We start from the raw sequence: 57,052 nt of genomic DNA, 5'->3' as shown, positions 1-57,052 counted from the left end.
GAGACAGCGGCGGTGCGCCGGATGCTGCTGCCGGACGCGCCCCGGCGCCGTACGGTCGCCTGCCCGCCGTCCCACCCAGGCTGGCTGGACGCGGTCCGCGCGCCGGAGCGCGGGGTCGTGGTGACCGTACGGGGGCTGCTGGCGTTCCTGCGGCCGCCCGAGGTCCGCGCCCTGTTCGCGGCGTGCGCCGAGCGGTTCCCCGGCGGTGCGCTGGTCTTCGACACGGTGCCGCGCTGGTGCGTGGCCCGGGACCTGGCGCGTCAGGCAGCCCGTACGACCGCGGATGCGGGCGACCGTACGACCGCGGGTACGGGCGCCCCCACGGCCCCGGACCGGCCGCCGCTGCGCTGGGGCCTGGACGCCGCCGACCGGCCGCGGATCGCGAGCGCGCACCCGAACGTCGTCGCCGTCCGCGAGGTGCCGCCGCCCGGCCGCGGACCGCTCGCCGGGCGCCTCGCGCGCTGGCGGCAGCACGTACCGCTGCTGCACACGCCCGCGCGTACGGTCACCGAGATCCGCTTCGGCGCCCGCCGGACCGCCGCGGCCCGCACCCCGGGAGGCGCCCCGGCCGACCCGGAGCGGCCCGCCGGGCACCGTTCCCGGTAATCTGCGCCGAATGAGCGCCCTGAACCTCGATGACTTCGCCCACCTGATCGAGCGCCCCGACGGCGGTGCGCGCCGCGATGCCGAGGAGCGCCGGGCGCGGCTGGCGGTGCGGCCGGGAGCCCTGGGCCGGCTGGACGAGATCGGCGAGTGGCTGGCCGCCGCGCAGCAGCAGGTGCCGGTGCGGCCCGTCGAACGGCCGCGCGCGGTGCTGTTCGCGGGTGATCACGGCGTGGCGTCGCTGGACGTGTCGGGCCGTCCGGCCGGGAGCGCCAAGGACCTCGTACGGGACGTGCTGGACGGGTCGAGCCCGGCGGCGGTCCTGGCGCGCCGGGCCGGGGTGCCGGTGCGGGTGGTGGACCTGGCGGTGGACTGCGACCCGGCGGAGCTGCCGGAGGAGGTCACCCGGCACCGGGTGCGGCGCGGTTCGGGCCGGATCGACATCGAGGACGCGCTGACGGCCGAGGAGGCGGAGCGGGCGTTCCGGGCGGGCATGGCGGTCGCCGACGAGGAGGCGGACGCCGGTACCGACCTGGTCGCGCTCGGCGATCTGAGCGTGGGCGGCACCACCGCGGCGAGCACGCTGATCGCCGCGCTGTGCGGCACCGACGCGTCGGTGGTCACCGGGCGCGGCGGCGCGGGCATCGACGACCTGGCCTGGATGCGCAAGTGCGCGGCGATCCGCGACGCGCTGCGCCGGGCCCGGCCGGTCCTCGGCGACCAGCTGGAGCTGCTGGCCGCCACCGGCGGCGCCGACCTGGCCGCGATCACCGGTTTCCTGCTGCAGAGCGCGGTCCGGCGCACCCCGGTGATCCTGGACGGGGTGGTCTCGGCGGCCTGCGCGCTGGTGGCGCAGCGGGTGGCGTTCCGGTCGCCGGACTGGTGGCTGGCCGGGCAGGTCAGCGGTGAGCCGGCACAGGCGAAGGCGCTCGACCGGATCGCGCTCAACCCTCTGCTCGATCACGGCGTCACTGCTGGTGAGGGGACCGGGGCGCTGCTCGCCCTGCCACTGGTGCAGGCGGCCGCGGCCCTGGCGGCAGACCTGCCCGTACGCGGCTGACCGGCGCCGGCCGGCCACGGCCCGCGCACCCGCGAAACGGCCGGATTCCAGCGGATCCGGGCGTCGGCGGCGCCCCCATATGATCAAGTTTCATGGGAGAAGTCCGCTTGAGCCCGGATGAGGACCGCACCCGCGGTCGGTGGTCACAGCGCGGCGCCGCGTACGCCGTCTGGTATCTGCGTGCCGTCACCTTCATCAATGTCCTCAGCGCCGTGTGGGTGTCGTTCGGCAACGACATCCGCCGGCACAACGTCGACGAGTTCTTCACTCCCTATCTGCTGACCGCGGGCTTCGCCTCCGGCGTCTTCTCCCTGTTCTTCGCGGTCACGATGCGCCGCCGCAAACGCGCCGCCTGGATACTGAACCTCGTCCTGTCCGGGCTCTTTCTGCTGCTGTTCGCGTTCGCCATGGTGGCGGCGCCGGAGTTCCGCCGGCACGGGCAGAACTGGTTCTCCTTCGTGGTGACGCTGCTGTTCGTCGTCTCGCTGCTGGTGGGCCGCAAGGAGTTCTACGCCAAGGGCGACCGCTCCAACCCCAGGCTGGCCGCGGCCGTGGCGCTCGGCGGTCTGCTGGTCACCTCGCTGCTCGCGGCGTTCCTGGTCACCGTCGCCAACACCGCCACGAGCGGCCGTGCCACGTTCCTGGACCGCTGGCGCTACGGCGTCATGCGGCTGGTCTCCATCGCCGCCGACGACTCCCGCTTCCCCGGCATCGCCACGCCCAACTGGGTCAATGTCGTCATCAACGTGATGAGCACGGTCCTGCTGCTGCTCGTGCTGTGGGCCGCGTTCCGTTCCGTACGGAGCACCGACCCGATCACCGCCGAGGACGAGGACAAGCTGCGCGACCTGCTGGCGCGGCAGGGCGACCGGGACTCCCTGGGCTACTTCGCGCTGCGCCGCGACAAGAGCGTCATCTGGTCCCCCAGCGGCAAGGCCGCCGTCACCTACCGCGTCGTCGGCGGGGTCTCACTGGCCTCCGCCGACCCGATCGGCGACCCGGAGGCGTGGCCCGGCGCCATCGACCTGTGGCTCGCCGAGGCCCGCGCGCACGGCTGGACGCCCGCCGTGATGGGTGCGGGCGAGGAAGCCGGCACGATCTACGCCCGGCACGGCCTGGACGCGCTGGAGCTGGGCGACGAGGCGCTCGTGGACACGGAGGAGTTCACGCTGGAGGGGCGGGCGATGCGCACCGTCCGGCAGGCGTACAACCGCGTCAAGCGGGCCGGCTACACGGTCCGTATCCGCCGCCACGCGGACATCCCCGAGCCGGAGATGGAACGGCTGCTGAAGCTGGCCGACGACTGGCGCGACGGCGAGACCGAGCGCGGCTTCTCCATGGCGCTGGGCCGGCTGGGCGACCCCGCCGACGGGCGCTGCGTGATGCTCGAATGCACCGACGCGGACGGGGAGCTGCGCGCGCTGCTCAGCTTCGTGCCGTGGGGCGAGAAGGGCCTGTCCCTGGACCTGATGCGGCGGGACCGGGATTCCGACAACGGGCTGATGGAGTTCATGGTCCTGGAGCTGATCCAGCGCGCGAAAGAGGTGGAGATCACTCAGGTCTCGCTGAACTTCGCGATGTTCCGCTCCGTCTTCGAACGCGGTGCGCGGCTCGGCGCGGGCCCGGTGCTGCGCCTGTGGCGCTCGCTGCTCAGCTTCTTCTCCCGGTGGTGGCAGATCGAATCGCTCTATCGCGCCAACGCGAAATACCGGCCCGTCTGGGAGCCCCGGTACATGCTGTTCGAAAAGAGCACCGACCTGCTGCGCATCGGCATCGCGAGCGCCCGCGCCGAAGGCTTCCTGGAAGCCCCGGGACTGCCGAAGTGGCTCAACCGCAAACACCTGGAGACCAAGAGATGAGCGAGCCGGTCCTGCGCCGCGCCGTGCGTGCCGAGTGGGGCCTGCTCTTCCGGACCCTGTGGTCCGGGCTGCGTACGAAAAAGCTCCTGGCGATCCCGATGACGATCGCCGCCGTCCTGCTCACCTCCCTCTTCCAGTTCATCCAGAACCAGTCCTGGGGCTATCAGTTCATCCAGAACATCGGCTCCGTGCAGGCCGACGAGCACCTGTGGCTGGCGCTGCTGCGCACGCCGCTGTCGCTGTTCGTGCCCGCCCTGGACCTGCCGGTGTGGGGCGCGCTGGCGCAGATCCTGCTCGTCTTCGGCATCTGCGAGATCTGCCTGGGCCGGACCCGGACGCTGCTGATCGCGTACGCGGCCACGCTGGCCGGGACGATGTACGCGCGCATCGGCATCTGGCTCGGCCCCGACAACCCCATCGGCCTCCCGCCGACCGACGCCTTCGTCCACGACACCGGCCCCTCGGCGGCCGTGGTGGGCCTCGGGATCTTCGTGTGCTGGGTCTACCGGGCGTGGTTCACCTGCGCACTGGTGGTGCTGTCGATGGTCTACGAGATCGTGTTCATCAAGAACAACCTGGCGGGCCGGGAGCACATCGCCGCCGTGGTGGTGCTGCTGGTGCTGTGCGGGGTGTGGGAGGTAATGCACCGGCGCCGTAAGCCACGGGGGGAGCAGCGGGTCAGCGGCGGCTACGGCCTTTGACGGTCCCCGCCGCAGGCGCAGCCTGCGGCGGGTCCGGCGGCCGCGGGTCCACTGCCGCAGCAGGCGTCACCGGCCGGAGCGGGGCTCTTGCCCATCCGGTCGGCGTCGGCCTTGACGACGTAGACCTCCCAGGGCTCCTTGCCCGGGCCGGTCACCCAGACCTTGTCCTGCAGGGCGTAGCAGCAGGAGGTGTCGTTCTCCTCGGAGGTCGCCAGTCCCGCCGCCTTGAGGCGGTCGGTGGCCGCGGTGACCAGTTCGGTGGAGGCGACTTCGACGCCGAGGTGGTCCAGCCGGGTCTCCTGGCCCGCCTCGCCCTCGATGAGGACGAGCTTCAGCGGCGGCTCGACGATGGCGAAGTTGGCGTACCCGGGGCGGCGCTTGGCCGGTTCGACCCCGAAGAGCCTGGAGTAGAACTCCACCGACGCCGCCAGGTCGGCGACGTTGAGGGCGAGCTGGACTCGGGACATGACGTCCTCCCTGATGGATTGCATCGATGGTTGTCGATACAGGCCAGCTTGCGCCCTGCATAGGCGTTCGTCAATATAGAAGGATGTCGAAACAAGAGCCGGACGCGCCCACCGGAACGCAGGAGTGCTGTCCGGGGCTGCTGACCGCACCGCTGGACGAGGATCAGGCCGGCGAGCTGGCGAAGATCTTCAAGGCTCTCGGGGACCCGGTGCGGCTGCGGCTGCTGTCGATGATCGCCTCCCGCGCCGGCGGCGAGGTGTGCGTGTGCGAGCTGACCCCGGCCTTCGACCTGTCCCAGCCGACGATCTCCCACCACCTCAAACTCCTGCGGCAGGCCGGGCTGATCGACTGCGAACGCCGCGGGACGTGGGTGTACTACTGGCTGCTGCCCGGGACGACCGACCGGCTCGCCCGCGTTCTGGCCCGCCCGGCCGGGCAGCCCCTGCCCGAGCCGTCCGGAGCCGTCTTGTGACCGCCGGGACCGCTCCCGCCGCCGGGCCGGTGGCAGCCCGGCTGTCCTTCCTGGACCGCTTCCTGGCCGTGTGGATCCTGCTGGCCATGGCCGTCGGTCTGGGACTGGGCCGCCTCGTGCCCGGCCTCGGCGACACCCTGGCCGGGGTGAGTGTCACCGGCGTCTCCCTGCCGATCGCCTTCGGTCTGCTGGTGATGATGTATCCGGTCCTCGCCAAGGTCCGCTACGACCGCCTGGACGCCGTCACCCGCGACCGCCGCCTGCTGATCCTGTCCCTGGTGCTCAACTGGATCGCCGGCCCGGCGGTGATGTTCGCCCTGGCCTGGATCTTCCTCCCGGACCTGCCGGAATACCGGACCGGGCTGATCATCGTGGGGCTGGCCCGCTGCATCGCCATGGTCGTCATCTGGAACGACCTGGCCTGCGGCGACCGCGAGGCCGCCGCCGTCCTGGTCGCCCTCAACTCCGTCTTCCAGGTGCTCGCGTTCTCCGCGCTCGGCTGGTTCTACCTGTCCGTCCTGCCCGGCCTGCTCGGTCTGGAGACCACCGGACTGGACGTGCCGGTGTGGGAGATCGCCCGCAGTGTGCTGGTCTTCCTCGGCATCCCGCTGGTGGCCGGGTTCCTCACCCGCCGCCTGGGCGAGAAGGCCAAGGGCCGCACCTGGTACGAGACGAAGCTGATCCCCCGCATCGGCCCGTTCGCGCTGTGGGGGCTGCTGTTCACCATCGTCGTCCTGTTCGCCCTGCAGGGAAAAGCGATCACCTCCCAGCCGCTGGACGTCGCACGGATCGCGCTGCCGCTGCTCGTGTACTTCGCCGTCATGTGGGCCGGGTCCATGGCCCTGGGCAAGGCCGCCGGACTGGGCCACCCCCGGGCCACCACGCTGGCGTTCACCGCCGCCGGCAACAACTTCGAGCTGGCCATCGCGGTGGCCGTCGCCACCTTCGGCGCGACCTCCGGGCAGGCCCTGGCCGGGGTCGTCGGCCCGCTCATCGAGGTACCGGTACTGATCGGACTGGTCCACGTCGCCCTGGCCGCCCGCCGCCACTTCCCCGACGCCACCGCGGCCACCGGGCCGGCCGAGGTCCAGGGAACCTCCCGTGCCTGACGCTCCTGTCCGGCGGGCCGGGCCGCGGAGACCCGGTTGCCTCCCCTCGGGGAGGCAACCGGCCGTCAGCTGCTCGGCGCCCCGCCGATGACATGGTTCACCCGGCGGCGCAGCCCGTTCCAGCGCCGGTCGTGGCGGAAGGCGCGGACCTTGGCCTTGGCGCGGGCCTTGGGGCGCCGCCGGTAGAACCGTTTCGCCCAGGGAGAATTGGGCCGGGCCAGCCGGACGGCCCCGAACAGCGCGACGAACGGTACGAACACCCCGAGCACCGCCAGCCTCCCCTTCCCCTTGAAGAGCGCCACCAGCGCGAACAGGAAGTTGATCCCGACGGTCCGCACCACCCGGAACCGGTTGTGGAACTCGTCGGGGTCCAGTTCGTTCACCCCGAACGGCAGCGCGCCGCCCAGGATCAGCGCCACCAGCGCGGCCGTGACGATCACGATCTCCACACTCTTGGTGCCCTGCTCGCTCCAGTACACGTCGTCCAGGTGCAGGATGAGCGCGAACTCGTCCAGCACCAGCCCGACGCCCATCCCGAACAGCACCGCCGCGATCCCCGACCCGTACCCGTGGCGCCCGCCGGCCAGCGCGGTGAAGCCGCCGACGACCATCAGCACCACACCGGGCACGACGTGGTGAATGTGCAGGCCCCCCGGCGAGATGTTCCGGAAGGGGCCCTTCCCGGCCCGGATCAGCCGGGTGATCACCCGGGTCACGGCGAAGGTCAGCACGAAGGAGACGAGGGCCAGCAGCAGCGGCAGCTTCCCCGGCTCGATGATGTTGCGGAACCACCAGTGACCCATGCCACGCACTCCCCGTTTGTCGCGTATAGGGGCAATTTACGCCGTACGGCCCGCGGCGGCCGGGTTAGCCTGCCGCGGTGAACGACGCCGCCACCTCCTCCGGCCCCCCGCCTTCCCCGACCTTCGGGGATGCCATGCGTTTCGCCTTCGGCACGCTGACCGTGCTGCCGGTACGGCTGCGCCGCTGGGACCGGGCGGCGGCGCGCGGCGGCATGCTGTGCGCGCCCGTGGCGGGCCTGGTGATCGGCCTGGCCGCGGCGGCCCTCGGCACCCTGCTCCTCCTCGGCAGCGGCCCCCTCCTCGCCGCCGTCGCCACGGCCGCCGTCCCCGCCGTCCTCACCCGCGGCCTGCACCTCGACGGACTCGCCGACACCGCCGACGGCCTCGGCAGCGGCAAGCCCGCCGAGGACGCGCTGCGCATCATGAAGCAGTCCGACATCGGCCCGTTCGGCGTCATCACGCTGCTGTTCACCCTGCTGGCCCAGGTGGCCGCCCTGTCCCAGCTGTACGAACAGAGCTGGACCCGGGGCGCCGCGGCCGCCGTCCTCGCGGCCGTCACCGCCCGCTGCGCCCTGACCCTCGCCGCCCGCACCGGCGTCCCGGCGGCCCGCCCCGAGGGCCTGGGGGCGGCGGTGGCGGGCACCGTACCGCTGCGGTGGGCGGTGACGGCGGGGGCGACGGTGACCGTCCTGGCCGCGGCCACCGGCGCCCTCCACGGCGCCTACGAAGCACTGCACGCCGGAGCTGCCGCCCTCATCGCCCTCGCAACAGGCGAAGCGACCCTACGCCGCTGCCGCCACCGCTTCGGCGGCATCACCGGCGACGTCTTCGGCGCGATCGCCGAGACGACGGGGGTGGCCGCGGTGGTGGTGCTGGCGGTGGGGTGAGGGGCCTGGAGTCCGGTTCCCGGCTCCTCCCGTCAGCTTCACTCAGCGGGGGGACAACGCGACCATGCAAGGCATATGGAGGCCGGTGGCTCCGGACGGGTACCTGGACACCGGTCGCCGAATTCGCCCGCCAGGAAAAGGCCCCACCGGTTCCTGGCAGATCCTCGCGCGTACGCAGGCGAAGCTGACGGCATACTGCTCGCGGCCGGGTTCCCGTTCGTCTACTCGTCCGATAGGAAGTCGGTGGCCTACGACGTGCCGCTCACTGTCGACGTGGGATACGCCGCAGCCGTGTACACCGTGAACCACACCATCGACGTTCTCCGGCAGGACAGCAGCTCCGCCAGCAGCACGGGCCCCTCACGTTCGACGCCTACAGCTCGGTCTCTTACGTGAGTTTTGCTGCTCGGCAGGGGGAATCGGTGCACGTCCGGACGTTGGGCCCGCGGTGACCCAGCTCTAAGTTGGACCGGTGGAACACGCCGATCAGCCCCAGCGCATGTCCGAGGCCGAGATGGCGCAGCTCCGCCAGCTCCTGCGGCGCTACTGTGCGCAGGAGCTCGACCAGTGGGAGGCATTGCGGACGGAGACGCCGTACGGGTCCGTCTACATCACCCTGAGCCGGGGGCGGCCGGAGGGGACGGACGAGAGCGCGTACCGGCCGTTGTAGGCGCCCCGCCCGAGGCCCCGCCGGAGCCCGGCGCCAAGCCGACGCCCAGTGCCCGCGCCATCAGCAGGTCTGCCGCCAAGCGTCCAAATGGAGCCGCTTCTGCATGGAGCTGAGCCCCAGGCTCTTGGAGTTGCGGCAGAAGCGGGCGGCCTGGAGTTCGTATTCGACGTGGAATACGGCCTTGTCGGCCTTGATGAAGGGGGTCATCTTGGCGCACTCGTCGTACTGGGCGCACTGCTCGTTGACGGCGAAGTCGAAGTCGCCGACGAGCTGGGGGATCTGGTCGAGGTCGTTCTTGAGGCCGACCGACATGCCCCGGTCGTGGGCCAGCTTGGCGATCATGCGGTTGAAGGCGAGCTGGTCGCCGGCCGTCAGGTCGAAGCCGGTGTCGTTCTTGTAGCCGTCGACGTTGTCCGGCTCGACGGCGTCGAAGCCCTTGTCGCGGCACATGTCGAAGCGCTTCGCCATCAGCGGGCGCAGCACGTCCAGGCGCCGGATGTCGAGCCACTTCTCGCCCTTCCAGCCGTTCTCCTCGCCGATGACGTCCTTGGGGAAGTGGCGGGCGTCCGGGCGGAAATCCTCGTAGGCGCCGACGCTGATGTAGCAGATGGCCTTGCGGCCGCGCTGGTGGAGGTCGGCGACCGTGGCCGCCTCCTGGTTGAAGCCGTCGATGTCGTAGACGGGCGCGTCGACGGACAGGTCGAGCTTTCCGGTGAGCTGCCACTGCCAGGCGACGCCGGGCTCGGGGCGCCAGACGGGCTTGTGCGTACCGCCGCCGGGGCTGCCGGAGGCGCTCGGCGTACCGGAACCGCTCGGGCCGCCGGTGCCGGGGCTCGCGCCGTGGCTGGGCTTGCCGTCCGGGCCGGTCGGTATCTGGGAGCAGGCGGTGGTGATCAGGAGAAGCGCGCCGAGGAGGAGCGGCATTCTCTTGCGGAAGCGCAGGGGGCGCGGGGACGTCATCGGGGGGTCTCCAGGAAGGGGGGAAGGGCGTCCCAGGGGTGCGGCGCGGTGCCGGGGACGGCGCAGTGCACGGCGGCCCCGCGCTGCCGGGTCAGCTCGGCGGCGGCCTCCGCGCAGGTCTCGGGAAGGCCGTGGATGAGGTGGCAGAACCGTTCGGGCGGGTGGTGGGCGGTCCACGCCGGGATCTCGGCGTTCTCGTACGCCGCCCAGCTGTTCTCGAAGGTGACCAGCAGGTCGGCGAAGTCGAGGTAGCGGGGGTGCGGGTGGAGGCCGTGGTTGAGGACGACGGTGCCGGCCCCGGCGGCGCGCGCGGCGACCGTCAGACGGCTGTAGTGCGCCAGGAGACCGGCGTCGGCGGCGGCCTGGTCGAAGAACGCGCCGTCGGCCCCGTACCAGTCGCGGTGCCGCAAGAGGTCCTGGGCGACGGCCGCGTGCGGGCGGCGTCCGTAGTCGGTGTCCGTGTAGCCGAGGATGCGTACGCCCGCCTGCCGCAACCGCCGGGCGACCTCGGCGAAGTCCCGGTCGGGGGCGGTGCCGGGGCCGCTGGCCGGGTTGAGCACCACGCCGTAGAGGTCGGGCGCCGCCGCGATCAGCCGCCGCCAGGCGTCCGGGCGTTCGGCCGGGTGCTCGTAGAGCGGGACCAGCAGCTGGCGGGAGGGCGGACGGGGCTGTCGCGAGGACGGCCGGGTCATGGTTCGTGGGCTCCTGTCGGAAATGGGGCGAGATGCTGAGGATACGAGTACGGGCCACGGGATGCGGACCCGGCGCCGGTTACCGGCCAACGAGCGGAGCGCGGGGAGGGGTTGGGCCGGAGGCGCGGGCGGCGGGCGAGCTGCCCGTCCGCCGCCCGGCCCCGGCACCGGCCTCGGCCCCGGCCCCGGCCCCGGCCCCTCAACGGTGAGCCGTGGCCCGTCCCAGCAACACGGAGACCAGCCCGCCCAGAGCCAGCGCGGCAACCCCGCAGACGAGCAGCTGCGCCACAGCCGGAGACAGCGGCCCGGTCACCAGGAGAATCGTTTGAGCAACCGCGGCCGCACCGCACACCGCCGCCGCGACCGGCACCGCCCCGAACGCCTGGAGGAGCAGCGCGGTCCACAGCACCATGCCCAGGCACAGCAGCCCCAGCGCATGCGCCCAGTCCATCGGCGGCCCCTGCCGCCACACCAGGCTCCCGACGCCGCCGAGCAGCGCGAGCACCGCGAGGTAGCAGGCCAGACAGCCGGCCAGCGCGCCGGAGGTGGCGCGCCAGAACGCGGCAAAGGTGGTGCTGGCGCGCAGCCCGGCCACCGCACGGCTGCGGTAGCGGTACAGCAGCCATTCGGCCGGGCCCATGCTGAGCGTGAGGGCCACCGCCGCGGGCGCCGCGACCTCGGCGTGCGCCCCGTACCGCAGGACGTCGCCGAGCGCCGTGTGCAGCACCAGGACGCCGATGGCCAGGCCGAAGAGCCCGTACGGCACGGAGGCCACCGCCCGCGGCGCCGGGCCGTCGTGCCGGGGCTCGCTGCGGCAGCGCCACACGGTGACGGCGGCCAGCGCCAGCGCCGCGCCGAGCGACAGCACGAGCAGCCCTTCCCGTACGGGATCGGGCGGTACGTACACCGCCATCAGCGCGGCACCGAGCCCGACCGGGGCCAGCGCGCACAGCAGCCACCGCTCCTTGCCGAAGACGAGCAGCGCGGTGGCCGCGCCCAGGTAGACCGCCTGGCCGGCGGCGAAGGCCACCGCGCCGGGGGCGTCCGAGTCGGCGGCGCCGACCACCCAGGCGACGCCCGCCCCGAACAGCGCGCCCAGCGGCGCGCCGACGGCCAGGGAGCGGGCGGCGGGCCACCGTTCGCCCAGGCCCAGCCAGGAGTACGCGCGGTGGGCGAGCGCCTGGTTCCAGACCCACCCGGCCAGGGCGCCCGCCAGCAGCGGGAGGGTGCCGGCGGGCAGCCCGTGGGAGTCCGGCGGCCCGGACAGCAGGTGGGATCCGACGACGTACGCGAGGCCCGGCAGGGCGAAGACCAGGGCGCGCAGCAGGCAGCCGAACAGGCTGACCCGCCAGGGGTCGGTGAGGACGCGGTCCGGTTCCGGATAGCGGCGCGGCACGCGTTCGTACAGTTCCTCGGCGAGGGCGAAGGAGTTCTCGCGCCCGTAGGTGAGCTTGATCTGGTCGTCGCTCATGCCGTCGGACTCGATGATGGCGGCGATCTCGTCGGGGTGGACGGCGGCGGCGATCAGGTCGCCCATCCGCGCGGCGAGTTCGTCGACCGGATCGGGCGCGGCCCAGTGCGGTCGCTGGGGGCGCGGGACGTCCGGCAGGTCGTCCGTACGCCCCTTGCCCTCCCCGGGGACCAGCCACAGGGGTCCGCTCACCAGCCGCCCCCGTCAGCGGCGAGCGTGGGGCGCCACGGGCCGCGCAGTTGGAGGGTCCACTCCTCCCGGGACTCCTGCGTCTCCTGCGCCTGCTGGGCGGCGCCGTCGAGTTCGCGGTAGATGGTGCGGAAGCCGTCGACCGAGCGGCGCAGCGTGAACTGGTCGATCACCCGCTGCCGGGCCCGGCTGCCGAGTTCGGCGCGCTTCTCCCAGCCGCCCTTGAGCAGTTCCAGGGTGGCCTTGGCCATCGCCTCCGGTTCCCGCGGCGGGACCACGAGCCCGGTGTCGCCGACCGCCTCGCGCACCCCGCCGACATCGGTCGAGACCGTCGAACGGCCGCAGGACATGGCCTCTATCAGGCTGAACGGGAAGCCCTCGGAGATGCTGGAGAGCATGACGATGCTGCCGGCCGCGTAGGCGCGGGCCACGTCGTCGATGCGCCCCTCCCAGCTGAGCCCGTCGGTCACGCCGAGCGAGGCGGCCAGCTTCTCGCAGCGGGTCTTGTACGCCTCGCCGCCGGCCGGCACCCCGCCGAACAGCCGCAGCCGCAGGTTGGGGACCTCGGCGCGGCACAGCGCGTAGGCGCGGATGAGGGTTTCCAGGTCCTTGATCGGGTCGATGCGCCCGGCCCAGCTCAGCGTCGGGTCGTCCGGCTCCTGCTCGGCGTGCGGGAAGAGCTGTACGTCGACGCCGTTGTAGACGGTACGTATCTTCTCGGGCGGGGTGCCGCCGCGCTCCTCCCAGCGGGTGTTGTACTTGTTGCACGGGGTGATCAGGTCGGCGGCCCGGTAGCTCTCGATCGTCAGCTGCCGGTAGAAGCCGAGCATCAGGGCCTTGACGGGCCAGCGCTGGGCGTCGCGGCGGTAGCCGAGGTAGCGCTCGCGCAGGTAGATGCCGTGCTCGGTGAGCAGGAACGGTACGCCGTCGAACTCCTTGGCGGCGAGCGCGGGCAGGCAGGCCAGCCCGTTGCTGACTGCGTGCGCGACGCTGTCCTCCGGGATCCGTACGGCCAGCGGGCGCAGCGCGTGTTCCAGCAGGTCGGTGGCGGTCAGCGCGTCGTGGACGGTGGGCTCGGCGGCGCGGGTGGCGACGTGCGGCAGGGTCCAGATCCACATCAGGGAGCGCAGCGCGGTCTCGGTGCGCAGCGCGGCGCTGAGCCGCCCTTCGCGGGCGAGCGTGGCGAGGGCGTACAGCTCGGTGCCGAAGTCGGTGCAGGACTGCGGGTCGAGCATGGAGAGCAGGAAGCGCTCGTAGGTGTCGACGAAGCGACGGCGCTCGCGGCCCCGGAGGCCCGCGGTCCGGCGGCCCGGCTGCGGGCCCCACATCGGCACCGAGGACTGCGCGTAGACGTTGGAGGGCAGGTCCCAGGTCACCGGTTCCCGGCCGCTGCCGGTGAGCGCGATGACGTTGAAGCGGACTTCGGGCATGCCCCGTACGAGCTGGTCGCACCAGGTGGAGACGCCACCGTGGACGTGCGGATAGGTGCCCTCGGTCAGCATGGTGACATGCCGGCCGGGCTGTGGCGCGTCGTCCGGCTGCGGACTTCGGCTGCCGACCTCGTACAGGGTTGCGTTCATGGCAAATCCCCCCCGGGAACATAGGTGCTGGGTGGAGCGGTGTGGGGCGCGCGGGCACGGGTGCTGCGGGCGCCGTGCGGGCGCGGTGGTGCGGCCGGCGGCCGTGCCGGCCTGGTGCGGCGTGCGGGCGCGGTCTGCGGGGACGTACGCGGGCACGCCGGTGCGGCGGACCGGCGCCGGTATACGGGCACGCCCGCTGGGCACCGGCGCGGACGCGTCCGTACCCGCGCGTCCGTACCGGCGCCTGAAGACGGGTGCGCCCTGCTGCACCGGTGCGTCGGTGCGGGCGCGATGAGTCTGTGCGGTGGGAGCTGTGCGGTGTCGATGGTGCGTGGTGGTGCGGTGCTGCGGGTGCGGCCGCGCGCGGGCGGCGGTTCGGGTGCGCGCGCGGGGCCGTGGTGCGGCGTCGTGGGGTGCTGCGTGCGTGCGGGCGGACAGGGGCCGGTCGGGGACGGCGGTCGCTGCGGTGCGGGTACGCGACGGACGCCGGCCGCCCGGTCCCGGTCCGCCGGGCCCGAACAGCGGGCCGGGCGGTACCGGGGACGCGTCAGGCGGTCGTCGGAAGCTTGAGCGTGATGGCCGCTCCGGGCGACTGCGCTGTGGCCCACTCCGATACCCGTCCGGCATAGCGAGTGCCGAAATCCGCGGTCCCATTCGGGAGTTGTGTTCTGGTTCCGTCGGGCATCGTAGCCGCAGCCGCCACTCCGTCCGGCGACGTGATGGTGACAGTGTCGCCAATTCTGTATGCCGTCACCGAACCGGCGTCCAGGGCCTTCTGCCAGGCCGCACGCTGCTGCATCTCGCGTCCGATGTCCCGGTGGCGCTGGTTGACGACCGGCGTGTCGTCGGCGAAGAACCCGCGATAGTCGGCCAGAACTTTGTCCAGAACCGGATAGGCGATCCGGTCCTCGGCGAGGTTCGACTGGTGGATGTAGTGCGGGCGCGGGTCGTTGGCCAGAGCATGCCCGAGAGCGGTGCGCGCCTCCTGCGGGACGATGTACGAGGCGTAGCCGGTGGAGGTCGGCAGGGGGGCGGGCAGACAGGTCGAGTTGGGGTCGGTCTCGCAGATCCCGCTGCCGCCGTCCGCCTTGCTGGTGTAGATCCAGTTGTACTCGTCGGTCTCCTCGGCCGCCTTGGCCGCGTTGTAGAACACGTTCATCGGGTAGCGCGGCACGGTCAGCGCCGGGCCGGCCTGCCGCTGCACGGACTCCCGCGAGTTGTCGCTGGCGAGCCACTTGACGCCGGTGGCGGTGAGCGCCGGGCCGAGGTTGGGGTTGTCCTGCGGCTGCTGCGGCGTGGACTTCAGTCCGGAGTGCTCGCCGGTGACCAGTTCCGAGGCGTCCACGTCCAGGCCCTTGGCCACACCCCAGGCGTGGTTCTTCTCGATCTCCGCGGTGATCTCGGCGCGGCTGACCCACCGCGTCTGGCCGAACCAGTCCTTGGCGCAGCGCCAGGGCACGGTCGAGGTGTCCTGCACACAGCCGAGGAAGGGGTGGGTGTAGGTGTGGTTGACCCACCGGTAGGCGGCCTTGTCGGCGATCAGCCGGTCGGCGAGCGCGTCCCGGCCGCCGTGCTCGGCCTTCCACTCCTCGCCGGAGCCCGCGTTGTAGACCATGTCGAGCTGGTAGCCGCGGTCGCGCTGCCACTGGGCGGCGTACGCGGCGTCCGCCTCGGTCATCCGGATCTGCGCGGTGTCCGGCACGCCCGGCGGGCAGTCGAAGTCCCCGGGGGTGCAGTTGTTGACGACGTCCCAGCGGGAGTCCGGCGCGAAGATGTCGTCGACCTGTACGGAGAAGTAGTTACGGCTCTGGCCCAGGTGGACGCCCTGCGTCAGCCAGTCCACGATGCCCCGGGCGAGCAGCCGGAACTGCTGCTGGTAACGATTCTGCGCGAAGGTGACGACCAGCTCCCGGCGGCCGTCGCGGGCGTATTCGCCGATCAGTGAGCCGCGCGCGGAGCTGCCGGGCACCGGCGCGTCCAGGTACGTCGTGAACGTCGCGCCCGCGGGCGGGTTCGCGACCGGCTGGGCGATGTAGCCGTACGACTCGGAGACCTTCGGGTCGGCGTCCTCGAAGGGCACCGCGCCCTTGAGGTAGCCGAACGGCCCGGTCCTGCCCGCGTCGGTGGTGCGGGTGGCGAAGCCGTCCAGCACCCCCGCGTAGCCGCCCTCGTCGGGCGTGCGCAGGCCGACGTCGGGCCGCGCGTAGGTGTAGGCGTCCACCTGCGGGATCTTGTACGTGGTCTCGTACGCCTTCAGGGCCGCCAGCTCAGGGGACGATGCGCTGCCGAAGGGGTTGTCGTTCGGCAGCACCACGCCCTGGAACTTGGCGCGCGGCCGGCCGTCCACGGTGTCGCTGAGGTACGCCGCGTCGATCACCGGGCGGCCGGAGGCCGTCAGGTCGACGGTCGTGTACGGGATGCCCTGGCTGCGCAGTTCGCTGACGATGGCGTCGGTGGTGTCGCCGCCGTCGGAGACCACGAGCACCCGCAGGTCGATGCGGGGCGCCTCGGCGGCGGCCGGCGCCGCCTGCGCGGCGGGCGTGCTCACCAACGCCAGCGGCAACGCGGTGACGAACGCCGTGGCGAGCGCCGTGAGAACTCTGGCCGGTCTGATCGAAGACTTGACGTTGCTGCCCATGGGCGCAGTCCCTTCCCCCCGGAAGTCCCCCTGCTTCCGGAAGCGCACCGGGCAGGCTCGTGCTCATCATGCGAAGGTTCGCGGGCATGTATCCCACAGTCACCACGACTGTGACGCACGTCTCATTCGTCGCACGGGAATTGACGGCGGAACCCGGCACGCCGGACCGGCCGCGTTTCCCGTGAAACCGGCAACTTCCGCACGGCTGTGCCGCGTTGGGGTCAGTGGTACGGATGGTGAAGATGTGACAGGACGGTCGATAGGGCATCAAGCGGTTACGGGCGGCGGGCCCAAGCGTAGGCTCGGCCGCAGCAGCGCCCTGGGCGCGAACGGATTCCCGGACGGAACAGGACCTTCATCACCGTGACTGCACTGACCCTCAGCACATCCTCCGCCGCGACGTTGCGCGCGGACGCCATCGTCGTCGGGGTGGCCAAGGGCGCCAAGGGCGCCGTGCTGGCCCCCGGCGCCGAGGCCGCGGACAAGGCGTTCGACGGCAAGCTCGCCGCCGTACTGGAGACCCTCGGCGCGAGCGGCGCCGAGGGCGAGGTGACCAAGCTGCCCGCCGCCTCCGGTCTGAAGGCCGCGGTCGTGCTGGCGGTCGGTCTGGGCGAGGCCCCGGCCGAGGACGCGGAGTACGACGCCGAGGCCCTGCGCCGCGCCGCGGGCTCCGCCGCCCGCGCCCTGACCGGCAGCAAGAAGGCCGCCTTCGCGCTGCCCGCGGAGGACGCCGAGGCCGTCGCGGCGATCTCCGAGGGCGCGCTGCTCGGCGCGTACGCCTTCACCGCGTACCGCAGCAACGGCGGTGACGCGAAGGCCGCCCGCGGCGCCAAGAAGGCCGACGGCAAGTCGGCGCCGCTCGCCGAGGTGGCGATCCTCGGCGGCAAGCCGCGCGACAAGGCCCACAAGGCCGCCGTCGAGCGGGCCCAGACGCTGGCCGCCGAGGTCAACCGCGCCCGCGACCTGATCAACACCCCCTCCAACGACCTCACCCCGAAGTCCTTCGCCGCGCAGGCCCAGGCCGCCGCGAAGGAGTTCGGCCTCAAGGTCGAGGTGCTGGACGAGAAGGCCCTGACCAAGGGCGGCTACGGCGGCCTGATGGGCGTCGGCCAGGGCTCGGAGAACCCGCCGCGCCTGGTGCGGATCGGCTACACCCACGCGAAGGCCGAAAAGACCCTGGCGCTCGTCGGCAAGGGCATCACCTACGACTCGGGCGGCATCTCCCTGAAGCCGGCCGGCCACAACGAGACCATGAAGTGCGACATGAGCGGTGCCGCCGCGGTGTTCGCCGCGGTCGTGGCCGCCGCCCGGCTGGGTCTGCGGGTCAACGTCACCGGCTGGCTGGCGCTGGCCGAGAACATGCCGTCCGGCGGCGCGCTGCGCCCCGGCGACGTGCTGACCATGTACAGCGGCAAGACGGTCGAGGTGCTGAACACCGACGCCGAGGGCCGGCTGGTGCTGGCCGACGCGCTCACCCGCGCCTCCGAGGAGCAGCCGGACGCGATCGTGGACGTCGCCACGCTGACCGGCGCCATGGTGCTGGCGCTGGGCAACCGCACCTTCGGGATCATGGCCAACGACAACGCCTTCCGGGCGAGCGTCCACGAGATCGCGGAGGAGGCGGGCGAGCCGGCCTGGCCGATGCCGATGCCGTCCGAGCTGCGCAAGACCCTGGACTCCCCGATCGCCGACCTGAAGAACATCGGCGAGCGGGCCGGCGGCGGTCTGCTGGCCGGCGTGTTCCTGCAGGAGTTCGTCGGCGAGGGCATCCCGTGGGCGCACCTGGACATCGCCGGTCCGGCCTTCCACGAGAGCGCGCCGTTCGGCTACACCCCCAAGGGCGGCACCGGCTCCGCGGTCCGCACCCTGGTGGGCCTGGCCGAGCGCACCGCCGACGGCGACCTCGGCTGACCCCGTACGGGTTGCTCCCGATTTGCCGGTACGGCCCCGGGTACGGCGCCCGGGGCCGTACGCGCGTGTACGCCGGCCGCCGCCGCGGCTGTGCGCCGCGTGTTCGCCCTTGACGAAATTCGTACGCGCCTACGCCGGAGTAACCGCCGACGCAACCCCCGGGAACGGCCATCCTGCCGTCCCACAGCCCGGCCCGCCGTCCCGCCCGCGTTCAACAAGTGCGAAGATGGGTTCTTGGCAGGACAGGGCCCCCCTTACCCAGGGCCGATCCAAGAAGCGGCCGATCAACAGCCGCCGCCCGGTCACCGACGACCGGCTCCGGCGTACCCATGCATGGAGGACGTGACGTGGCGAACGACGCCAGCACCGTTTTCGACCTAGTGATCCTCGGAGGCGGTAGCGGCGGTTACGCCGCTGCCCTGCGCGGGGCCCAGCTGGGCCTGGACGTCGCCCTGATCGAGAAGAACAAGCTCGGCGGCACCTGCCTGCACAACGGCTGCATCCCCACCAAGGCCCTGCTGCACGCCGGCGAGATCGCGGACCAGGCCCGCGAAGCCGCGCAGTTCGGTGTCAAGGCCACCCTCGACGGCATCGACATCGAGGGCGTCCACAAGTACAAGGACGAGGTCATCTCGGGCCTGTACAAGGGTCTGCAGGGCCTGGTCGCCTCGCGCAAGGTCACCTACATCGAGGGCGAGGGCCGGCTGTCCTCCCCCACCTCCGTCGACGTCAACGGTCAGCGCGTCCAGGGCCGCCACATCCTGCTGGCGACCGGCTCCGTGCCGAAGTCCCTGCCGGGCCTGAACATCGACGGCGACCGGATCATCTCCTCGGACCACGCGCTGAAGCTGGACCGCGTGCCGAAGTCCGCGATCGTGCTGGGCGGCGGCGTCATCGGCGTCGAGTTCGCCTCCGCGTGGAAGTCCTTCGGCACCGACGTGACCATCGTCGAGGGCCTCAAGCACCTCGTCCCGGTCGAGGACGAGAACAGCTCGAAGCTGCTGGAGCGGGCCTTCCGCAAGCGCGGCATCAAGTTCAACCTCGGCACCTTCTTCGACAAGGCCGAGTACACCCAGGACGGCGTCAAGGTCACGCTGGCCGACGGCAAGTCCTTCGAGGCCGAGGTGCTGCTGGTCGCCATCGGCCGCGGCCCGGTCTCCCAGGGCCTGGGCTACGAGGAGGCCGGGGTCGCCATGGACCGCGGCTACGTCCTGGTCGACGAGTACATGCGGACCAACGTGCCGACGATCTCGGCCGTCGGTGACCTCGTCCCCACCCTCCAGCTCGCGCACGTCGGCTTCGCCGAGGGCATCCTGGTGGCGGAGCGGCTGGCCGGTCTCAAGACCGTGCCGATCGACTACGACGGCGTGCCGCGCGTGACGTACTGCCACCCCGAGGTCGCTTCGGTGGGCATCACCGAGGCGAAGGCCAAGGAGCTGTACGGTGCCGACAAGGTCGTCGCTCTGAAGTACAACCTCGCGGGCAACGGCAAGAGCAAGATCCTCAAGACCGCGGGCGAGATCAAGCTCGTCCAGGTCAAGGACGGTGCCGTGGTCGGCGTCCACATGGTCGGTGACCGCATGGGCGAGCAGGTCGGCGAGGCCCAGCTGGTCTACAACTGGGAGGCCCTGCCGGCCGAGGTTGCGCAGCTCATCCACGCGCACCCGACGCAGAACGAGGCGCTCGGCGAGGCCCACCTGGCCCTGGCCGGCAAGCCTCTGCACTCCCACGACTGATCCCGGTCCGGGCGCGACCACCCATCCGTTTTTCGTAAGGAGCAAGAGAAACCATGGCGGTTTCCGTAACCCTTCCGGCGCTCGGCGAGAGCGTCACCGAGGGCACCGTCACCCGCTGGCTGAAGGCCGAGGGTGAGCGCGTAGAGGCCGACGAGCCCCTGCTGGAGGTGTCGACCGACAAGGTCGACACCGAGATCCCCGCCCCCGCCGCCGGCGTGCTGGCCTCCATCAAGGTGGCCGAGGACGAGACCGTCGAGGTCGGCGCCGAGCTGGCGATCATCGACGACGGCAGCGGCGCGCCCGCGGCCGAGTCCGCCCCGGCGCAGGCCGAGGCGCCTGCCGAGGCCCCGGCTCAGCCCGAGCCCGCCGCGGCTCCGGCCCAGGAGGCCCCCAAGCAGGAGGCTCCGGCTCCGGCCGAGGCCCCGGCCGGCGGCGCCCAGGGCACCGACGTCGTCCTCCCCGCGCTCGGCGAGAGCGTCACCGAGGGCACCGTCACCCGCTGGCTCAAGGAGGTCGGCGAGGAGGTGGCCGAGGACGAGCCGCTGCTGGAGGTCTCCACCGACAAGGTCGACACCGAGATCCCCGCCCCCACCGCCGGCACCCTGCTGGAGATCCTGGTGGGCGAGGACGAGACCGCCGAGGTCGGCGCCAAGCTGGCCGTCATCGGCCAGAAGGGTGCTGCCCCGGCGCAGGCCGAGGCCCCGGCCGCGCCCGCGCCCGCCCCCGCCCAGGAGGCTCCGAAGCAAGAGGCCCCCAAGCAGGAGGCCCCGGCTCCGGCCGCCGCCCCGCAGGCGCCCACCACCCCGGCGCCGCAGCAGGTCACCACCCCGGCTCCGGACCCGGTTCCGGCCGCCCCGGCGCCGGCTCCGGCCGCCGCCCCCGTCACCCCGGCCCCGGCCGCGGGTGAGGCGGACGCCGCGTACGTCACCCCCCTGGTCCGCAAGCTGGCCCAGGAGAGCGGCGTCAACCTGGCCACGGTCAAGGGCACCGGCGTCGGTGGCCGCATCCGCAAGCAGGACGTCATCGCCGCCGCCGAGGCCGCCAAGCAGGCCGCCCCGGCCGCTGCCGCCGCCCCGGCCGCCGCGTCGAAGGCCCCGGCCATCGAGGCGTCGCCGCTGCGCGGCCAGACGGTGAAGATGCCGCGGATGCGCAAGGTCATCGGCGACAACATGATGAAGGCCCTGCACGGCCAGGCGCAGCTGACCTCCGTGGTCGAGGTGGACATCACCAAGATCATGCGGATGCGCAACAAGGCCAAGGACGCCTTCGCGCAGCGTGAGGGCGTCAAGCTCTCCCCGATGCCGTTCTTCGTCAAGGCCGCCGTCCAGGCGCTGAAGGCCCACCCGGTCGTCAACGCCCGGATCAACGAGGACGAGGGCACGATCACCTACTTCGACACCGAGAACGTCGGTATCGCGGTGGACGCGGAGAAGGGCCTGATGACCCCGGTCATCAAGGGTGCGGGCGACCTGAACATCGCCGGCATCGCCCGCAAGACCGCGGAGCTGGCCGGCAAGGTCCGCTCCAACAAGATCACCCCGGACGACCTCGCCGGCGCGACCTTCACGATCAGCAACACCGGCTCGCGCGGTGCGCTGTTCGACACGGTCATCGTGCCGCCGAACCAGGTCGGCATCCTGGGCATCGGTGCCACCGTCAAGCGCCCGGTGGTCGTCGACCACCCGGAGCTGGGCGAGACCATCGCCGTGCGCCACATGACCTACCTGGCGCTCTCCTACGACCACCGCCTGGTGGACGGTGCCGACGCGGCCCGTTACCTGACGACGGTCAAGCAGATCCTGGAGGCCGGCGAGTTCGAGACCGAGATCGGTCTCTGAGCACGGCAGCCACCACATAGGTGTGCAGGGTCGGCCCCGGTTCGTACGAGTTCGTACGAGCCGGGGCCGACCCGTTTTCGTTGCACGGATAATGGCCGTCCTGCGGTGGTCTCCCGTACCGCCTTCCGGCGCGGGCACCCGGCCGCCGTCTGCCGCACGCTCTGAAGGAGCACGTCATGACCCCGCCCGTCGTCCATTCGCTCCGCGAGCAGATCCGCGAGCACATCCTCGAAGGGATCGTCAGCGGCCGCTGGCAGCCCGGCGAGCGGATCGTGGAACGGCGGATCGCGGTCGAGCTGGAGGTCAGCCAGACGCCCGTACGGGAGGCGCTGCGCGAGCTGGAGTCGCTCCAGCTGATCGAGTCGGCCCCGAACAAGGGAGTCCGGGTACGGAATCTGACCGCCGACGACCTCAAGGAGAGCTACCCGGTGCGGGCCGGGCTGGAGCAGGTGGCCGCGGAGCTGGCCGCCGGGCGGCTGGCCGAGGACACCGCGGCGCTGGACCGGGAGGTGGCGGCGCTGTGCGAGGCGGACCGGCACGGCGACGGCGAGGCGCAGGTGCGGCACACGGTCGCCTTCCACCGCGAGATCGTGCGCGCCGCCCGCAACGCCGTCCTGCTGCACACCTGGGAGTCGCTGGGCATCGAGGTGTGGACCACGCTCTCCATCCGCTGGTTCAGCCCGGAGCCGCGCTCGCACGCGCGCGACCACCAGGAGATCGTGGACGCGTTCCGGCGGCGTGACCCGAGGATCGGCGAGCTGCTGAAGACCCATGTGCTCAGTTGCGCGCCCAGGGTCTGAACCCGCAGGTCGGCGCAGGTTTCACGACGCTTCACCTACGAATCGGAGCCGCAGGCAGCCTGGCACCCCGTGCCTAAAAGGCTGGCACCCCGTGCCGACCTGCGGTTTTTCCTTCAACTTGCGTTGATCGATCATCGATCAGAGGCGTATCGTTCCTCGGTGGGGCGCGACACCCCTGCCTGCCAAGCACTCATCGCACCTCCCTCCTCCGTCCGGAAAGGGGCCACCCATGCCCGATCCCGTACGCATGCCGTACAGCCAGCTCGACCAGGTCCCGGACCGTGACCCGGAGGAGACGGCCGAGTGGCGCGCGTCCCTGGACGCCGTCACGAAGGCGGCAGGGGAGCACCGTGCCGCCTATCTGATGCGCCGTGCCGTGGAGCACACCGGTGCCCCGGGCCTCGCGCCGCTCGAAACCGACTACGTCAACACCATCCCGACCGCCGCCGAGCCCGAGTTCCCGGGCGACGAGGCGATGGAGGCCCGGATCACGGCGTGGAACCGCTGGAACGCGGCCGCCATGGTCACCCGCGGCTCCCGCCTCGGCCTCGGCGGCCACATCGCCACCTTCGCCTCGGCGGCCTGGCTCTACGAGACCGGCTTCCAGCACTTCTTCCGCGGCAAAGAGGCGGACGGCAGCGGCGACCAGCTCTACATCCAGGGCCACGCCTCCCCCGGCATCTACGCCCGCGCCTTCCTCGAAGGCCGCCTCACCGAGGACCAGCTCGACCGCTTCCGCCAGGAGGCGGCCGGTGACGGCCTGCCCTCGTACCCGCACCCGCGGCGCCTGCCCTGGCTGTGGGAGTTCCCCACCGTCTCCATGGGCCTGGGCCCGCTCTCCGCGATCTACCAGGCGCGCTTCAACCGCTACCTGGAGCACCGCGGCATCAAGGACACCGCGAACTCCCACGTATGGGCGTTCCTCGGCGACGGCGAGATGGACGAGCCCGAGTCGACGGCCGCACTGGCGCTGGCCGGCCGCGAGGGCCTGGACAACCTGACCTTCGTCATCAACTGCAACCTGCAGCGCCTGGACGGCCCGGTCCGCCCCAACTACAAGATCGTTCAGGAGCTGGAGGCCCAGTTCCGCGCCGCGGGCTGGAACGTCATCAAGTCCCTGTGGGGCCGGGCCTGGGACGAGATCTTCGCCCAGGACTTCGACGGCGCCCTGCTGCGCCGCCTGCGCGAGACCCCGGACGCGCAGTTCCAGACGTACGCCACCCGCGACGCCGCCTACCTGCGCGAGCACTTCTTCGGCTCCGACCCGGCGCTCGGCCGCATCGCCCAGGGCCTGTCGGACGCCAAGCTGCTGGAGCTGTTCCAGACCTCCCGCGCCGGCCACGAGCCGCGCAAGGTGTACGCCGCGTACAAGGCCGCCGTCGAGCACAAGGGCGCGCCGACCGTCATCCTGGCGCAGACCGTCAAGGGCTACACCCTCGGCGAGGGCTTCGAGTCCCGCAACGCCAACCACCAGATGAAGAAGCTCACCGGCGAGCAGTTCCGCGCCATGCGCGACCTGCTGGAGCTGCCGATCCCGGACAGCGCGCTGGACGCCGACGTGGTGCCGTACGCGCACCCCGGCGCCAACTCGCCCGAGATGGAGTACCTGCGCGAGCGCCGCGCCGCCCTCGGCGGTCCGGCCCCCGCCCGCAAGGTCGTCGCCAAGCCGCTGCCGATGCCCGCCGACAAGGCGTTCGACGCGCTGAAGAAGGGCTCGGGCTCGCAGGAGATCGCCACCACCATGGCGTTCGTCCGCCTGGTCAAGGACCTGATGCGGGACAAGGAGACCGGCAAGCGCTGGGTGCCGGTCGTACCCGACGAGGCCCGTACGTTCGGCATGGAGTCGCTGTTCCCGTCCGCCGGGCTCTACTCCCCCGTCGGCCAGACCTACGACCCGGTCGACCGCGACCAGCTCCTGTACTACAAGGAAGCCAAGGACGGCCAGATCCTCAACGAGGGCATCACGGAGGCCGGTTCGCTGGCCGACTTCACCGCGGCGGCGACCTCGTACGCCACCCACGGCGAGCCGATGATCCCGTTCTACATCTTCTACTCGATGTTCGGCTGGCAGCGCACCGCCGACCAGTTCTGGGCGCTCGCCGACCAGCTGGGCCGCGGCTTCGTCATCGGCGCCACGGCCGGCCGTACGACGATGACCGGTGAGGGCCTCCAGCACGCGGACGGCCACTCGCACCTGATCGCCTCCACCAACCCGGCGGCGCTCTCCTACGACCCGGCGTTCGCGTACGAGGTCGCGGTGATCGTCAAGGAGGGTCTGCGCCGGATGTACGGTCCGGACGCGGAGGACATCTTCTACTACCTGACGGTCTACAACGAGACCAAGGTGCAGCCCGCCATGCCGGAGGGCGTCGAGGAGGGCATCCTCAAGGGCCTGTACCGCTTCAAGGAGGCCGCCGGTGCGGCGGCCGACGCGCCGCGCCTCCAGCTGCTGGCCTCCGGCACCGCCATCCACTGGATCCTGGAGGCCCAGGAGATCCTGGCCCGTGACTGGGGCGTGGCGGCGGACATCTGGTCGGCGCCGTCCTGGACGGAGCTGCGCCGCGACGCCCTGGAGTGCGACGCCGCGCGCCTGGAGGGCGAGGACCGTATCCCGTACGTGACCCGTGCGCTGGCCGGTGCCCCCGGCCCGGTCGTGGCGGTCAGCGACTGGATGCGTGCCGTTCCGGACCAGATCGCCCCCTGGGTCGAGCAGGACTGGACCTCCGTAGGCACCGACGGCTTCGGCCTCTCCGACACCCGCGAGGCGGCCCGCCGCCACTTCGGCGTCGACGCGCAGTCGGTCGTGGTGCAGGCGCTGGCCGCGCTGGCCCGCCGCGGCGACGTGAAGGCGGAGACGGTCAAGGAGGCCAAGGAGCGGTACGGGCTGTAGTCCGGCCGGGGCGCGGCGGCACCGTCCGCCGCGCCCGCCCCACGCGCCGGGTTCCTGCCCGGCGCCCCCCGCTCCCGTGCGGAGACCACTTCAACCGCGCCCGGGGTCTCCGCACGGGATCGCTGTCGCGTACGGCGGCGGGTCAGGACGCGCCCGCGCGCGGCATGATGCAGCCATGCGCGCTGCCCGGCTGATCAGAATGGTGCTGCTCCTCCAGTCCCGCCCGTCGATGACGGCCGCCGAGCTGGCACGGGAGCTGGAGGTCTCGGAGCGTACGGTCGCCCGCGACGTGCTCTCCCTCTCCGAGGCCGGGGTGCCCGTCTACGCGGACCGCGGCCGGGCCGGTGGCTACCGCCTCATCGGCGGCTACCGCACCAGGCTCACCGGCCTCGGCCGCAGCGAAGTGGAAGCCCTCTTCCTGTCCGGCGTGCCTGCCGCACTGCGCGACATGGGCCTCGCGGACGCCGCGTCCGCCGCCCGGCTGAAGGTGTCCGCCGCCCTGTTGCCCGAGCTGCGGGACGCCGCGGACGGCGCCGCCCAGCGCTTCCACCTCGACGCGCCCGCCTGGTACCGCGAACCGGCCGCCCCGGAACTGCTGCCCGCCGTCGCCGACGCGGTCTGGGACGACCGGCGCGTGGCCGCCCGCTACCGCCGCAAGGACACCGAGGTGGAGCGGGAGTTGGAGCCGTACGGACTGGTCCTCAAGGCGGGCGTCTGGTACCTCGCGGCCCGGTCCGGCGCGGACATGCGCGTCTACCGCATCGACCGCTTCACGTCCGTCACCCTCCTCGACGACCGCTTCACCCGGGAACCGGACTTCGACCTGCCCGCCTTCTGGGCTGAGCGGGCCGCCCAGTTCGCCCGCTCGCTCCTGCGGGACGAGGTGGCCGTACGGCTGACGCCCGCGGGCGCCCGGTGGCTGCGGCACGTCACCGACCGCGCCGCCGCCGAGGAGGCCGTGGCGAAGGCGGACGGGCCCGACGAGCAGGGCCGGATCACCGTCACCCTGCCCGTCGAGTCCCTGGACGTCGCCTACGGCCAGCTGCTCGGCCTCGGCCCGGAGGCGGAGGTGCTGGCGCCGCCCGAGCTGCGGGAACGGTTCGCCGCGGCGGCGGCACGTATGCACGGCCTCTACCAGGACCGGTGAGGGGGCCTCCTCGCCGCCTACCGGTACCCGGTCGTGTCCACCGAACCGCCTACCGGTACCCCGTCGTGTCCGCCGGCTTCCCCTCCTGCTCGACCTCGGTGATGTAGCGCCAGGCGTCCGGCGCCGACCCGTCCACGTCCGTGAAGCCGTACTCCTTTGCCAGCCCGCCGCTGGAGAGCGCCTGCCCGTTGAACCGGGCCACCTCCGGATCGGCGGCCAGCGCCGCCACCGCCCGTCCGACGAACACCGGCGTCTCCGAGATCGCGAAGTGCGGGTTCTGCGCGCAGCCCGCCCGCCAGTTCTCCTCGGTGACCTTGAAGTGCGTGTCCAGCATGGCCTCCGAACGCAGCCAGCCGGGCGTCACGCACACCGCCGTGCAGCCGTACTCCGGCAGCTCCTCGGCGAGCCCCTTCGCCATCCTGATCGGCGCGCTCTTGGCCAGGTCGTAGTAGAACGGCTCCCGGTAGCGCCGGTTGAACTCCGCCGTGCCGTCCGTCACCTCCACCACCAGCCCGCCGGGCCGGCGGATCAGCAGCGGCAGCGCGAGGCTGCTGGTGACGATGTGGCTCTCCACCCCGAGCCGCAGGACGCGCAGCCCTTTCTCCAGGTCGTGCTCCCACATCTTCTTGCCCCACTCGACATGCACATCACCGCCCCACAGGTCGTTGACGAGGATGTCCAGCCGGCCCTGCTCGCGGTCGACGCGCTCGGTCAGGGCGCGTACGGCCGCCGGGTCGAGGTGGTCCGTCGGTACGGCGATGCCGGTGCCGCCGGACGGCTCTCCGGCCGCCGTCACCAGCTCGGCGGTCTCCTCGATCGTCTCGGCCGACCGGCCGACCTCGCTGATGTGCTCCCGGGTCGTACGGCCGGTGACGTAGACCGTGGCGCCGGCCCGGCCCAGCTCCACCGCCATCGCCCGGCCCGCGCCCCTGGTGGCCCCGGCGACCAGGGCGACCCTTCCGGTCAGCGGTCCTTGCGGGGTGGCCGTCCCGGCCATGGTGTCTTCTTCTCGCATGGCACGAGCCTCGCGCCGAATCCCGACACCTTGTGTCTGCTTTCTTTTTCTTCGCGCGATCGGACGCGGATTCGGACGCGGATTCGGACGCGGATAACGACACCGTCGCATCTGGGGTAGTCCGCGTGCGGCGCCGCGCGGCAGGAACGATGCTGGACCCGTGATGGACGAGACGGAGTTCTGGCAGCTGATCGACAGCTCCCGCGAGGCCGCCGAGGGCGACCCCGAGGAGCAGGCGGACGCGCTCGTCGAACGGCTGGTGGCCCTCGACCCGGACTCCGTGGTGGACTTCGCCCGGTACTTCGAATCCCGCTACAACCGCGCGTACACCTGGGACCTGTGGGCCGCCGCCGCGCTGCTGCTGGGCGGCGCGAGCGACGACGCCTTCGACTACTTCCGCTGCTGGCTGATCGGCCAGGGCCGGGAGACCTTCGAGGGCGCGCTGCACGATCCGGACAACCTCGCCGACCTGCTGGACGTGTTCGACGAGGAGGTGGACGGCGACGCGGAGGAGCTGGGTTACGCGGCGGACGAGGCGTACGAACAGCTCACCGGCGCCGAGATGCCGGACCTCGGACTCCCGGCCCAGCCGCCCGAACCGCTCGGCACCTATATCGACAACGACGACGACCGCGCCCTGGCGGAACGCCTCCCCCGGCTGTGGGACCGCTTCGGCACCTGAGAGCGCGGTTACGGGGTGGTGGGGTGCGGGGTCACGGGGTTACGGAGCGGGCCGGTTCCGGGGCCCGCCTTCAGACCAGCACCTTGCCCATCATCACGTCGTCCACGTACGTGCCCTCCAGCAGGAACTCCTCCGGCAGCACGCCCTCCACCAGGAAACCCGCCGACTCGTAGAGCCGGCGGGCCGGGGCGTTGTGCCCGAGGACGCGCAGGGTGACGCGGCGGGCCCCCTCGTCCAGCGCCCGCGCGCAGGCCGCGTCCAGCAGGGTCCGGGCGACACCCCGGCCGCGCGCCCAGGTGTCCACGGCCAGGCCCTGGATCTGCCGTACGTGGGCGTTGCAGGGCAGCGGCGTCGGCGGCACCACCCGGATGTAGCCGGCCAGCCGGCCCGCGATCTCCGCCACGAGCAGGTCCTCGGGGCGGTGCCGGTCGTCGAAGAACCGGTCGTACGGGTGCTGCGGCCGGGGCGTCACCGCGTGCAGCGTGGACCACGTACGGCGGTCCAGCAGCGCGAGCGGCTCCTCATCGGCCAGGACGGCGGTACGTACGAACGATTCGGACATGCGTGCCACTGTGTCATGTGTCCGTCGTCGGGGGCAGTATGGCTGCCATGCGGATCGCGATCACCGGCTCGGCCGGTCTCATCGGTACGGCACTCGTCCGCTCCCTGCGCGCGGGGAGCCCCGACCGGCCGTCGAACAGCACCGGAACCAGCACAGGTACGGGCACTGGCGGGCACGAGATCGTCCGGCTCGTGCGGCATGCGCCGCGCGCCGCCGACGAGGTGCGCTGGGACCCCAAGCGGCAGACCGTGGACGCCGCCGGGCTCGCGGGCTGCGACGCCGTGGTGCACCTCGCGGGCGCGGGCGTCGGCGACCACCGCTGGAGCGACGCGTACAAGCGCGAGATCCGGGACAGCCGCGTCCTGGGCACGGCGGCGCTCGCCGAGGCCATCGCCGCCCTGGACACCCCGCCGCGGGTCTTCGTCTGCGGCAGCGCCATCGGCTTCTACGGCGACACCGGCGACCGGCGGACGGACGAGTCCGCGCCACCCGGCGACGACTTCCTGGCCCGGGTCTGCGTGGACTGGGAGGAGGCCGCCGCACCGGCCGTCGATGCCGGGATCCGCACGGTCTGCGCGCGCACCGGACTGGTCGTGGGGCGTCAGGGCGGCGCCTGGGGACGGCTGTTCCCCCTCTTCAAGCTGGGGCTGGGCGGCCGCCTGGGCGACGGCGGCCAGTACTGGAGCTTCATCTCCCTGCACGACCACATCGCCGCGCTCCGGCACCTGATCGACACCGACGGTCTGAGCGGGCCGGTCAACCTCACCGCGCCCGAACCGGTCACCAACCGCGAGGTCACCGCCGCGATGGGCCGCGTCCTGCGCCGCCCCACCCCCTTCCCCGTACCGGCCCCGACCCTGCGGCTCGCCCTGGGCGAGTTCGCCGACAACGTCCTGGCCAGCCAGCGCGTCATCCCCCGGGCCCTCCTGAACTCCGGCTTCACCTTCGCCCACCCGAAGGTGGACGAGGCGATCCGGGCCGCGCTCGGGGGGTGAGGCGGCGCGGGCGACCGTACCCCCGCGCCCTCCCACCTCCGAGCAGCACCGCACTCCGTGCCACCTCACCCGCCGCCGTGGGCGACCGCGGTTCCGCGCCTCCCACGGACGGCGGTCCGCGGCACTGCGTGCCGCACCGTGCATCCGTGCGCGGTCTACGCGCGATCCCTCCGGCCGCGGGCCCGTTCTTAGGGTTCCAACCTCACGAACTCGGCATCCCGCGCGCCGGTACGGGGCAGGAGCCCCGTAGCGCCGGCACCGGGACCGACCTCGGGAGGGCACGTGCTGCGCACCGCATCGACCGTGGACGTCGTCATCGTCGGGGCCGGCCTCGCCGGTCTCGCCGCCGCCCACCATCTGACCAGCGCGGGAGCCACGGTCACCGTGCTGGAGGCCGCACCGTACGTCGGCGGCCGGACCACCACCGATCACCTGGACGGCTTCCGGCTGGACCGCACCGGCCAACTACTCGTCACCTCGTACCCCGAACTCCGCACCACCCCCGGCCTCAGCGGCCTGGTCCTGCGTCACTTCGCTCCCGGACTGTGTCTCCACAACGGACAGCGGAACCAGCGTGTCGGTGCCCCCCGGAGCACAAGGGGCGCACTTTCGGCAGCGCGCGCCCTGTCGCGCGCCGAGCGACGCGCCGACCGTTCCACCGCCCAGGCATTGGCGGCCCGCCCGGTCTTCCCGCCGTACATCCCCGACGGATTCCTCCGCCCCCTGCTGTCCGCCCTCCTGTGCGATCCCGGACTGACCGGCTCCAGCCGCAACGCCGCCCTGGCCCTGCGCTCCTTCGCCCGCGGGCGGCTGTGTCTGCCCGCCGGCGGCGCCTCGGCCCTGCCCGAACTCCTCGCCGCCTCCCTTCCCCCCGGCACCGTACGCACCTCCGTACGCGCCGTCTCGGTCTCGACCACCAGCGTCGGCACCGCCGCCCACGGGCAATTCCCCTGCCGTGCCGCGCTCGTGGCCACCGGCGCGCGCGATGCGGCAGGACTGCTCCCGGGGCTGCGGGTCCCCGATTTCCACCCGGTGTCCATCGTGCACCACACCACTGACAGTCCCCCGGCCCGCGAGCCGGTGGTCTTCCTGCCCTCCGAAGGCCCGGTCGCGCACACCTTCGTCGCGAGCGAGGCCGACCCGTCCCGCGCCCCGGCGGGCCGCGCCCTGGTCACCACGACCGTGCTGGGCGCCCCGGCCACCCTGCCCGCCCGCGCGCTGGACAAGACGGTCCGCCCCCAACTCGACCGGATCTACGGCACCTCCACCGACGCCTGGGAGCTGCTGGCCGTCCACCACGACCCGGAGGCGGTCCCGGCCATGCCCGTACCGGACGATCCGCACCGCGCCGTCCGGCTGCTGGCCGGGCTGTACGTGTGCGGCGACCACCGGGACACCGGCACCGTCCAGGGCGCCCTGCGCTCCGGCCGCCGGGCCGCCCGCGCCGCCCTCGACGACCTGCGCCTGCCCCCGTTCCACGAACCCTGCGAACTCTCGGCGGCGGCCTGACGGGCAGACGCCTGACGCACGGACGGGCGGGCGGACGGTGGGCGGGGCCTGTGTACCGGCGCCCGCCCACCGTCCGCCCACCGGCCATCCGCCCACCGGCCATCCGCCCACCGGCCGTCGGCCCGTCACACCTTCAGCCCGTCACGCCTTCATCGCCGCCACCCGGTCGCGGTACCCCCGTACCGCCGCCGCGTCCCGGTACGGCTCCAGCCGGCGCTCGAACTCGCGGACGTACTCATGCGCCCGTACGGACCGCATCTCGGACGCCTGGAGCGCCGCCTCCGCGCCCAGCGCGCACGCCTGCTCCAGCTCGCCCAGACCCAGCCGCGCCGTCGCCAGCACCACCCGGCAGAACAGGCGGCTGCGCGCGAACCCGGCGCCGCGCAGCTGGAGCGAGCGCTCCGCGTGCTGCGCCGCCGCCCGGAACTGCTGGAGGTCGCGGTGGCAGTGCGCCAGCTCGTCGGCGAGCTGCGCCTCGTCGAAGAAGCGCGCCCAGTACGGCGTGTCGTCCCCGGGGCGCGCCGTCTCCAGCGCCCGTTCCGCCCGCGCGAGGGAGGCCGTGCACGCCCGTACCTCGGTCAGTACGCCGTGCCCGCGCGCCTCCGCCGCGTGCAGCAGCGCCTGCACGACGGGCGGCGCGTTGCTGCCGACTCCCTGCTGGGCCACCCGCGCCAGCTGGACGGCCTCCCGGCCGTGCCCCAGGTAGACGGCCTGCCGGCTCATGGTCACCAGGACGTACGCGCCGTACGCGCGGTCCCCGGCGGCCTGCGCCAGCCGCAGTGCCTGGACGAAGTACCGCTGGGCCAGGCCGTGCGCGGCGATGTCGTACGACGTCCAGCCGGCCAGCCGCGTCAGGTCGGCGGCGGCCGCGAACAGCCGCCGGCCGGCCGCCTCGCCGTACGTGCCCCGCAGCATCGGCTCGACCTCGTGCTCCAGGTAGCGCACCAGGGCCTGGCGCGCGTGCCCGCCGCCGTAGGCGTGGTCCAGCGCCCGGAACAGCTCGCCGACCGACCGGAGCGCCTTGATGTCCCCGGCGCTCACCCGGTAGGCGTGCGCCCGGTCCGAGCGCTCCGCGCGCTCGGGACGCTCCGCGCGCCCGGCCCGCTCTGCTGGGCCGGGACGCTCGTGACCGGGCCGTTCGTGGCCCGGGCGCTCATGTCCCGGACGCTCCGTCTGCCGCTGCCGGGGCACCGACACCTGCATCCGGCCCGGCGCGGGCAGCCGGCCCGCGGGCTCCGCCGCGTCACCGTGCGCGACCCGCTCGTCGGCCCGCCCGATCAGCCAGTCCCGGCTGGGCACCACCAGCCCGGCCGGGGTGAAGGCGATCTTCCGCAGCTCGGCGTGGCTGCCGGAGTCCTTGCGCCACAGGCCGCTGACGATGTCCACCGCCTCGCTCGGCGTGGCCGCGAATTCGAGCCCGGCGTACACCGGCGCGCAGGCGTCCAGGCCGAGGTCCTGGGCCGACAGCCGGCGCCCCAGTCTGCGCGTGAAGACCTCGGCGATCAGGGCGGGCGTGGTGCCTCTGGGCTGCTGCCCGCGCAGCCAGCGCGTGACCGACGTCTTGTCGTAGCGGAGGTCGAGCCCGTGCTCCAGGCCGAGCTGGTCGACCCGGCGGGCCAGCCCGGCGTTGGAGAATCCCGCCTCCGCGATGAGCGCGGCGAGCTGTCGGTTGGGCGTGCGCTGGGTGGGTCGGTCCGTCATCAGCTTTACCGGTCTCCTGCCTTCCGGGCCGAGCTGCCCGGGTTCGGCGGACCCTGACCGGCGCTGCTCCCTGCCCTCGTGGAACGGCGTGAATGTAACGGCCGCGAGCGGCTTTCTCGCCGCCTTCGCCCTGCGTTCATCCGATCGTGTGAGCAGGGCTCGTACTGTCCTCCGCGCTTGCGCAAGCCGTCTCGGCCGGGCCCCGCACGGGTGACCCCCGGAGCACCCCCCGGGGCTCCCGGAGCACCTCCGCGCGCCCGCGCACCGGCCCCCCGCCCCGGGCGCCTGCGGGCACCGTCCGCCCCCGCCGTACAGTTGGCGTGGGCGCGAAGGACTCAACAAAGTTCGAAGAGGAGCTGCCGTGACTGCGATCTCTCGGGGGGACACCCCCGCACCCGAGGGGCTGCGCTTTGTCCAGCTGGGCTTCGGCGCCCACGCCGTCGACTACGAAGAGGCGTGGCAGGAGCAGCGCAGGGTCCACGCCGCCCGGTTCGCCGACGAGATCCCGGACACCTGCCTGCTGCTGGAGCACCAGCCCGTGTACACCGCGGGCCGGCGTACGGAGGACAGCGAGCGCCCCCTCGACGGCACCCCGGTGATCGACGTCGACCGCGGCGGCAAGATCACCTGGCACGGTCCCGGCCAGCTGGTCGGCTACCCGATCCAGAAGCTCCCGCGCCCGGTCGACGTCGTCGCGCACGTACGGCGTCTCGAAGAGGCCCTGATCCGCACCTGTGCCGAGTTCGGCCTGGAGACCACCCGGGTCGAGGGCCGCAGCGGTGTCTGGGTGCTGGGCGACCCGGTCGCCGACCGCCCGTCCCTGGGCGGCCTGTCCCTCGACTTCGACCCGCGTACGGCCGACGAGGAGTTCGACCCGCGGCTGAACGGCCCGGAATACGCCCCGTCCAACGCCGGCCAGCGCCGCGAGGACCGCAAGCTGGCCGCGATCGGCATCCGCGTCGCCAAGGGCGTCACGATGCACGGCTTCTCGCTCAACGTGAACCCGGACACCACCTCGTTCGACAAGATCGTCCCCTGTGGCATCCGCGACGCCGGGGTGGCCTCGCTCGCCGACGAACTGGGCCGGGAGATCACCATCCCCGACGTCCTGCCGGTCGTCGAGAAGCACCTGCGCGACGTGCTGGAGAACGCCGAGCTGCTCCCCCGGGCGGTCTGAGCCGGCCCGTCGGCCGCCGGAACCCGCTGCGCGGCCGCCGGAAAACCGACCGCGAGGAATGCGCCCCTGTCATACGGGGTTGGCCTGCACGTAAAGACGTGCGAATTGACGGGCGTACCCTGGTGTACGCCGAAGAAACGAAGTCGTAGGGAGCCGGACGTGTCCGCTGTCGCACCCGACGGACGCAAGATGCTGCGCCTGGAGGTCCGGAACAGCCAGACCCCCATCGAGCGCAAGCCCGAGTGGATCAAGACCCGGGCGAAAATGGGCCCCGAGTACAACCACCTGCAGGGCCTGGTCAAGAAGGAAGGTCTGCACACGGTCTGCCAGGAGGCGGGCTGTCCCAACATCTACGAATGCTGGGAGGACCGCGAGGCCACCTTCCTCATCGGCGGTGACCAGTGCACCCGCCGCTGCGACTTCTGCCAGATCGACACGGGCAAGCCGCAGGAACTGGACCGTGACGAGCCCCGCCGGGTGGCCGAATCCGTCCAGACCATGGGTCTGAAGTACGCCACGATCACCGGCGTCGCGCGCGACGACCTGGAGGACGGCGGCGCCTGGCTGTACGCGGAAACCGTCCGCCAGATCCACGCCGCGATGCCCGGCACCGGCGTCGAACTGCTCATCCCCGACTTCAACGCGGTCCCCGAGCAGCTCGCCGAGGTCTTCTCCTCCCGCCCCGAGGTGCTCGCGCACAACGTCGAGACGGTGCCGCGCATCTTCAAGCGCATCCGCCCCGGCTTCCGCTACGAGCGGTCCCTCGAAGTCATCACCAAGGCCCGCGAGGCCGGCCTGGTCACCAAGTCGAACCTCATCCTGGGCATGGGCGAGGAGCGCGCGGAGATAAGCCAGGCGCTCCAGGACCTGCACGACGCGGGCTGCGAGCTGATCACCATCACGCAGTACCTGCGCCCGTCGGTGCGCCACCACCCCATCGAGCGCTGGGTCAAGCCCGCCGAGTTCGTGGAGCTGAAGGAGGAGGCCGAGGAGATCGGCTACGCCGGCGTCATGTCCGGACCGCTGGTCCGCTCCTCCTACCGCGCCGGCCGCCTGTACCAGCAGGCGATCGAGCGCCGCCAGGTCGAGGAGTCGGCCCAGGCCGTCTGAGACGGGGCCGGGCAGGACCGCCCGGCCCGCATGGGGCACCGCTGACCTCTGGGTCGGAATGTGAGTCCCGGCACATGCTGCGACGACGCGGCCCGCACCACCCCAGGCAGGGGCGGTGCGGGCCGCGTCAAGGTTTCATCGGTGTTTGACCGCCGGGTCATCAGTTGGTAACACCGATCCGTAACGATGGTTTCACACAACGCATCCACTATTCCTCCAGAAGGGGAAACCGTCATGCAGGCCGCGCCCGCTCGCGCCACCGCCGCTCTCCCCATCCCGTCGGTCACCGACGCCCTGCGCGCAGTCGAGTCCGTACTGATGCGCGGCGGCCAGCGCACAGCCCGCCGGAACGCGTGGACATCGGTGCTGGAGGACCGCCGCCGCGCCAGGGACCGGCGGGAGGCCGAGCACGTACTGGAGGCCGCGGCGACCGAGGGCCCGAACGCCACGTAAACTGCGCCCCATGGCGAGGAAGGCAAATGCAGACAGCGCTGAGGGCGCTGCGAACTCCGGGCGACTGAAGCAGATCGCCCAGACCTACAAGATGACCCGTCGGGTCGACCCCAAGGTCGGTCTTGTCGTCGCCGGCGTGGGCATCGTCGTTTTCGGCGTTCTCCTCGTCCTCGGCTTCGTGCTCGGGCACCCGGTCTACCTGGGCATCCTGGGATTCGTCCTGGCCTTCCTCGCGATGGCGATCATCTTCGGCCGGCGTGCCGAGCGGGCCGCCTTCGGACAGATGGAGGGCCAGCCCGGCGCGGCCGCTGCCGTACTGGACAACGTGGGCCGTGGCTGGACCGTCACCCCGGCGGTCGCGATGAACCGCCAGCAGGACGTCGTGCACCGCGCCGTCGGCAAGGCGGGCATCGTCCTCGTCGGCGAGGGCAATCCGAACCGCGTACGCGGCCTGCTGGCCGCCGAGAAGAAGCGGATGGCCCGCATCGTCGCGGATGCCCCGGTCCACGACTACGTGGTCGGTGACGGCGAGGGCGAGATCCCGCTGAAGAAGATCCGCACCACCCTGCTCAAGCTGCCGCGCACGCTGCCCGGCCCCCAGGTGACGGCCGTCAACGACCGGCTCCGCGCCCTGGGCGACCTGATGAGCAACATGCCGGTCCCGAAGGGCCCCATGCCGAAGGGCATGCGGATGCCGAAGGGCGGCGGCGGCAAGATGCGCTGACCGTCACTGGAACGGCCGAGGGGCCCGAGACCTTTGCGGTCTCGGGCCCCTTAGGGATTTCGGGGTGGGAGTGGGGCGGGGGCCCGGCACGACGGGACGGGGCCGTAGCGTCGCACCGGGCTCGTATCGTCGGGCCGCACCCGTACCGACGGAGCGGGGCCGCATCGCCGAACCGCGTCCGTAGCGACGCACCGGGGGCGTATCGACGCACCGCCCCAGACGCCCACAGCCGTACGCCGCGGCAGCCGCCGGGCCTCGGCTCAGATCCGTACCTGCACCGCGCGGGCCAGGCGGTCGTGGAGGCCGCGGCCGTCGCGGTCCCAGATCACCGCCGGGATGACCACGACCAGCGCGACCGTACGCAGGACGACGCGCGGCAGCGACAGCCGTCCGCCGTCCTCGGCGACGACGCGCAGGCCCAGGATCCGCTTGCCCGGCGTGAAGCCCACCGTGCCGACCGTGAGCACGCTCAGCACCGCGAAGACGGCCAGCGCCCAGTTGCTCGTCGCGTTCGCCCGGCCGTCGCTGAGCAGCCCGTACGCGACGAGCATGCACAGCGCCCAGTCGATGAAGAGGGCGGCGAAGCGCCGGCCCGGGCGCGCGATCGAGCCCGGCCCTTCCTCGGGCAGCCCGAGCCCTTGCCCGCGGTAGCCGAACTCGACGCCCATGTCCTCGGCTGCCGCGCGGGGCCCGGAGATCCACGATCCGATTGCTTGCCTGTTGTCCACCCGTCCACGGTACTGCGACCGCATACGTTCCCCCCTCCGCGGGGCGCCCCCGACAGTCACCGCACTCCGCCCCGCAGCCGCCGCGCAACGGCTCCGCCACCGGCCGCCCCGTATACCGATCCACCTCTCCCCCCACCCCCTCACGACCGCGCCCGCCCCTCGCCGACCACCCACCGACCGCCCATCGACCTCCCGCCGACCACCCGCCGACCACCTGCGGAATGATCAATTCCACTCCGGAAACAGGCCGCGCGGCGGTTAACCTCGGCGAAACAAATGGGTCATGCTTGGGAAATCCCGCCTGCCTATGGTCGGGCAAGCGCGCCACCGCACACGGCTGCGCTCCGAGTAGCAATCCCGCGTGCGCCGACCGTCGGTGACCGGGCTAGGAGGAGTTGGATGTTCCAGAACGCCGACGAGGCCAAGAAGTTCATCGCGGACGAGGACGTCAAGATGGTCGACGTCCGCTTCTGCGACCTGCCCGGTGTCATGCAGCACTTCACGGTGCCCGCGGAGGCGTTCGACCCGACCGAGGAGCTGGCCTTCGACGGCTCCTCGATCCGTGGTTTCCAGGCCATCCACGAGTCCGACATGGCCCTGCGCGCGGACCTCTCCACCGCCCGCGTGGACCCGTTCCGCCGCGACAAGACCCTCAACATCAACTTCTTCATCCACGACCCGATCACCGGCGAGCAGTACAGCCGTGACCCGCGCAACGTGGCGAAGAAGGCCGAGGCGTACCTCGCCTCCACCGGCATCGCCGACACGGCGTTCTTCGGCCCCGAGGCCGAGTTCTACGTCTTCGACTCGGTCCGCTTCGAGACCTCCGCCAACCGCTCGGTCTACGAGATCGACTCCGAGGCGGGAGCCTGGAACACCGGCTCCGAGGTGAACAACCGCGGCTACAAGGTCCGCTACAAGGGCGGCTACTTCCCGGCTCCCCCGGTCGACCACTTCGCCGACCTGCGCGCCGAGATCTCCCTGGAGCTGGACGCGGCCGGCCTGAAGGTCGAGCGCCAGCACCACGAGGTCGGCACGGCCGGCCAGGCCGAGATCAACTACAAGTTCAACACGCTGCTCGCCGCCGCCGACGACCTGATGCTCTTCAAGTACATCGTGAAGAACGTCGCCTGGCGCAACGGCAAGACCGCGACCTTCATGCCCAAGCCGATCTTCGGTGACAACGGCTCCGGCATGCACGTCCACCAGTCCCTGTGGTCCGGCGGCGAGCCCCTCTTCTACGACGAGCAGGGCTACGCGGGCCTCTCGGACACCGCCCGCTACTACATCGGCGGCATCCTCAAGCACGCCCCGTCGCTGCTCGCCTTCACCAACCCGACGGTGAACTCCTACCACCGCCTGGTCCCCGGCTTCGAGGCCCCGGTCAACCTGGTCTACTCGCAGCGCAACCGTTCCGCCGCGATGCGTATCCCGATCACCGGCTCCAACCCGAAGGCCAAGCGCGTCGAGTTCCGCGCCCCGGACCCGTCCTCCAACCCCTACCTGGCCTTCTCCGCGCTCCTCCTCGCAGGCCTGGACGGCGTCAAGAACAAGATCGAGCCCGCCGAGCCGATCGACAAGGACCTCTACGAGCTGGCCCCCGAAGAGCACGCCAACGTGGCCCAGGTCCCGACCTCCCTCCCGGCCGTCCTCGACGCCCTTGAGGCCGACAACGAGTACCTCCAGCAGGGCGGCGTCTTCACCTCCGACCTCATCGAGACCTGGATCGACTACAAGCGCACCGCCGAGATCGCCCCGATCCAGCTCCGCCCGCACCCGCACGAGTTCGAGCTGTACTTCGACATCTAAACCGCGGTACCGGGCGCCCTGAACAACGCCCCGGAACACCGGCGAATTGCCTGAGGGCCGTTATCCCGATCCGGGATAACGGCCCTCAGGCAATTCGCCGGTGCCCGCGCTCCGACCAGCACCCCCCGCTTATGCCAGGCGCGCCTACCGCACCCACTCGTCACGATGCGTTACCAATATGCGCGGAACGTGATCACGCCTGCTCCCCGGTGACGTCTGCCCTGCTGGAGCAAGGCGAGTCGTCTCATGGATTGGGAGAGGTAGTCGATGACTGTCGAGACGTGCCCGTCGGACGCCGCGGACGCGCGGAATCAAGCGCAGGAGCAGCTCAGCCTCAGTACCGCGGCGGCGCGGAACCTCGCGACCACCACCAAGTCCGAACCCCAGATGCAGGGGATCAGCTCGCGGTGGCTGCTGCGGAAGCTGCCGTGGGTGAATGTGCCCGGCGGCACCTACCGGGTGAACCGGCGGCTGTCGTTCACGGTCGGGGACGGGAAGGTGACGTTCGAGAAGAACGGGTCCGATATTCGCGTCATCCCGCAGGAGCTGGGCGAACTGCCCCTGCTGCGCGGGTTCGAGGACGAGACGGCGCTGGGCGCGCTGGCCGAGAAGTTCGCCCAGAAGGAGTTCGAGCCCGGGCAGATCATCGTGCAGGAGGGCCGGAAGGCCGATGAGGTCTTCCTGATCGTGCACGGCAAGGTGGCCAAGGTGCGGCCCGCGAAGTACGAGGGCGAAGCCGTCGTGGGCCGGCTGTCGGACGGGGACAGTTTCGGCGGCAGCGTACTGGCGGGGGCGGACGGCAAGTGGGAGTTCACCGCCCGCGCGATGACCGGGACGACGGTCCTGTCGATGCCGCACAGTGCGTACAAGGCCGTCGCCGACCAGTACGAGTCGCTGCGGTCGCACGTCGACAGGCGCAGCACCGACGGGCGGAAGCCGGCCAACAAGGCCGGGGAAGCCGCGATCGACTTCCTGTCCAGCCACGACGGCGAACCGATCCTGCCGACCACGTTCGTGGACTACGAACTCAGCCCGCGCGAGTACGAGCTGAGCGTGGCGCAGACGGTGCTGAAGGTGCACAGCCGGGTCGCCGACCTCTACAACCAGCCGATGAACCAGGTGCAGCAGCAGTTGCGGCTCACCGTCCAGGCGCTGCGCGAGCGCCAGGAGATGGAGCTGGTCAACAACCGTGACTTCGGGCTGCTCAACAACACCGAATTCAACCAGCGCATCCCGGCCCACTCCGGCCCGCCCACCCCGGACGACCTCGACGACCTGTTGAGCATGCGCCGCGGGACCAGGTACATCTTCGCCCACCCGCGCGCCATCGCGGCCTTCGGCAAGCAGTGCAACAAGCGGGGCATCTCCCCCAGCAGCGTCGAGGTCGACGGCCACCACATCCCCGCGTGGCGGGGCGTGCCGATCCTGCCGTGCGGCAAGATCCCGATCTCGGAGCACCACACCTCGTCGTTCATCGCCATGCGTACCGGCGAGGACAACGAAGGCGTCATCGGCCTCTACCAGACCGGCCTGCCCGACGAGATCGAGCCGGGGCTCAACGTGCGGTTCATGGGAATCGACGAGAAGGCGATCATCTCCTACCTCGTCAGCACCTACTACTCCGCCGCCGCCCTGGTGCCGGACGCGATCGGGATTCTCGAAAACGTCGAGGTGCGATCGGGTGACTGAGCTCCCGGTCGGGCGAGGAGAGGAGGGCTGAGGCGGTGTCGTTGCTGTCCCGGGTGCTCGCCGGACCCGTCACCCCCGAGGTGGCGGGCCTGGTGAGCGCCCCGCTGACCGACCCGGCAGGGCCCGGGGACCGGAGTCTGCCCACCCCGCCGACGGAGACCAGGGAGGTGAGGGAGGCAAGAGAGGCGAAGGAGCCGACGGAGGCGAGGGAGTCGGCAGAGGCCATGGCTTCGGCGGGGCCGGCCGTGCCGCCCGCGCCCCCGGCGCCGTGGCTCCCCGGCGGCCCGACCGGCATCGGCACGGCGGCGGCCAGGGCCCTCCTCCCGCCGCCCGCATGCGACGACCGGCCTGGCCCCGGTCCCGCGGCCCGCCCCCGCCCCGGTACCCCGGTTCCGGGCCTGCACTGCCCGCCCGCGGTGCCGGCCGATCCGGCCAAGGTCGCCGAGGTGGACCGGCGGCTCGAAGCCTGGGCCCATGAGCTGGCCCTGTTCCCCCCCGAGTGGGCGGGGGACTTCGCCGGGTTCCAGGTCGGCCGTGCGGTCGTCCTGCAACACCCGGGCGCCTTCAACCTGGAGCGCCTCGTCGTCGCGGGCAAACTGCTCGTCGCGGAGAACGTCGTCGACGACTGCTACTGCGAGGACTACGGCGGCTCCCCCATCGGCCTGGGCGGTCGGCTCGTCATCGCGCAGAGCGCCCTGGACCCCCTGCACACCGCGGACCACTACCAGCGGCAGTGGATCGGGGGGCTGGGGGCGGACGCTCCGCTGCGCTCCTACGCCGGTGCGATGCACGACTTCCGCGAGATCGCCACGTTCAGCCAGGCCACGCGGTTCCTCCACGACATGGCGCGCCTGCACATGGGGTATCTCGCCGAGGGGGCCTGGGCGCAGACCCACACCACCCCGCCGGTGTGGCAGTACCTGGTGATGCGGCAGTTCAACAACTTCCGCCCCTGCCTGTCCATCGTGGACTGCGTCGACGGTTACGAGCTGCCCGAGCAGCTCTACTCCCGCCCCGACGTCCAGCGCGTCACCGCGCTGGCCTGCAACGCCACCACCCTCGTCAACGACCTGTACTCCTTCACCAAGGAGATGGCCACCGACGAGCAGCATCTGAACCTCCCCGTGGTGATCGCCGCCGAGGAGTGCCGGGGCCTGAAGGACGCCTATCTGAAGAGCGTCGACATCCACAACGAGATCATGCACGCCTTCGAGGACGAAGCCGCCGTCCTGGCCGCCGGGAACCCGCTGCTGGCCCGCTACACCACCGGTCTGGCCGCCTGGGTCTCGGGCAACCACGAATGGCACTACACCAACACCTACCGGTACTCCCTGCCCAACTACTGGTGAGAGAGAAGGCACTTGGCATGACCGTCACCACGCGTCGCAGCAGCACGGCCGCAGCCCCGGTGGTCAGCGACTATCAGCAGTCGGTCGCCGACTACTGGAACCACGAGAAGAACCCCGTCAACCTCCGCCTGGGCGAGGTCGACGGCTTCTACCACCACCACTACGGCATCGGCGACGTCGACTGGTCCGTCCTGGAGGGCCCCGAGGACACCCGGGACGTACGTACCATCGCCGAACTGCACCGTCTGGAGTGCGCACAGGCCGAACTCCTCGCCGACCACCTCGGTGCCGTGGCCCCCGAGGACCGCCTGCTGGACTCGGGCTGCGGCCGGGGCGGCGGGAGCCTGGTCGCCCACGAGCGGTTCGGCTGCCGGGTGGACGGGATCTCCATCTCCGAGACGCAGGTGGCCTTCGCCGCCAGGCAGGCCGAGAAGCGCGGTGTGGACGGCAAGGTGCGCTTCCACCTCAGGAACATGCTCGACACCGGCTTCGAGTCCGGCTCGTTCCGCGGCGTCTGGAACAACGAGTCCACGATGTACGTCGATCTGTCGCTGCTGTTCGGCGAGTACGCCCGTCTCCTCGCGCGCGGCGGCCGGTACGTCACCATCACCGGCTGTTACAACGACACCTACGGGCTGCCCTCCCGCGAGGTCTCGACCATCAACGCCCACTACATCTGCGACATCCACCCGCGCTCCGCCTATTTCAGGGAGATGGCGAACCACCGGCTCGTGCCGGTCAGCGTGGTGGACCTCACCGCGGCGACCATTCCGTACTGGGAGCTGCGCGCCAAGTCGTCTTTGGCCACCGGTATCGAGGACACATTTCTGACCGCGTACAAGAACGGCAGCTTCCAGTACCTGCTGATCGCCGCCGACCGGATCTGATCACCCGCGGGCCAGGTCAGCCGCGTTGCCGGCCCGGTCCTGCGACGAAACGACTCCCTCGTTACCGCCGCGAGGCGCTAATCATCCGTACGTGCGGCTGTCAAGAGGGTGGATACGCGGTGGGCGTGCTGGGTAGTGCTGGGCCGCTGGGGGCGCGGCGCCGGGGGAGCGCCCCCGGCGAACAGGGTGAGACGGACGACGAGAGGTCAGGTCGTGGTGGCGCAGCCGTTTGAGTTGCCGGGGTTCTATCTGCCGTATCCCGCTCGGATCAATCCGTATCTGGAACAGGCTCGGGGGCACGCGAAGGAGTGGGCCCGGGGGATGGGGATGCTGGAGGGTTCGGGGATCTGGGAGGAGGAGGATCTCGATGCGCATGATTACGCGTTGCTGTGCGCGTACACCCACCCGGACTGCTCGGCGGATGTGCTGTCGCTGGTGACGGACTGGTATGTGTGGGTGTTCTTCTTCGACGACCATTTCCTGGAGGCGTTCAAACGGACGCAGGACCGGGCGGGCGGAAAGGCGTATCTGGACCGGCTGCCGTCGTTCATGCCGATGGATCCGGATACCCCGGTGCCGGAGCCGGCCAATCCGGTGGAGGCGGGCCTGGCGGATCTGTGGGCGCGGACGGTGCCTTCGATGTCGAAGGCGTGGCGGGCCCGGTTCCGGGAGAGTACCGAGCATCTGCTGAACGAGTCGTTGTGGGAATTGTCCAACATCAACGCGGGGCGGTTGCCCAACCCCGTCGAATACATCGAGATGCGGCGGAAGGTCGGTGGGGCGCCCTGGTCGGCGGGGCTGGTGGAATGCGCCGCGGGGGCCGAGGTGCCGGCGGCGGTGGCCGGGGCGCGGCCGTTGCGGGTGCTGCGGGACGCGTTCGCGGATGCGGTGCATCTGCGGAACGACCTGTTCTCGTATCAGCGGGAGACCGAGGAGGAGGGGGAACTCAGCAATGGAGTGCTGGTGCTGGAGAACTTCCTCGGGTGCTCGACCCAGGAGGCCGCGGACGCCGTCAACGATCTGATCACCTCGCGGGTGCAGCAGTTCGAGAACACGGTGCTGACGGAGCTTCCGGTGCTGTTCGCCGAGAAGGGGATGGGTCCGCGGGAATGCGCGGACGTGCTGGCTTATGCCAAGGGGCTGCAGGACTGGCAGGCGGGCGGGCACGAGTGGCACATGCGGTCGAGCCGGTACATGAACGGGGGCGGAAAGGCCGCGGAGACGGCGGGTGGCTGGTCGCCGTTCCCGCTGGGCGGGCTGGGGACGTCCGGGGCGGATGTGCGCAGGGCGGTGGCGGTCACCGGGGCGAAGCGGGTGCGGAACTTCACGCATGTGCCGTTCCGGAAAGTGGGGCCCTCGCAGCTGCCGGATTTCTCCATGCCGTTCGCGACGACGCTGAGTCCGCATCTGGACGGTGCGCGGGTGAACACGGTGGAGTGGGCGCGGCGAATGGGGCTGCTGCGGCCACAGGCGGGAGTGCCGCTTTCCGGTATCTGGGACGAGGGAAAGCTGAGGGATTACGACTTCCCGTTGTGTGCCGCCGGTCTGCATCCCGATGCGACACCGGAGGAACTGGACCTGGGGTCGCAGTGGCTGACCTGGGGGACGTACGGGGACGATTACTACCCCGCGGTGTTCGGCGCGGTACGGGATGTGGCCGGGGCGAAGGCGTGCACTGCGCGGCTCTCGGCGTTGATGCCGGTGGAGGACCGCGCGGCCGTGCCGGAACCGGCGAACGCGATGGAACGCGGGCTGGCGGATCTGTGGGCCCGTACGACGGAATCGATGGACACGGCGGCGCGGCGGACGTTCCGGGACAGTGTCGAGGTGATGACGGCCGGCTGGATCTGGGAGCTGGAGAACCAGGCGCTGCATCACATTCCCGATCCGGTGGATTACATCGAGATGCGGCGGGCGACGTTCGGCTCCGACATGACGATGAGCCTGAGCCGTATCGGGCACGGGCGGCGGGTGCCGGAGGAGGTTTACCGGAGCGGGCCGATGCGTTCGCTGGAGAACGCCGCGACCGACTACGCGACGCTGATGAACGACGTGTTCTCGTACCAGAAGGAGATCGAGTACGAGGGAGAGGTGCACAACGGGGTTCTGGTGGTGCAGAACTTCTTCGACTGCGACTATCCGACGGCGCTCGCGATCGTGCACGACCTCATGACCTCCCGTATGCGGGAGTTCCAGCATGTGGCGGCGAACGAACTGCCGGTGCTGTACGACGACTTCGCTTTGCCGGACGAGGCACGGGCGCTGCTGGACGGATATGTGAAGGAACTGGAGAACTGGATGGCCGGAATTCTCACCTGGCACCGAGGGTGCCGCCGGTATCGCGAGGAGGATCTGCGGCGGCACAAGGGGGAGAGGGGCGGTAGCGGCGGGGCAGCTGCCGTTGCGCCCGGGTCCGGGGCGGCCGGGCCCGGTGAGTGGAGTAGCCGGCCTACCGGGCTGGGGACTTCGGCTGCCCAGGTGGCTGTCTACTTGTAGCGGACGGCTCTGGTGCAGCGGTAGAGGGGCGCCCGCCGGGTCAAGGGGTTCGCGCCGTCGACGGGCACGACGTGCGGCCCCTCCCGGGTCAGGGCCGGGAGGGGCCGCCGGGGCCGGTCGGCCGCGCTCAGAGGCGGCGGAGGCCCGGTAGGTCAGGTGATGTGATCAGGGTCGGTTGGAGTCGTCGCTCGTGTTCGCGCGCAGTCGGCGGCGCGGCGCCTGCCGGTTCAGCGGGCGTTCTCAATGATCAGGGAGCGGACCAGGCGGCAGGTCGTGTTGGAGGGCGGGTGCACTCCGATACGGGCCGCGGTGGTGCGGATGGTGCGGTTACGGGCCCGCTCCGGGGTGTAGACACCACCGTCGAGCAGGGCTATCGCCAGGCGCATGGCTTTCAGGCGGCGGTTGTGGGCTTCGTACCACTCACGCGGGAGTCCGGCGGGCAGCGGCTTCTTGACCATCGGGGTGTGGCGGACCACCCGGCGCGCGGCGGCCTTCCCATAGGTGGTCCTCTTCGCAACGGCGGTGTTCTTGGACGGTGCGGCTACGGCCATCGGCAACCTCCTGGGTCGGCACGGAGACAGTCCTGGACTGCTCCCTTTCTGCCTCCAATTTTAGTGCCGACCACTGACAAAGCCCCCTGGTCAGGGAGTACTTCGGGGGTGGCCCGAGCGGTGGTGCGGGAGTCGGCGTCAGCTCGTTCCCGGGGCGCCGGTGCCGCTCGGGGCGGGGGTGCCGGAATCGTCCGGAGCGGCAGTGCGGGAGCCCTCCGGAGCGGGGGTACGGGAGCCTCCCGGAGCGGGGGTACGGAAGCCCTCCGGGCCGGTGGCCGGGAGGGCGATGCCGTTGCTGGAGCAGCGCACCGTCCACGGCTCGCCCCCGCTCCCCGGCTCGTACATGCGCACATCGACCTCGGTGGCCGGGCGCCCGCCCGGGATGGCGGCGTTGGCCGCGGTGCACGCGATCTGGTGGACGGCCGCCGCCTCCATCCGGGACACCGGCACGGGCAGGTGGACGCTCACCGCGCCGTTCGCGGGTACGGCGGTCAGCCGGCCCGGCATCGGTGGCACCACACTGACCAGCCCGCGCGCCCGCTCCGCCTCGGTCGGCCCCTTGACCAGCAGGTCCAGGGCTTCCTGCGGTCCGACCGGGCCGTCGGCCGGGCGGGCGGCCGCGTGGATGCCGAGGGGCGAGACGAAGAAGATGCGGGCGGTGTACGTGGCGGTACCCGGCTGCCGGATGCCCTGCGCGGGAGCGCCGGCCTGGACGTAGCCGGTGGAGCTGATGCCGCAGCCGGTGAGGAGGAGGGCCAGGAAGAGGAGCAAGGCGGAAAGGGCGGCTGTGTACAGGAGGGGCGTCGTGGAAGGGGCGGTCCGCGCCGCTCGGATGGGGCTCCTCATGGGCGGCCGTCCTCGGTCTCGGTCTCGGGTGCAGGAGCGGTGACATCCGGCCCATCGCCGCCCGGCCCGTACTCCCCGCCCGGCCTGCCCGGTCGGTTCTCCCCGCCCGGCCTGCCCGGCCCGTCCTGCTCCCCCGGCTCCTCCCCGTCCAACGGGTCCACCGGCACCTCCACCGTGAACACCGCTCCCCCGCCCGGCGCGTTGGCCGCGCGCAGGGTGCCCCCGTGCAGCCGTACGTTCTCCATCGCGATGGCCAGGCCCAGGCCGCTGCCGCTGGAGCGGGCGCGGGCGGCGTCGGCTTTGTAGAAGCGGTCGAAGACGTGCGGGAGGGCTTGCGGGTCGATGCCGGGGCCCTGGTCGGCCACGTCGATACAGAGCCGTCCCGACGTTGCGTACGCGGTCAGCCGTACCGGTGTACCGCCGTGCCGCAGTGCGTTGCCGACCAGATTGGCCACCACCACGTCGATGCGGCGCGGGTCGAAGCGGGCCCGCAGGCCCTCGGGGAGGACGGTCTCGACCTGGTCCTGCCAGCCGCGCAGCTGGAGCGTCTTGCGGAGCGCCATGGCGACATCGATCTCGTCGAGATGCAGATCGGCGGCGCCCGCGTCAAAGCGCGAGACCTCTATCAGGTCCTCCACCATGCGGGCGAGTTTGGTGGTCTCGTCGCTGATCAGACGTACGGCGTCGGCGGTGTCGGGGTCCAGCCGGGCGGCGTCCTCGTCGAGGACTTCGGTCACGGCGGACATGGCCGCCAGCGGAGTGCGCAGCTCGTGCGAGACATCGGCGGCGAAGCGCCGGGCGTTGGCCTCCATGCGGCGCAGTTCGGCGTCGTCCTTCTCCAGGGCGCGGGCCATTTCGTTGAAGGTGACGGTCAGCTCGGCGAGTTCGTCGCGGCCGGTCACCGGGGACCGGGTGTCCAGCTCGCCGGAGGTGATGCGTTCGGCCGCTTCCCGCAGGCGGCGGACCGGCCGCAGCACGCGGCGGGCGGCGAACAGCGCGGGTACGACGGCCAGCGCGAGCGCGGGCAGTGCGCCCGCCTGGGCGGCGGTGACCAGGGCGTCGATGTCGGTCTTCTCGTCGGCGAGGCTGAACTCGGCGTAGACGACGAGCCCGGAGGGCTTGCCCTTCCCGGGAGCGGGGGAAGGCGTAGCGGACCCGGCCGGCCCAGAGGCCCCCGAATCCCCTGAAGCCCCTGAAGCCCCTGAAGCCCCCGCGTCGGTGTAGTCCACCGGCACGCCGATCGCCAGCCAGGGCCGCCCCCCGCGGTCGACGCGCTGGAAGACCGGCGCGTGATGGGCGCGCACCGACGCGCGCAGGCCGTCCGTGACCGCGTCGCGGTCGTCGCGCCACGGCTGCGGGACGACCGGGCCGTCCTCGTACTGCGCGTACGTGTGCCAGTTGCGGGAGCCGCCCGCGCGATCGAGCTGGACGACGAGGTTCTGCAGGTCCTCGCGCCGGGGCGGGAAGGGCAGGTCGGGCCCCAGGGATTCCATCTGGGCCCGCAGGTCGTGCACGGCCGTGTTCTGGGTGCGGGCCAGTATCGCGGTACGGGCCTGCCGGAAGGTGAGCGCCGCGGTGATCAGCGCGCTGAGCGCGGAGACGATGAGGAAGCCGACGACGAGGCGGGTGCGCAGTCCGCGCAGCCGGGTGTACGCGGCGGCCAGCCGCTCCCGGCCCCGCGTCGGCGCGGTCCCTCCCGGGGACGTGCGGGTGCTCACAAGGGTCCGAACCGGTAGCCGAACCCCCGTACCGTCTGTACGTACACGGGTGCGCGCGAGTCGTCCTCGATCTTGGCGCGGAGCCGCATGACGCACGCGTCCACCAGCCGTACGTCCCCGTAGAAGCTGTGCTCCCAGACCTGTTCGAGGAGCTGCTGGCGGCTGAAGACCTGACCCGGCGAGTCGGACAGGAACAGCAGCAGCTTCAGCTCGCTGGGGGCCAGCACGACTTCCCTGCCGTTCTTGGCGACCAGCAGCGCCGAACGGTCGACGGTCAGCGCCCCGTACGTCTGCGAGGAGGAGGCGGTGGCACCGGGCGGCCCGGGCTCCCGCGCGCCGGCCCCGGCCCCGTCCCCTTCCCCCGGCAGCGCCACCCGCCGCAGCACCGCCCGCATCCGCGCCTGGAGCACTTCGCCGCTGGCGGGCTTGACCACGTAGTCGTCCGCGCCGGCCTCCAGCCCCACGACCATGTCGATGTCGTCGCCGCGCGCGGACAGGATGATGATCGGGATCTGCTGTTTCTCACGGATGCGGCGGCACACCTCCAGGCCGCTCATGCCGGGCAGCATCAGGTCCAGCAGCACCAGCTCCGGACGGAAGCGGTCCAGCGCGAGGAGGCCGGTCTCCCCGCTGGCGGCCGCCTCGACCTCGTGCCCGCGGCGGCGGAGCGCGAGGTGGACGCCCTTGCGTACGGCGGGGTCGTCCTCGATCAGCAGCACACGGGTCATGGGGCGGGGCTCTCCGAAGCGGGCCGGGCGGACGCTCGTCGAAAGCGTACGGCGAGGAAGGGGTCCGACCATGGTGCGCGGCGCTCATGACGCCGTGTCTCGCATTGTGTGAGGAATTGATGACGGTCGCGGCCCACCCGGCCCGGTGAGCCCCTACACCCCCGTACCCCTTGAGCCCCTATGCCCCGTACCCCTTACCCCCGCCCCGCCATCTCCCCCTTGAGCCGCTTCTTGTCCGGCTTGCCGACCGAGGTGAGCGGGATGCCGTCCACCAGGTGCACGGCCCGCGGCGCGTACATCGCGCCCTTGTGCGCCACGACGAAGTCGATGATTCCCGCGGGGTCGGCCGTGCGCCCCGGCGCGGGGACGACGGCGCAGTGCACCTCCTCGACCTCGTCCGCGGTGCGTACGCCGAAGACCGCGCACTGCGCGATGTCCGGGTGGGTGTGCAGCAGGTCCTCCAGCTCGCCCGGATAGACATGGCCGCCCACCACGATGATCATCTCCTTGACCCGGTCCATCAGGTAGAGATAGCCGTCCGCGTCCCGGTAACCGACGTCGCCGGTGCGCACCCAGCCGTCGCGGATCACTTGAGCGGTCAGCTCGGGCTGCTTCCAGTAGCCGGTCATCACGCCCCCGGAGCGGACGTACACCTCGCCGCTGGCGTCCGGCGGCAGGCGGCGGTCGTGCTCGTCGCGGATCTCGATGTCCACGCCGGGTGCGGGACGGCCGACGGTGATCTGCCCGCCCCGCCCGGTGATGGCGTGCTCCGCCGGATTCACCTCGGTGAGCAGCAAGGTCTCGGACTGCCCGTACAGGCCGTAGAGGACCGGCCCGAAGACGTCCAGGGCCTGCCGCAGCCGGGAGGGGGACGCCGGGCAGCCGCCGTAGCTGATGCGGGTGAGGCTGCTGAGGTCGGTGGTGGGGAGATCGGGGTGATCGAGGAGTTCGTAGAGGAGGGGCGGCAGCAGCCATACGTGGGTGATGCGCTCGCGGGCGATCGCGGCGAGGACCGCGCCGGGCTCGAAGCGGTCCTGGAGGACGACGCTGCCGCCCGCGGCCAGCGTCATGTCGGCGATCGTTCCGGCGAGGTGGGTGAGCGAGGTGCAGGCGAGCAGGCGGGGCGGGTCGCCGGCCCCTTCGAAGGAGTGGGCCAGCAACGCCGCGTACGGGCCGTGTGCCGTCCGGATGCCCTTGGGGACGCCGGTGGTGCCGCCCGTGTAGCGGATGCACCAGTCCTCGTCGGCGCGGGCCGCGCTCTCGACCGTACGGCCCGACGGGCGGGCGGCGGCCAGCGCGGTCAGGTCCCCGGCGTCCAGGCCCGTGCCGCCGGGGCCCAGCGTCAGGACGTCCGGCCCGGGTCCCTCCAGGTGGGAGAGGAGTTCCGCGGCGGGCTTGGCCGATTCCGGCCCGACGAGGAGCAGCACGGTCTCCGCGCTCTCCACGAGGCGCGCCTGGGTTTCCGGGGCCTGCCCCTCGTAGAGCAGCACGATCCGGCCGCCCAGCAGGTTGACCGCGTACCGGGCGGACAGGGCCTCCGGCCGGTTCCCGGCCAGTATCGCGACCGTACGGTCGCGCTCGATGCCGCGGTCGGCCAGCTCCGCCGCCATCCGGTGCACGCTGTCGTGGAGCTCGGCGGCGGTGACGTGCCGCCCCTCGGCCGTGGTCAGTACCGGGCGTTCGGGGCGGTCGGTCAGGTTCTGCAGGATGGTCTCGACGTAACTCGTGAACGCGGCCATGAGCTGCGCCTCCTTGTCGTACGTGATCGAGCTTCGCGGTGCGCGAAGGGCGCGATCACGACGTTAGGCGGCATCGCTGATGCCTTCCAAGACCAAAATCGGCATGTAGGCATAGCAGTTCGGACATGAGGTGGCAAGCCTTCCGAGGGGGGGACGGCCGAGAGCTCCCCGCCCCCCACACCGGAATCCGCTAACGCACCGACGTCCTTGGGTCCTTGATGCCTTCCACCAGCCGCGTGACACTCTCCGTTCCGTGCCCCTCGGAGATCTGGCGGCGTATCAGCTCCAGCACCGGAAGCAGGACATCCGCGCCGATGCCCGCTTCCCGGCTGGTGTGTACGAGGTGTGCCACGGCCGCCTCGTTGAAATCGAGGCTCTGGACGTCGGTGCGGTAGTCGCCCGAGTCGAGGAAGTCGGCCATGGCGGGCATCCCGAGGGTCATGGCGTTGAGCCACGGTACGGCGAGTTCCGTGAACTCCTTCGCGGAGACGCCCGCGGTGCCGACCAGTGCCGCGCCGTGCAGGAATCCCCCGAACATGGTGTACATGGCCGTCAGCAGACCGACGTCGTACAGCGGCGCCGTGCCCGGGTCGGTGCCGAGATGGGTGGCCGAGCCGAGCCGTTCGAGCAGGCCCAGGTGGGCGGTGAAGAGGGCCTGCGGGCCGCTGTAGAGGAGCATCGACTGCGGGCCGCCGACCAGCACGGGGACGGTCATGATGGCGCCGCTGAGGTGCGCGATGCCGTGCTCGTCCGCCCAGGCCGCGGTGGCGCGGGCGTCCGCCGGGGAGACGGTGGTCAGGTTGATCACCGTACGGCCGGCGAGCCGGTCCGCGAGCGGGGTGAGCACGTCGCTTACGGACCGGTGGTCCATGAGGCAGACGACGGTGACCGGGGAGGCCACGACCGCCTCGGCGGCGGTGGCGGCGAGGGTGGCACCGGCCGCCACGAGGGCGTCGGCGCGGCCCGGGGTGCGGTTCCAGACGGTGGTCGGGTGGCCGCCCGCCAGGAAGGCGGCGGCCAGGGCGCGGCCCATGGCGCCGAGGCCGAGGACGGTGACCGGGGTGGGCTCTGCGCTGAGAGCGTTGGATGTCACGGACAACTCCGGAAAAGCGGTGAGGACAGGCAGGGACAGGTGCGGCGCGCCGGGGAAAATCCTCGCGCCCCGCCCGCCGGGCCGCAATTACCTACTTGAAAGTGGGGTACTTACCCGGAGGTGAGTGAGGAGGCCCGGCGACCGCTCGCAACGCCGTCCGGGAATCCGCCCGCAGTCGCCCGCTCTACCCGCCGCACCATGGGCCTCCATACCTTTGGCCAATCGTTTTCCACCGTTACGGTGACGCTATGGGCGGCCCCGCCGAATAACGTGGGCAGCTCTTTTGTCCATTTCCGCACCGCCACCTTGCCGTAGCACCGCGGAATGGAGCTGCCCAAAGGAGAATGCCGTTCCCGCTTCCTGCATCACCCCGCCCCCTCGAACGACGCCTCCGCCGCCGCCAGCACCTCCGTCACCCGCAGCCCGAACCGCGCGTCGCACGCGTGCCCCTCACCGCTGCGCACGGAGGCGAGCAGGGCGTCCACGGCGCGTTCGTAGGCGACTTCCGGGCCGTCCTGGCGGCGTGGCAGCGACGTGGCGCCCGAGGTCCCGTACAGCGTGACGGACACGCCGGAGGCCGCCCGCGGCGCGGTCAGGCTGACCGTCGCGGAACTCGCGGCACCGCCCGCGTGCCGCAGCGTGAGCAGCACCGTGTCGCCGGGGCCGCGGGTGGCCGTGACGCGCTCGGCGTCCCCGAGGACGGGCAGCAGCAGGGACAGTGCGTGCGGGCCGACGTCCCAGAGGGCGCCCTTTTCGCGGCGCCAGGGCGAGGCCGCGTACGGGCTGTCGCTGTCCGCCGCGAAGACCGAGCCGAGCCAGTCGGCGTGCGCGGTGAACCAGCCGCCGGCCGCGGCGGCCCGGTCGGTCCACTCCCCCTCGGCGATGCCGAAGCGCGCGGTGAAGAACACGATCGAGGCGACGCCCGCCCGCTCGGCCGCCTCGGCCACCGCCCGCGCCTCCGCGACGGTGGTGGCGACCGGCTTGTCCAGGAGGAGGTGGCGGCCGGCCCCGGCGGCCCGTACGGCGAGGTCCGCCTGGACGGACGGCGGCAGCGCGATGGCGAGGGCGTCGGTGTCGGCGAACAGGTCCTCCGGGGTCGCGTACGGGCGGGTGCCGTGGCTCTCGGCCAGCGCCGCGGCGGCTTCCGGGCGGCGCCCCCACACGCCCGTGAAGGCGACGTTGGGGTGGGCGGCGAGGGCGGGGGCGTGCACGTGCCGGGCCCAGGGGCCGGTGCCGAGGAGTCCGATGCGCAAGGTCGTCGTCATGTCCGCCAGTGTGCCCGCGTGCCTGCTCGCGCGCGGGCGCCGCGCGCGCTGTGGCGCGAACGGCACGGGTCCGCAAGGTCCGGCGGTGCCCGTTCTCGGTGCGGAAGTTCCGCGCGGTGAAGGCGTCCCGATTTCCGGGACCGTCTCGTGCTGTTGTCGGGGCCTTTCGGGACGGATGACGTAGCAGAGGGCCATCCACAAGAATTCGCCGCATCTTGCGTTGTCCACCCCCGGGGACCGGCAGTACAAGGAAGAGGACTCCTTCCAGGAGGACTCCCACAGTGCACCGCGAGAACCGAGAGGCCCGGTGACAAGCAATGCCGATCGAGTTCCACACCGCCGTCTCGAACGAGCCGGAAGAACAGCAGGTCGTATTCACTGCAGAGGAGTTGGCGGTTCAGGCGCCGTCCGAGGGGCCGCAGGGCGACGCGGCCAGGGCGACCGCGGACGGCCTGGAGAACGTGCGCGGCTACACCCGTCCCGAGGGCACGCCGGAACAGCTGTGGCAGCCGCCGACCGCCGCGCTGCCGGACATCGGCGAGGCGTCCTTCGGCCCGCCCCCGGTCGCCGCCGAGACCGTGCACGGTCCGGACGACCGGGTCCAGATCACCGACACGTCCGTCTACCCGTGGCGGGTGCACTGCTCGCTGCTGATCACCGCGGCGGACAACTCCCGCTGGATCGGCACCGGCTGGTTCATCGGCCCGCACACCCTGGCCACCGCCGGGCACGTCGTCTACATCAAGAACAGCGGCGTCGCCGGTCGCGACGGCTGGGTCAAGAGCATCAACGTGATGCCGGGCCGCAACGGCAACACCCTCCCGTACGGCGTCGTGACCAGCACCAGCTTCCGTACGGTCAACGGCTGGGCCAACAACGGCGACGAGAACTACGACTACGGCGCGATCATCCTGCCCAACAACCTGGGCAACACGACAGGCTGGTTCGGCTTCGGCGTGTGGTCCGACGCCGACCTGCTCAAGACGGTCGGCAACATCTCCGGCTACCCGGGCGACAAGCCGGCCGGCACCCAGTGGTACGACGCGCGCGGCGTCGCCTCCGTCGGCCCGCGCAAGGTGTACTACGACATCGACACGGCGGGCGGCCAGAGCGGCAGCTCCGTCTACCACTTCTACAACGGCGGCCGGTACGGCATCGCGATCCACGCGTACGGCGGTGCGGTCACCAACTCCGGCACCCGGATCACCACGCCGGTGTACAACAACTACGTGGCGTGGAAGGCGTGACCGCAGGGCACGAGTGACGCGACCGTACGGCATCAGCGAACGCAACGAAAGGTCCCGGTATGGCGGTGATCTCCGGAGTCGTGGTGGACGCGGACGGCCGGGCCGTCCCGGACGCCCGGGTGTACCTCGCCGCGGGCCCGGGATCCTTCCCGGACGTGGCCGCGCTCACCGACACCGAAGGCCGCTTCACCCTCTCCGCCGGCGCCGACGGCCGCTACACCGTCGAGTGCCGGTCGGAGCGGGGCGGCGGCGTGGCGCAGACCGCCGGGACCTCGGTCACGGTGCGCGGCGGCTCGGCCGAGCCGGTGGAGATCCGGCTCGGCTGAGCGGGCCCGGTGATCCGGTCCCGGCCCATCGGTCCCGGCCAACCGGCCCCGGACCATCGGTCCCGCCCGCTGTCACACCTGGCCTCCAGGGATGATGGAGGGCATGAAAGCGCCCTCCGCCTACGCTCCCTGGCTCACCCCGCTGTACGTCGGCGCCGTCCAGCTCGGCGCGTACGCCACCGCGCGGATGCCCGCGCACGAGCGCGCCGAGCTGCTGCGCGCGCACTCCACCAATGTCCACAATCTGCGTGCGGGCCGCTGGCGGACGCTGGCGACCAGCGCCGTGTTCGTCGAGAGCCCGCTGCCCGTCCCGTACGGGCTCGCGCTGCTCGCGGCGCTCGGCACGGCCGAGGCGGCGTGGGGCACCCGGCGGGCGGCCGGGATGTTCGCCGCCGGGCACATCGGCGCCAGCGTGCTCGTGTACGGCGGGCTGCGGGCGGCCCGCGCGCTCTCCCACGAGTACGTCACCCCCGACACCGAGCGGGCCGTGGACGTGGGCGCGAGTTACGGCTTCTACGCCACGGTGGGCGCGCTCGCCGTGTCCGTACCGCACCGCGGGGTACGGGCCGCGGCCACGGCGGGACTGCTGGCGCTGGGCGCGCACCCGGTCCTGCGCCGGGAGCGGGACTTCACGGACGTGGGCCATCTGACGGCCTTGCTGCTGGGTATGGGCGCGGGCGCCGTGTTCAAGGCCCGCCGCCGGGCCCGGTCCGGGCGGCAGGACACCTGAAGGACAGAACACCGGCGGTCTGGTTGAATGGGGGCATGGCCAGCCTTACCGAAACCGCGACGGGTCGCAGCGACCTTGAGCCTTTCTGGCCGTCCCGGCAGGGGCATCACTTCGACCGCCTGTGTTGCCGCGCGCACTGAGCGCGGGCCCGCACACGCCTCTCCGACGCCTTCGCAGCGTCCCCAGCCCTGCCCGCGCGCACGACGTCCACCGACGCCCCCACTGCGCGAAAGAGCTGACCGATCATGACGAACGTCCGTACCCTTCCCGCCACTTCCGCGAAGTCCGCCGCCGCCTCCCCGCCCGCCGCCGCGCCCGGACGCCAGCGCCTGCGCGCCGTGGCGCCCGACGAACTGCCACCCGTCGCCGACCTGCTCACCTCGGGCGCTACCTGGCTCCCCGCGCCGCAGCACAGCCTGCCCGTGCTGCCGGGGCAGCCGGCCATGGTCGGCTACCTCGTCCTGGTCCCGGCGGAGTCGGTACCGGCCGCGGCGGCCCCGGCGGCCGTGCCGGGAGCGCCGGGCCCCACCGCGGACGCCGACACCCCCGCCGCGCCCACGACCGGTGACGCGACCGTACGCATCGACCCCGAGCAGCGGACCGTGCACGTCCACGGCCGCCCGCTGGACCTGACGTACCTCGAATTCGAGCTGCTCGCCCACCTCGTCGCGCACCCGCACCGGGTGCACACCCGCGACCAGCTGGTGACCACGGTGTGGGGGTACGGGCACGTCGGCGACGGACGGACGGTCGACGTCCATGTGGCCCGGCTGCGCCGCAAGTTGGGCGCGGACGTGCGGGCGTCGATCGTGACCGTACGCCGCGTCGGCTACAAGTACGTACCGAGCGCCTGACCCGGCGCGGGCGCGGCGCTCACCCGGCACGCACCCGGCGCGTACCGGACCGGCTCCCGGACGGTGCGGGAGACGGCGGCGCGGGCGAGGTCCGCCAGCGTGCGCCGGTCGTGCGCGCCGGGTTGCGGAAGCAGTGGCGGGTGCACGGTGACGCGTACGGTCAGGCCGCGCGCGCCGACCACCCGCCGCACGGAGGACAGGAACTCCTCGTCGCCGAGGAAGCCCGCGACCGTGCTGGGCATCCCCAGCTGCTCGTACGCGATGGTCACCGGCCGTACGGGGGCGCCCGCGTCCAGCGCGGCCTGGAAGGTGGCGCGGCGGAACGCGCCGTGCGCCACCGAGCACCAGGTGGTGGCCTGCGGGAACGCGGCCACCGACCGGCCGGAGCGCAGCAGGTCCGCCAACGCGGCGACGCTCGCGGGCAGTTGGCGCGGGCTGGCGCGGTCGATGAAGCGGGTGCCGGCGCGGCGGGCGAGGGTGCCGACCAGCGGCCAGTCGCCGACCTCGCGCTTGGCGAGCAGGGTCACCGGCTCGACGGCGAGCAGGGCGGGGATGTCCAGCCAGGAGATGTGGTTGGCGACGACG

The 57,052-nt window shown here is 72.0% G+C and carries 49 protein-coding genes (1 of these 49 cut by a window edge); 30 read left to right on the top strand and 19 right to left on the bottom strand.

All coding sequences use genetic code 11. The annotated features are described in order from the left end of the window. The 4 genes from IH45_RS0109605 to IH45_RS1000000148650 form a co-directional block, all read left to right on the top strand. Positions 1-606, top strand: partial view of a class I SAM-dependent methyltransferase gene (locus IH45_RS0109605; RefSeq protein WP_234440481.1) — the 3' portion only. It extends 261 nt beyond the left edge of the window; only the last 606 of its 867 coding nucleotides appear in the window; its start codon lies off the left edge, out of view; it ends in the stop codon at positions 604-606. Between the two features lie 10 nt (positions 607-616). Continuing rightward, positions 617-1,663 (top strand): nicotinate-nucleotide--dimethylbenzimidazole phosphoribosyltransferase, encoded by a 1,047-nt coding sequence (cobT, locus tag IH45_RS0109600; RefSeq protein ID WP_030664460.1) that lies wholly within the window; start codon positions 617-619, stop codon positions 1,661-1,663. A 92-nt stretch (positions 1,664-1,755) separates the two neighbouring features. Beyond that, on the top strand, positions 1,756-3,522 hold the full coding sequence (locus IH45_RS0109595) for a phosphatidylglycerol lysyltransferase domain-containing protein (RefSeq protein ID WP_030664458.1): 1,767 nt from the start codon (positions 1,756-1,758) through the stop codon (positions 3,520-3,522). Continuing rightward, a complete protein-coding gene (locus IH45_RS1000000148650; protein WP_032917089.1) occupies positions 3,519-4,223 on the top strand; it encodes a hypothetical protein in 705 nt (234 codons plus the stop codon). The genes IH45_RS0109595 and IH45_RS1000000148650 overlap by 4 nt, the downstream gene beginning before the upstream one ends. Here the strand turns inward: IH45_RS1000000148650 and IH45_RS0109585 are convergent. Next, positions 4,211-4,690: an ArsI/CadI family heavy metal resistance metalloenzyme gene (locus tag IH45_RS0109585; RefSeq protein WP_030664454.1), complete on the bottom strand. Its 480-nt coding sequence runs from the start codon at positions 4,688-4,690 to the stop codon at positions 4,211-4,213. The two genes, IH45_RS1000000148650 and IH45_RS0109585, sit on opposite strands and share 13 nt — an antisense overlap. Positions 4,691-4,773: 83 nt before the next feature. Here IH45_RS0109585 and IH45_RS0109580 point away from each other — a divergent pair, with 83 nt between their 5' ends. Together IH45_RS0109580 and arsB are read left to right on the top strand one after the other, a co-directional pair. Continuing rightward, the gene (locus IH45_RS0109580) at positions 4,774-5,163 is read left to right on the top strand and encodes an ArsR/SmtB family transcription factor (RefSeq protein WP_030664453.1); all 390 of its coding nucleotides are present in this window, start codon (positions 4,774-4,776) and stop codon (positions 5,161-5,163) included. After that, the gene (gene arsB, locus IH45_RS0109575) at positions 5,160-6,272 is read left to right on the top strand and encodes an ACR3 family arsenite efflux transporter (RefSeq protein WP_030664451.1); all 1,113 of its coding nucleotides are present in this window, start codon (positions 5,160-5,162) and stop codon (positions 6,270-6,272) included. The genes IH45_RS0109580 and arsB overlap by 4 nt, the downstream gene beginning before the upstream one ends. Positions 6,273-6,337: 65 nt before the next feature. Here arsB and IH45_RS0109570 read toward each other — a convergent pair whose 3' ends face one another. After that, positions 6,338-7,075, bottom strand: a complete 738-nt coding sequence (locus IH45_RS0109570) for a hypothetical protein (protein WP_030664449.1) — start codon at positions 7,073-7,075, stop codon at positions 6,338-6,340. 134 nt (positions 7,076-7,209) lie between these two features. Here IH45_RS0109570 and IH45_RS0109565 point away from each other — a divergent pair, with 134 nt between their 5' ends. Both IH45_RS0109565 and IH45_RS0109560 read left to right on the top strand, forming a co-directional pair. Further along, the gene (locus IH45_RS0109565) at positions 7,210-7,962 is read left to right on the top strand and encodes an adenosylcobinamide-GDP ribazoletransferase (protein WP_107058601.1); all 753 of its coding nucleotides are present in this window, start codon (positions 7,210-7,212) and stop codon (positions 7,960-7,962) included. A gap of 472 nt (positions 7,963-8,434) precedes the next feature. Further along, positions 8,435-8,632, top strand: a complete 198-nt coding sequence (locus IH45_RS0109560) for a hypothetical protein (RefSeq protein ID WP_030664444.1) — start codon at positions 8,435-8,437, stop codon at positions 8,630-8,632. A 60-nt stretch (positions 8,633-8,692) separates the two neighbouring features. Here the strand turns inward: IH45_RS0109560 and IH45_RS0109555 are convergent, their stop codons facing one another. From IH45_RS0109555 to IH45_RS0109535, 5 genes are all read right to left on the bottom strand, one after another. Then, the gene (locus tag IH45_RS0109555; RefSeq protein WP_030664441.1) at positions 8,693-9,592 is read right to left on the bottom strand and encodes an endo alpha-1,4 polygalactosaminidase; all 900 of its coding nucleotides are present in this window, start codon (positions 9,590-9,592) and stop codon (positions 8,693-8,695) included. Beyond that, positions 9,589-10,284 (bottom strand): spherulation-specific family 4 protein, encoded by a 696-nt coding sequence (locus IH45_RS0109550; protein ID WP_030664438.1) that lies wholly within the window; start codon positions 10,282-10,284, stop codon positions 9,589-9,591. Before IH45_RS0109550 ends, IH45_RS0109555 begins: the two co-directional genes overlap by 4 nt. A 199-nt stretch (positions 10,285-10,483) precedes the next feature. Beyond that, complete coding sequence (locus tag IH45_RS0109545) at positions 10,484-11,947, bottom strand: hypothetical protein (protein WP_030664435.1); 1,464 nt, start codon at positions 11,945-11,947, stop codon at positions 10,484-10,486. After that, on the bottom strand, positions 11,944-13,446 hold the full coding sequence (gene pelF, locus IH45_RS0109540; protein ID WP_032917100.1) for a GT4 family glycosyltransferase PelF: 1,503 nt from the start codon (positions 13,444-13,446) through the stop codon (positions 11,944-11,946). The genes IH45_RS0109545 and pelF overlap by 4 nt, the downstream gene beginning before the upstream one ends. Positions 13,447-14,071: 625 nt before the next feature. Then, the gene (locus IH45_RS0109535; protein ID WP_030664427.1) at positions 14,072-16,162 is read right to left on the bottom strand and encodes a hypothetical protein; all 2,091 of its coding nucleotides are present in this window, start codon (positions 16,160-16,162) and stop codon (positions 14,072-14,074) included. Between the two features lie 363 nt (positions 16,163-16,525). Between IH45_RS0109535 and IH45_RS0109530 the strand changes: the two genes are divergently transcribed. From IH45_RS0109530 to IH45_RS0109505, 6 genes are all read left to right on the top strand, one after another. Beyond that, on the top strand, positions 16,526-18,073 hold the full coding sequence (locus IH45_RS0109530; RefSeq protein WP_030664424.1) for a leucyl aminopeptidase: 1,548 nt from the start codon (positions 16,526-16,528) through the stop codon (positions 18,071-18,073). 347 nt (positions 18,074-18,420) lie between these two features. Beyond that, a complete protein-coding gene (gene lpdA, locus IH45_RS0109525) occupies positions 18,421-19,809 on the top strand; it encodes a dihydrolipoyl dehydrogenase (RefSeq protein ID WP_030664421.1) in 1,389 nt (462 codons plus the stop codon). 53 nt (positions 19,810-19,862) lie between these two features. After that, positions 19,863-21,647 (top strand): 2-oxoglutarate dehydrogenase, E2 component, dihydrolipoamide succinyltransferase, encoded by a 1,785-nt coding sequence (gene sucB, locus IH45_RS0109520; protein WP_030664417.1) that lies wholly within the window; start codon positions 19,863-19,865, stop codon positions 21,645-21,647. A 176-nt stretch (positions 21,648-21,823) separates the two neighbouring features. After that, positions 21,824-22,447 carry a GntR family transcriptional regulator gene (locus IH45_RS0109515; RefSeq protein ID WP_030664414.1) on the top strand — a complete coding sequence of 208 codons (624 nt, stop codon included), beginning with the start codon at positions 21,824-21,826 and terminating at the stop codon, positions 22,445-22,447. A gap of 229 nt (positions 22,448-22,676) precedes the next feature. Beyond that, a complete protein-coding gene (gene aceE, locus IH45_RS0109510; RefSeq protein WP_030664411.1) occupies positions 22,677-25,337 on the top strand; it encodes a pyruvate dehydrogenase (acetyl-transferring), homodimeric type in 2,661 nt (886 codons plus the stop codon). Between the two features lie 175 nt (positions 25,338-25,512). Then, positions 25,513-26,484 (top strand): helix-turn-helix transcriptional regulator, encoded by a 972-nt coding sequence (locus IH45_RS0109505; protein ID WP_030664408.1) that lies wholly within the window; start codon positions 25,513-25,515, stop codon positions 26,482-26,484. A 49-nt stretch (positions 26,485-26,533) separates the two neighbouring features. Here IH45_RS0109505 and IH45_RS0109500 read toward each other — a convergent pair whose 3' ends face one another. Further along, on the bottom strand, positions 26,534-27,481 hold the full coding sequence (locus tag IH45_RS0109500) for an SDR family oxidoreductase (RefSeq protein ID WP_030664406.1): 948 nt from the start codon (positions 27,479-27,481) through the stop codon (positions 26,534-26,536). A 181-nt stretch (positions 27,482-27,662) separates the two neighbouring features. Here IH45_RS0109500 and IH45_RS0109495 point away from each other — a divergent pair, with 181 nt between their 5' ends. Then, complete coding sequence (locus IH45_RS0109495) at positions 27,663-28,181, top strand: DUF4240 domain-containing protein (RefSeq protein ID WP_030664403.1); 519 nt, start codon at positions 27,663-27,665, stop codon at positions 28,179-28,181. A 70-nt stretch (positions 28,182-28,251) separates the two neighbouring features. Here the strand turns inward: IH45_RS0109495 and IH45_RS0109490 are convergent, their stop codons facing one another. Further along, positions 28,252-28,743: a GNAT family N-acetyltransferase gene (locus tag IH45_RS0109490; protein ID WP_030664400.1), complete on the bottom strand. Its 492-nt coding sequence runs from the start codon at positions 28,741-28,743 to the stop codon at positions 28,252-28,254. Between the two features lie 38 nt (positions 28,744-28,781). Here IH45_RS0109490 and IH45_RS0109485 point away from each other — a divergent pair, with 38 nt between their 5' ends. Together IH45_RS0109485 and IH45_RS0109480 are read left to right on the top strand one after the other, a co-directional pair. After that, positions 28,782-29,738, top strand: a complete 957-nt coding sequence (locus IH45_RS0109485; protein ID WP_030664398.1) for a TIGR01777 family oxidoreductase — start codon at positions 28,782-28,784, stop codon at positions 29,736-29,738. A 282-nt stretch (positions 29,739-30,020) separates the two neighbouring features. Further along, positions 30,021-31,247 carry an FAD-dependent oxidoreductase gene (locus tag IH45_RS0109480; RefSeq protein ID WP_030664396.1) on the top strand — a complete coding sequence of 409 codons (1,227 nt, stop codon included), beginning with the start codon at positions 30,021-30,023 and terminating at the stop codon, positions 31,245-31,247. Between the two features lie 141 nt (positions 31,248-31,388). Here IH45_RS0109480 and IH45_RS0109475 read toward each other — a convergent pair whose 3' ends face one another. Then, the gene (locus IH45_RS0109475) at positions 31,389-32,948 is read right to left on the bottom strand and encodes a hypothetical protein (RefSeq protein ID WP_030664394.1); all 1,560 of its coding nucleotides are present in this window, start codon (positions 32,946-32,948) and stop codon (positions 31,389-31,391) included. A 361-nt stretch (positions 32,949-33,309) separates the two neighbouring features. Between IH45_RS0109475 and lipB the strand changes: the two genes are divergently transcribed. The 4 genes from lipB (at position 33,310) to IH45_RS0109455 (ending at position 36,412) form a co-directional block, all read left to right on the top strand. Continuing rightward, a complete protein-coding gene (lipB, locus tag IH45_RS0109470) occupies positions 33,310-34,125 on the top strand; it encodes a lipoyl(octanoyl) transferase LipB (RefSeq protein ID WP_050514687.1) in 816 nt (271 codons plus the stop codon). Positions 34,126-34,284: 159 nt separating this feature from the next. Then, positions 34,285-35,235: a lipoyl synthase gene (lipA, locus tag IH45_RS0109465; RefSeq protein WP_003983438.1), complete on the top strand. Its 951-nt coding sequence runs from the start codon at positions 34,285-34,287 to the stop codon at positions 35,233-35,235. Positions 35,236-35,469: 234 nt separating this feature from the next. Beyond that, positions 35,470-35,688 (top strand): SCO2195 family GlnR-regulated protein, encoded by a 219-nt coding sequence (locus IH45_RS0109460; protein WP_030664390.1) that lies wholly within the window; start codon positions 35,470-35,472, stop codon positions 35,686-35,688. Positions 35,689-35,698: 10 nt separating this feature from the next. Then, complete coding sequence (locus IH45_RS0109455; RefSeq protein ID WP_030664388.1) at positions 35,699-36,412, top strand: DUF4191 domain-containing protein; 714 nt, start codon at positions 35,699-35,701, stop codon at positions 36,410-36,412. 260 nt (positions 36,413-36,672) lie between these two features. Here IH45_RS0109455 and IH45_RS0109450 read toward each other — a convergent pair whose 3' ends face one another. Beyond that, on the bottom strand, positions 36,673-37,140 hold the full coding sequence (locus IH45_RS0109450) for an RDD family protein (protein WP_032917099.1): 468 nt from the start codon (positions 37,138-37,140) through the stop codon (positions 36,673-36,675). A 399-nt stretch (positions 37,141-37,539) separates the two neighbouring features. On the opposite strand from IH45_RS0109450, the gene glnA reads away from it, so the two are divergent. The 5 genes from glnA to IH45_RS0109425 all read left to right on the top strand — a co-directional run bounded on the left by glnA (position 37,540) and on the right by IH45_RS0109425 (position 45,370). Continuing rightward, a complete protein-coding gene (glnA, locus tag IH45_RS0109445; protein ID WP_030664385.1) occupies positions 37,540-38,949 on the top strand; it encodes a type I glutamate--ammonia ligase in 1,410 nt (469 codons plus the stop codon). Positions 38,950-39,216: 267 nt separating this feature from the next. Beyond that, a complete protein-coding gene (locus IH45_RS0109440) occupies positions 39,217-40,638 on the top strand; it encodes a family 2B encapsulin nanocompartment shell protein (RefSeq protein WP_030664382.1) in 1,422 nt (473 codons plus the stop codon). A 224-nt stretch (positions 40,639-40,862) separates the two neighbouring features. Next, positions 40,863-41,987 (top strand): family 2 encapsulin nanocompartment cargo protein terpene cyclase, encoded by a 1,125-nt coding sequence (locus IH45_RS0109435; protein WP_063762962.1) that lies wholly within the window; start codon positions 40,863-40,865, stop codon positions 41,985-41,987. A gap of 17 nt (positions 41,988-42,004) precedes the next feature. Further along, positions 42,005-42,874, top strand: coding sequence for a geranyl diphosphate 2-C-methyltransferase (locus IH45_RS0109430; protein ID WP_030664375.1), 870 nt, complete (start codon positions 42,005-42,007; stop codon positions 42,872-42,874). 216 nt (positions 42,875-43,090) lie between these two features. Further along, positions 43,091-45,370: a terpene synthase family protein gene (locus tag IH45_RS0109425; protein ID WP_050514692.1), complete on the top strand. Its 2,280-nt coding sequence runs from the start codon at positions 43,091-43,093 to the stop codon at positions 45,368-45,370. Between the two features lie 227 nt (positions 45,371-45,597). Here the strand turns inward: IH45_RS0109425 and IH45_RS01000000143400 are convergent, their stop codons facing one another. From IH45_RS01000000143400 to IH45_RS0109390, 7 genes are all read right to left on the bottom strand, one after another. Beyond that, a complete protein-coding gene (locus tag IH45_RS01000000143400) occupies positions 45,598-45,828 on the bottom strand; it encodes a hypothetical protein (protein WP_050514691.1) in 231 nt (76 codons plus the stop codon). Between the two features lie 231 nt (positions 45,829-46,059). Further along, positions 46,060-46,767 (bottom strand): hypothetical protein, encoded by a 708-nt coding sequence (locus IH45_RS01000000143395; RefSeq protein ID WP_234440480.1) that lies wholly within the window; start codon positions 46,765-46,767, stop codon positions 46,060-46,062. Beyond that, a complete protein-coding gene (locus IH45_RS0109410) occupies positions 46,764-48,431 on the bottom strand; it encodes a sensor histidine kinase (RefSeq protein WP_199810648.1) in 1,668 nt (555 codons plus the stop codon). The genes IH45_RS01000000143395 and IH45_RS0109410 overlap by 4 nt, the downstream gene beginning before the upstream one ends. Before the next feature lie 50 nt (positions 48,432-48,481). After that, a complete protein-coding gene (locus tag IH45_RS0109405) occupies positions 48,482-49,213 on the bottom strand; it encodes a response regulator transcription factor (protein ID WP_030664363.1) in 732 nt (243 codons plus the stop codon). 194 nt (positions 49,214-49,407) lie between these two features. Then, the gene (locus IH45_RS0109400) at positions 49,408-50,952 is read right to left on the bottom strand and encodes an AMP-binding protein (protein ID WP_030664361.1); all 1,545 of its coding nucleotides are present in this window, start codon (positions 50,950-50,952) and stop codon (positions 49,408-49,410) included. 190 nt (positions 50,953-51,142) lie between these two features. After that, positions 51,143-52,045, bottom strand: a complete 903-nt coding sequence (locus tag IH45_RS0109395; RefSeq protein WP_030664360.1) for an imine reductase family protein — start codon at positions 52,043-52,045, stop codon at positions 51,143-51,145. A 365-nt stretch (positions 52,046-52,410) separates the two neighbouring features. Next, entirely contained in the window at positions 52,411-53,310 is a 900-nt protein-coding gene (locus IH45_RS0109390) for a Gfo/Idh/MocA family protein (RefSeq protein WP_199810647.1), read from the bottom strand. A gap of 317 nt (positions 53,311-53,627) precedes the next feature. On the opposite strand from IH45_RS0109390, the gene IH45_RS0109385 reads away from it, so the two are divergent. From IH45_RS0109385 to IH45_RS0109370, 4 genes are all read left to right on the top strand, one after another. Then, positions 53,628-54,557: a trypsin-like serine peptidase gene (locus tag IH45_RS0109385; protein ID WP_030664355.1), complete on the top strand. Its 930-nt coding sequence runs from the start codon at positions 53,628-53,630 to the stop codon at positions 54,555-54,557. A gap of 59 nt (positions 54,558-54,616) precedes the next feature. Continuing rightward, on the top strand, positions 54,617-54,883 hold the full coding sequence (locus IH45_RS0109380; protein ID WP_030664352.1) for a carboxypeptidase-like regulatory domain-containing protein: 267 nt from the start codon (positions 54,617-54,619) through the stop codon (positions 54,881-54,883). 103 nt (positions 54,884-54,986) lie between these two features. Further along, a complete protein-coding gene (locus tag IH45_RS0109375) occupies positions 54,987-55,613 on the top strand; it encodes a rhomboid-like protein (RefSeq protein ID WP_030664350.1) in 627 nt (208 codons plus the stop codon). A 245-nt stretch (positions 55,614-55,858) separates the two neighbouring features. After that, complete coding sequence (locus IH45_RS0109370) at positions 55,859-56,467, top strand: winged helix-turn-helix domain-containing protein (RefSeq protein ID WP_030664347.1); 609 nt, start codon at positions 55,859-55,861, stop codon at positions 56,465-56,467. Here IH45_RS0109370 and IH45_RS0109365 read toward each other — a convergent pair. Next, a partial coding sequence (locus tag IH45_RS0109365) for a lysophospholipid acyltransferase family protein (protein WP_032917088.1) occupies positions 56,443-57,052 on the bottom strand: 610 nt, incomplete at its 5' end. The genes IH45_RS0109370 and IH45_RS0109365 overlap by 25 nt on opposite strands.

It is taken from the genome of Streptomyces rimosus subsp. rimosus, from assembly GCF_000720725.1.
Classification (GTDB): Bacteria; Actinomycetota; Actinomycetes; order Streptomycetales; family Streptomycetaceae; genus Streptomyces; species Streptomyces rimosus_A.
Note: the sequence above shows the minus strand (reverse complement) of the source record. Positions and strands in the feature narration are given on the sequence as shown.

Bases quoted from the DNA above. Each gene is read 5' to 3' on its own strand.
- IH45_RS0109390 (WP_199810647.1), bottom strand. From the start codon at position 53,310: ATGACGACGACCTTGCGCATCGGACTCCTCGGCACCGGCCCCTGGGCC.
- IH45_RS0109485 (WP_030664398.1), top strand. From the start codon at position 28,782: ATGGCTGCCATGCGGATCGCGATCACCGGCTCGGCCGGTCTCATCGGT.
- IH45_RS0109460 (WP_030664390.1), top strand. From the start codon at position 35,470: ATGCAGGCCGCGCCCGCTCGCGCCACCGCCGCTCTCCCCATCCCGTCG.
- IH45_RS0109535 (WP_030664427.1), bottom strand. From the start codon at position 16,162: ATGGGCAGCAACGTCAAGTCTTCGATCAGACCGGCCAGAGTTCTCACG.
- IH45_RS0109385 (WP_030664355.1), top strand. From the start codon at position 53,628: ATGCCGATCGAGTTCCACACCGCCGTCTCGAACGAGCCGGAAGAACAG.
- IH45_RS0109475 (WP_030664394.1), bottom strand. From the start codon at position 32,948: ATGACGGACCGACCCACCCAGCGCACGCCCAACCGACAGCTCGCCGCG.
- pelF (WP_032917100.1), bottom strand. From the start codon at position 13,446: ATGCTGACCGAGGGCACCTATCCGCACGTCCACGGTGGCGTCTCCACC.
- IH45_RS0109505 (WP_030664408.1), top strand. From the start codon at position 25,513: ATGCGCGCTGCCCGGCTGATCAGAATGGTGCTGCTCCTCCAGTCCCGC.
- IH45_RS0109555 (WP_030664441.1), bottom strand. From the start codon at position 9,592: ATGACGTCCCCGCGCCCCCTGCGCTTCCGCAAGAGAATGCCGCTCCTC.
- IH45_RS0109380 (WP_030664352.1), top strand. From the start codon at position 54,617: ATGGCGGTGATCTCCGGAGTCGTGGTGGACGCGGACGGCCGGGCCGTC.
- IH45_RS0109515 (WP_030664414.1), top strand. From the start codon at position 21,824: ATGACCCCGCCCGTCGTCCATTCGCTCCGCGAGCAGATCCGCGAGCAC.
- IH45_RS0109455 (WP_030664388.1), top strand. From the start codon at position 35,699: ATGGCGAGGAAGGCAAATGCAGACAGCGCTGAGGGCGCTGCGAACTCC.
- IH45_RS0109490 (WP_030664400.1), bottom strand. From the start codon at position 28,743: ATGTCCGAATCGTTCGTACGTACCGCCGTCCTGGCCGATGAGGAGCCG.
- IH45_RS0109595 (WP_030664458.1), top strand. From the start codon at position 1,756: ATGGGAGAAGTCCGCTTGAGCCCGGATGAGGACCGCACCCGCGGTCGG.
- IH45_RS0109440 (WP_030664382.1), top strand. From the start codon at position 39,217: ATGACTGTCGAGACGTGCCCGTCGGACGCCGCGGACGCGCGGAATCAA.
- IH45_RS0109370 (WP_030664347.1), top strand. From the start codon at position 55,859: ATGACGAACGTCCGTACCCTTCCCGCCACTTCCGCGAAGTCCGCCGCC.
- cobT (WP_030664460.1), top strand. From the start codon at position 617: ATGAGCGCCCTGAACCTCGATGACTTCGCCCACCTGATCGAGCGCCCC.
- IH45_RS0109500 (WP_030664406.1), bottom strand. From the start codon at position 27,481: ATGGCCGGGACGGCCACCCCGCAAGGACCGCTGACCGGAAGGGTCGCC.
- IH45_RS0109405 (WP_030664363.1), bottom strand. From the start codon at position 49,213: ATGACCCGTGTGCTGCTGATCGAGGACGACCCCGCCGTACGCAAGGGC.
- IH45_RS0109570 (WP_030664449.1), bottom strand. From the start codon at position 7,075: ATGGGTCACTGGTGGTTCCGCAACATCATCGAGCCGGGGAAGCTGCCG.
- IH45_RS1000000148650 (WP_032917089.1), top strand. From the start codon at position 3,519: ATGAGCGAGCCGGTCCTGCGCCGCGCCGTGCGTGCCGAGTGGGGCCTG.
- sucB (WP_030664417.1), top strand. From the start codon at position 19,863: ATGGCGGTTTCCGTAACCCTTCCGGCGCTCGGCGAGAGCGTCACCGAG.
- IH45_RS0109435 (WP_063762962.1), top strand. From the start codon at position 40,863: ATGGCTTCGGCGGGGCCGGCCGTGCCGCCCGCGCCCCCGGCGCCGTGG.
- IH45_RS0109430 (WP_030664375.1), top strand. From the start codon at position 42,005: ATGACCGTCACCACGCGTCGCAGCAGCACGGCCGCAGCCCCGGTGGTC.
- glnA (WP_030664385.1), top strand. From the start codon at position 37,540: ATGTTCCAGAACGCCGACGAGGCCAAGAAGTTCATCGCGGACGAGGAC.
- IH45_RS0109580 (WP_030664453.1), top strand. From the start codon at position 4,774: ATGTCGAAACAAGAGCCGGACGCGCCCACCGGAACGCAGGAGTGCTGT.
- aceE (WP_030664411.1), top strand. From the start codon at position 22,677: ATGCCCGATCCCGTACGCATGCCGTACAGCCAGCTCGACCAGGTCCCG.
- IH45_RS0109565 (WP_107058601.1), top strand. From the start codon at position 7,210: ATGCGTTTCGCCTTCGGCACGCTGACCGTGCTGCCGGTACGGCTGCGC.
- IH45_RS0109495 (WP_030664403.1), top strand. From the start codon at position 27,663: ATGGACGAGACGGAGTTCTGGCAGCTGATCGACAGCTCCCGCGAGGCC.
- IH45_RS0109400 (WP_030664361.1), bottom strand. From the start codon at position 50,952: ATGGCCGCGTTCACGAGTTACGTCGAGACCATCCTGCAGAACCTGACC.
- IH45_RS0109585 (WP_030664454.1), bottom strand. From the start codon at position 4,690: ATGTCCCGAGTCCAGCTCGCCCTCAACGTCGCCGACCTGGCGGCGTCG.
- IH45_RS0109375 (WP_030664350.1), top strand. From the start codon at position 54,987: ATGAAAGCGCCCTCCGCCTACGCTCCCTGGCTCACCCCGCTGTACGTC.
- IH45_RS0109550 (WP_030664438.1), bottom strand. From the start codon at position 10,284: ATGACCCGGCCGTCCTCGCGACAGCCCCGTCCGCCCTCCCGCCAGCTG.
- IH45_RS01000000143395 (WP_234440480.1), bottom strand. From the start codon at position 46,767: ATGAGGAGCCCCATCCGAGCGGCGCGGACCGCCCCTTCCACGACGCCC.
- IH45_RS01000000143400 (WP_050514691.1), bottom strand. From the start codon at position 45,828: ATGGTCAAGAAGCCGCTGCCCGCCGGACTCCCGCGTGAGTGGTACGAA.